Genomic DNA, 43,188 nt, shown 5'->3' on the forward strand with positions numbered 1-43,188 from the left:
CACCCCCGACGGCACCGTCATGCTCACCCGACCCGGCGGGCCGCTGGCCCAGCATTGGCGCGAGCAACAGCGCGACGAGGCCGAGGCCTGGGCGCGTCAGCAACGCCGCAACCCCAGCCCCGTTTACGGGGCCGGGGTCCTGGACGAGGCGACCTACTTCGCCCGCCGCGCCCAACGCCTGGCCCGCGAACGCGCCCGCACCACCGCCCGCAACGCCACCGAGGCGACCACGCCGCCACCCGAGGCCGGGGACGCCTCCATAGACAGCTCGCCCGCGGCGGCGCCTGCCGAGACCGACGCCGCCCCGCACTCGGACCCGGCCCCGCGCGGAAGGGTGACCCCAGCCGAAGCCAGCCGCTGGTGGGAACGCAACAAACCCACCGACAGCGCCCTGGAGAAAGCCATCCTCCGCGCACTGCATGAGCACCTCGACGAACTCCTCCAACCACCACCACCCTTCTGAGGCAGGAGGGGGCCAGCGCCGGCGGCCGGCGCGCGGACGGGCTCTGCATCGATGGTTCCGAGCAGCACTCTGAAATGCGCTGAACCCCCGGTCGTCGAGACGACCGGGGGTTCAGCCCGATTGTGGAGCTGCCGGGAATTGAACCCGGGTCCTCCGCAGCATCGGCAGGGCTTCTCCGTGCGCAGTCCGCGTTGGCCTCTACTCGGATCTCGCCCTCATGCGGACGTGTTGGCGATGACGATCCCAGTCACTGTGAGTTGTCCCGACCCACCCCGTGACCGGGTGAGCCGGTGATCCCTCTAGATGATGCCGGGTTCCGGGGCGAGAGCGACCCCGGGCCGACAGACTACGGGCTCGCTATCAGGCAGCGAGGGCGTAGTCGCGCTGATTGGTATCGGCGCGTAATTGGTTGCCACGACGCTTACGGTGGTCTCTGGCCTGCACCGGCACGCTTCCCCTGCGTCAGCTCACGTAGTCGAAACCACATCAGCCCCTCAGGAGCCGTCGACTTCCGCCGACGGACCTCCAACCATACCCCGGGCAACCGTCGAATACCAGGGTGACGTCCGTCTCCGGTCAGCCAAGCGTGAGGAGGACGATCGCGACGCCGGCCAGGCCCAGCCCGGCCAATTGCACCGCGCGCATCCGCTCGCCCCCATGCGTGACCGCCAGCGCGACGGTGAAGGCGGGGTACAGGGCGGCGATGACGCTGACGAGGGAGAGCATCCCCGCCTGGGAGGCGAAGTAGAACGCACCATTCGCGATCGCGTCGAACACGGCGATCACCACCCCGATCGCGATGAGACGGCGCGGGAAGCGGAACGACTCACGCGCGGCCACGGCAGCGGCGAGCAACATCACCGTCGCGCCTACCCGCGACGCCGCGACCGGCCAGAGCCCCTCGCCCGCGGGCACCCGCGACAACAGGACGAAGAAGGCGGCGAACGCCGAGCCCGACACAACCGACATCACCAGGAGCGACGCCGTCAACCGCCCGTGCGCGGCGGACGAGCCGTCCACCCCCTCCAGGGACACGAGGACGGTGGCCACGAGCGCCACCGCCATCCCCGCCATCGCCGCGGACCCGGGCCGCTCCCCCGCCGCCAACCCGAAGGCCAGTGGTCCGGCGGCGGCCAGGACCGCCGTGATCGGCGAGATGACGCTCATCGGTCCCCTGGACAGCGCCACGTAGAACGTCCACACCGCGGCGCCGGATGCGAGCCCGGACGCCAACCCCCACCCCAGGCCCGCCGGAGTAGGTGAGCCGCCCGCGACGAGGGCCGCGACCCCCACGAGCACGATCGAGACAGGGTAGGCCACACTGACGACGCGCAACGCCCGCGCGCGGCGGGACGCCACGCCACCGAGATAGTCACTGATGCCGTACGCCACCGCCGAGGTCGACGCCAGCGCGACCGGCATCACGCCCGCATGCCCTTGATCTTCCTGCCCAGCTCGCGGACCGCTTCGCGCTCGGCCGTCCGCCGGGCGATGTCCTGCCGCTTGTCGTGGGCCTGCTTACCCCGCGCGACGGCCAGCTCGACCTTGACGCGACCGTTCACGAAGTAGAGCGACAACGGGACGAGCGTCGCGTTCCCGTCGCGCACCTTGCCCACGAGCGAGTCGATCTCCCGGCGGTGTAGCAGGAGCTTCCGCGCCCGCTTGGGGGCATGATTCGTCCAGCTCCCGTGCGAATACTCGGGGATGTGGAGCCCGCGGAGCCACACCTCGCCGTCGTCGACCGTCGCGAACGCGTCGACCAGCGACGCCTTACCCTCCCGCATGCTCTTGATCTCGGTGCCCACGAGGGCGATGCCGGCCTCGTAGGTGTCCAGGATGTGGAAATCGTGCCTGGCCTTGCGGTTACTCGCGACGATGCTCCCGTCGGAGCCGAGGGAGGACGCGCCCTTCTTCTTGTTCTTCTTGGCCACGTCGGTTCACCTCCTCGTTGCTGTTGCGCAGCCCCCAGAGTCTAGACGAGCCGGAAGGGGCGGCGGCCGTCAGTGCCGGCCATCAGTGCCGGGCCGTTAGTGACGGACCGTCAGCCTCAGGGTCACCCACGCCGTCAACGCGGAGGCCACCGCGCCGGCGACGACGAGCCCAGGGGCGAGCACCAGGATGTCGGAGGTCGTGATCCGCTCAACGAGATTCGCCCGGTACGCCTCGTCCAGCACCCTGTCGAGGAACACGCTCTTGGCCACCAACAGACCCCCCACCGCAAGGACGGCGCCGGTGATCGCCGCGATCACCGCTTCGAGCACGAACGGCAACTCGGTGTACCACCGGCTCGCGCCCACCAGGCGCATGATCCCGACCGCGGTGCGTCGCGTGAACGCCGCGATCTGGGTCATGTTGGCGATGAGCAGGACGGTCGCCACGAGCTGAACCACCGCTATGGCGAACGCCGCGTTGCGGATGCCGCCGAGAACCGAGAAGACGCGCTCGACCAGCTCACCCTGCCCCTGCACGACCTCGATCCCGGACACGTCCGCCAGATCCACCGCGACCTCCTCCGCCCGCGTCGGATCGGACAGAGTGAGGGTGAACCGCGAGCCGAGAGCGTCCGGCGACGTCGACTCCACCAGAACCGGGTCGGTCGAGGCGAACAGCTCGACGAACTCGGAGTAGGTCTCCTGCGGGTTCTTGTACTCCACCGACGCCACGCCCGGCGTCTCCTCGAGCTGCTCGCGAATTCCCGCGCACTCCGCCGCACACTCCGGGTCCTCGACGGAGATCGAGCGGTCCACGTAGACGCGGAACTCGTTGAGGTAGTCGTACTTGGCCTGGCTCGCGGACGCGGTCATCGCCACCAGCAGCCCGGCGCCCAGCATCCCCAGCGCGACGGCCGTGGTGATGATCATGGCCAGCGTCATGGAGAGGTTCCGGCGCAGTCCCTGGGCGACCTCAGAGGCGATGAATCGGACGGCCATCAGCGATCCACCCCGTAAGTCCCGCGCGCGTCATCCCGCACGACTGCACCGTCGACCAGTTCCACGACCCGGCGGCGCGACCGATCCACGATGTGGCGGTCGTGCGTAGCCATGAGCACCGTGGTGCCCGTCCTGTTGATCCGGTCGAGCAGCAACATGATGTCCTCACTGGTCTCCGGGTCGAGATTGCCCGTCGGCTCATCCGCGAGCAGCAGCACGGGACGGTTCACGAACGCCCGGGCGATGGCGACTCGCTGCTGCTCTCCCCCGGACAACTCGTGCGGCCGACGATCCGCCTTGGTACCCAGTCCGACCATGTCGAGCGTCTCCGGGACGACCTTCTCGATGGTCCGGCGGGACTTGCCGATGACCTGGAGCGCGAACGCCACGTTCTCCGCGACCGTCTTGCCCGGCAGGAGGCGGAAATCCTGGAACACGCAGCCGAGCGAACGCCGCAGCCCGGGCACATCCGAGTTCTTCATGCGTGTGAGATCGTGGCCGGCCACGACGAGCCGACCCGAGTCCGGCCGCTCCTCCCTCAACAGCAGCCGCAGGAAGGTCGACTTACCGGAGCCGGAGGCACCGATGAGGAAGGCGAACTCGCCGTCGTCGATCTCCACGCTCACATCGGACAGAGCCGGACGCGTCACGGACGCGTACGACTTGGTCACACGGTCAGCACTGATCACGCCAGTAGCCTAGCGCCACACCCGTCACTGTCGGCGCTGCTGGCCGAACACCGTGATCCGCCGGCGGGACCGCCGAAGCGCCGCCCGGTGCCCGAGCGATAGGCGTCACCCCTCGAGGGCGCCGCCGCTCGGAACAGAGGTCGGAACGCCCTCGGGTGCCTGCTGACCAGTCTGCTGTTGCGACTGCTGCTGAGGCTGCTCCTGCGGCACCTGTTGCTGCGGTGCCTGCTGCTGCGGCGCCTGCGTCTGCTCCTGCCGGGTGGGAGTCGATCCCGCCGTTCCGCGCAAGCCACCCGGGCCCGGGCTGGTGCTGGCGGTGCCCTCGGGGCCGGTGGTCGTCGTCCCGGTCGTCGCGGTCCCCGTCTGATCCGGCCCTGTCGTGGGAGTGGGATCGGTGGTGCCCGTAAGCTCCGACGGCCCGGTCTGCTCGGACGATGACTCAGCCGGCTCGGTCGGCGCACTGGTCGCGGGCGGGGCCGGCGGACCGAAGGCGACGACCGGCTGCTCACGGACGAGCAGATACAGCACCCCGGCGACGACGAACGCACCGAGAAGGATCGCGGTCGTCCGCGACATCGACAGGAACTCCCCGATCAGCGCCACGATCGCGGGCTTCGGCCGGCGTGAGGGCGCGTCGGGCGGTGGCGTGCCGCCGAGGCCCAGCGGATCGGGCTGTTCGCGGGCGGACGGGTCCTGGCGCAGCACGGGCTCCTGACGCGTGGCGTCATCCTCCCGGGTCGTGCCGGCGTCGGGGGTCGCGTCGGCGCCCCGGGCCACGTCACCGTCGCGGGTCGTGTCGTCGTTCCGGGTCGTGTCGTCGTTCCGGGTCGTGTCGTCGTCTCTGTGCCGTGCCATCAGACGCTCCCCTCTCCGGTCTGCGGGCGGAGCATCCCCGCCCGGATGGCCGCGAGCGCCTCCGGTTCCAGGACTATGCCCTCCTGCCTGAACCGTCGCAGGATCACCGCGCGCATGCGCCGGCCGACCTCCCACTGCATTCCCGGCTTGGTGCGGGCGAGCAGGCGGATGATGGTCTGCTCCAGCTTGATGGACTGCACGCCCATCACGGACGGCTCGTCGAGCACGTACTCGCCCACACGGTCGTCGTCGACGATGTCCCGGCACACCTCGGCCAGCACCTCGTGCGCCTTGTCCATGTCGGCGTTGTTGGGGACCGGAACGTCGATGATCGCCCGCGCCCAGTCCTGCGACTGGTTGACGGCGGTGACAATCTGACCGTTGGGGACGATCACGGCCTCACCGTCCAGCGTGCGCAGCCGGGTGACGCGGAGAGTGACGTCCTCGATGGTGCCGGCGGCGACGCCGGTCGCTGTCGTGAGCTCCACGATGTCGCCGTACCCGTACTGCCTCTCGGCGAGGACGAAGAATCCCGCGAGGAAGTCCTGGACGATCTTCTGCGCGCCGAAGCCCAGTGCCGCGCCGAGGACGGTCGCCGGCGCGACCAGGGCGACGAGGTTCACGCCGAAGCGCAGGAGGATCTGGATCCCGAAGAGGACGTAGAGGACGGCGACGGCGACATAGGAGAGCACCTGGATCAGCGAGTGCAGGTGCTTGGACTCCTCGGACCACAGCTCCTTGTCCGCGTTCCTGGCGTCGATCCGGCCGGTCCACATCCGGGCGATCTTGCCGATCACGCGGGTCAGCAGGGCCGCCCCCAGGACGAGGAGGACGACCTCCAGGCCCTCGTTGCTCAGCCAACGGAGAATTCCGCTGAAGTCGGTCTGGACCCTCACTAGGCGTCGGCCCCCTCCCGCATCCGCCACCGGATGCCGGCCTCGATGAATCCGTCGATGTCACCGTCGAGCACCGCCGACGGGTTGTTGACCTCGTGCTCGGTCCGGAGGTCCTTGACCATCTGGTACGGGTGCAGCACGTAGGAGCGCATCTGGTTGCCCCACGACGCGTTGCCGCCCGAACCGAGGGCGTCCATCGCGGCCCGTTCCTCCTGCCGCTTGCGCTCGAGCAGCTTGGCCTGCAGAACCTTCATGGCCGCGACCTTGTTCTGCAGCTGCGACTTCTCGTTCTGACACGTCACGACGATCCCCGTGGGGATGTGCGTGAGGCGCACCGCGGAGTCGGTGGTGTTGACCGACTGCCCACCGGGACCCGACGAGCGGTACACGTCGACGCGGACCTCGTTCTCCGGGACCTCGATCGAGTCGACCGTCTCGACCACGGGAAGCACCTCGACCTCGGCGAAGGAGGTCTGGCGGCGCCCCTGGTTGTCGAACGGCGAGATGCGCACGAGGCGGTGGGTGCCCTGCTCGACCGAGAGGGTGCCGTACATGTACGGGCCCTTGACGATGAAGGTGGCGGACTTGATGCCGGCCTCCTCCGCGTACGAGGTGTCGTAGACCTCGACCTTGTGGCCGTTCTTCTCCGCCCAGCGCACGTACATCCGCATGAGCATCTCCGCGAAGTCCGCGGCGTCGACACCGCCGGCGCCCGCGCGGATGTTCACGACGGCCTCACGCTGGTCGTACTCACCGCTGAGCATCGTCTTGACCTCCATGGCCTCGACGTCCTCACGCAGGCTCGCCCGCTCGGCATCCGCCTCCTCGACGGCGTCGCCGCCTTCCTCCTCCGCGAGCTCGTACATCAGCGGCAGATCCTCGATCCGCTGCCGCAGTTCGCGGCAGCGACGTAGGTCCGCCTGGATGTACGACAGCTCGCTGGTGACCTTCTGAGCCCGGTCCTGGTCGTTCCACAGGTCCGGGTCGGCGGCCATCTGCTCGAGCTCGTCGACGCGGCGGGCGAGCTCGTCGATGTCGAGAACCTTCTCGACGGTGGTCATGGTCGCGTCGAGGGCTGCGATGTCGGCGGAGACTTCAGGGTGCACGAGATCCGAGTCTACGCGGCCCGGGCGTCGCCCACCGTTTCCCCGCCCGTCGCCCCGACGTGACCCGCCACACCACCCGTGGTCGCCCGCCGCGGGTAGCGTCGAGAGCCGCGGACCCGCTGCCGCCCGTGGTCAGCGCGCCGCGACCCCAGCGGAGGAAGTGCATGTCCATCGACACCGGCCACCCGCGCCCCCTGCCCGACGAGCACACCGGGCGACTGACCGACGTCGACCTGGCCGTCCGCCTCGTCGTCGACGCCGGCACCCTGGCGCGCCGCCTGCGCGAGGACGGACTCGACGTCCGGCGCAAGACGTCCGTCTCGGACGTCGTCACCGAGGCGGACGACGCCGCCGAACGACACATCACCGCGCTCCTCGCCGCCCACCGGCCGGACGACGGCGTCCTCGGCGAAGAGGGAACCCTGGTCGCCGGCGGCCACGACCGGCGGTGGGTCGTGGACCCCGTCGACGGCACCTACAACTTCGTCTCCGGCTCCGACTACTGGTGCTCGGCAGTGGCACTCAGCGGCCCCGACGACTACCTGCTCGGCGCGGTCCACCGCCCCGCCACCGGCGAGACCTTCGTCGGCGGCTCCGAGACCCCCACCCGCCGCAACGGCGTCCCCGTGACCCCGCTGTCCCCCGGCGACCTCGCCGCCGGCAGTCTCGCCACCTACCTCCACCCGCCGTTCCTCACCGACCCCGATCTGGCCGAGCCGTTCCACCGCGTGAGCCGGGGCGCGGCGACCATCCGGATGCTCGGATCCGGATCGGTCGACCTGGCCTCGGTCGCCTGCGGGATCCACACCGTGTGGTGCCAGCACTCCTGCCCGGAGTGGGACTGGCTGCCCGGCCGCGCACTCGTCGAGGGCGCGGGCGGGGTCTGCGCGACCGTGGAGGTCAACGGCTACGACTGGTTCGTGGCGGGCCGCCAGGGTGCCGTCGACCAGGCGGTCGCCCTGCTCCGCGGCTGAACCAACCCCCGCCGAACAACGGTGCCGAGAACTTCAGGGGAAAGTGTGGCGCTCGGAACTTACTCCGAAGTAAGGTGTTGGCGACCACACCGCCCACCGTCCGTCACGAGAACAGCTGGTGATGATGAGTAAGAACCCCACGACCCCGCCCACGACGGGACGCGCGAAGACCTCCACACCGGGCAAGAACCCCACACGCATCGACGCCATCGGCGCCGCGATGCGTGCGCTGACCACGATCACCGGGTCGGAGTTCGCCGAGCGGTTCGGACTGCGCCAGAAGGTCGACCGGGTGACCTACGAGGCCACCAAGACCGGATTCAAGACCCTCGGGGCAGCGACCAAGTCGTTCAAGAAGGTGTCCGGCGGCGGCGCGCCCAAGCGCCTGCCCGACGCCGACACCGAGGCGCGGCCCGACCTGTTCGACCTCACGCTGGACGACGACCAGCAGATGATCTCCCAGACCGTGCGCGAGTTCGCCACCGAGGTCATCCGCCCGGCCGCCCACGACGCCGACGCCGCCGCCGAGGCACCCGCCTCACTTCTCGAGCGGTCCGCCGAGATCGGCGCCACCATGCTCAACGTCCCGGAGGAGTTCGAGGGCATCGCCTCCGAGCGCGGCGTGGTGACCAACTCCCTCGTCGCCGAGGCCCTCGCCTACGGCGATATGGGCCTGGCCCTGCCGATCCTCGCGCCGTCCGGCGTGGCCACCACCCTGACCCAGTTCGGATCCGACACCCAGCAGAAGTCCTACCTGCCGGCGTTCGCCTCCGAGAAGGTCCCGGCCGCCGCCGTGGCGGTGGCCGAACCTCGCCCGCTGTTCGACCCGTTCGACCTGAAGACGACCGCCGTACGCACCCCCGGGGGCTTCACGCTCAACGGCGTCAAGTCGATGGTGCCCACCGCCGGCACCGCCGAGCTCTTCGTCGTCGCCGCCATGCTCGACGGCGCGCCGACCTACTTCGTCGTGGAATCCGACACCGACGGACTCGTGGTGGAGGCCGATCCGTCCATGGGCCTGCGCGCCGCCGGCCTGGGTCGCCTCGTCCTCACCGACGTGGCCGTGCCCGCCGACGCGATCCTCGGCGGCCCGGACGTGTCCCCCGAGGACCGCGCCGCCGCCTACGCCGACGTGATCCGCCTCTCGCGCCTCGGATGGGCGTCGCTGGCCGTGGGCACCTCCCACGCGGTCCTCGACTACGTCACGCCCTACGTCAAGGAGCGCCACGCGTTCGGCGAGCCCATCGCGCACCGCCAGGCGGTCGCGTTCGCCGTGGCCGACATGGCCACCGAGCTCGACGGCATGCGCCTGGTCACCTGGCGCGGCGCCTCCCGCGCCGAGCAGGGGCTGTCGTTCGCCCGCGAGGCCGCCCTGGCCCGCAAGATCGCCGCCGACAAGGGGATGAAGATCGGCCTCGACGGTGTCCAGCTGCTGGGCGGGCACGGGTTCACCAAGGAGCATCCCGTCGAGCGCTGGTACCGCGACCTGCGCGCCGTGGGCGTGGCCGAGGGCGTGGTGGTCCTGTGACCGCCCCCCGCCCCGCCACCCTCCCGAACCGGACCAAGGACATCCAGCGATGATCAACCTCGAACTACCCAAGAAGCTCCAGGCGGGTGCGAACCAGGCCCGCCAGGTGGCCACCCAGATCTTCCGGCCCATCTCGCGCAAGTACGACCTCGCCGAGCACGAGTACCCCGTGGAACTCGACACCCTCAAGGCCATGATGGAGGCCATGGAGGACGCCGGCCAGGCCGCCTCGGGCGCCACGATGGGATCCGGCGGCGCCCCCAAGCGCGAGGGCGTTTCCAACGGCGGCAACATGAAATCGCTGCTCAACATCATCGAGACCTGCTGGGGCGATGTCGGCCTCACGCTCTCGATCCCCCGGCAGGGCCTGGGGAACTCCGCCATCGCGGCCGTGGCCAACGACGAGCAGATGGAGAAGTTCGGCCGCGTGTGGGCCTCCATGGCCATCACCGAGCCGGACTTCGGCTCCGACTCCGCCGCCGTGTCGGCCACCGCCCGCCTCGACGGCGACGAGTACGTCCTCAACGGCACCAAGATCTTCGTCACCTCCGGTGCCCGTGCCGACCACATCGTCGTGTGGGCGACCCTGGACAAGAGCAAGGGCCGCGCCGCCATCAAGTCCTTCGTCGTGCCGCGCGACCACCCCGGCGTCTCCGTGGACCGGCTCGAGCACAAGCTCGGCATCCGCGCCTCCGACACCGCGCAGATCACCTTCACCGACTGCCGCGTCCCCAAGGAGAACCTCCTGGGCGACCCGGAGATCCGCGTGGACAAGGGCTTCGCCGGCGCCATGCAGACGTTCGACAACACCCGTCCGCTGGTCGCGGGCATGGCGGTGGGCGTCGCGCGCGCCGCGCTCGAGGAGATCCGCACGCTCCTCGAGGAGGCCGGGATGGAGATCGACTACGACCGGCCCGCCACCAGCCAGCCCGCCGCCGTGGCCAAGTACCTCGAGCTCGAGGCCGACTGGGAGGCCGCGTACCTCCTCACGCTGCGCGCGGCGTGGATGGCCGACAACAAGATGCCCAACACCAAGGAAGCGTCGATGTGCAAGGCCAAGGCCGGGCGCACCGGCTCTGCCGTGACACTGGGCGCCGTCGAACTCGCGGGCAGCTACGGCTACTCCGAGCGCAGCTTCCTCGAGAAGTGGTCGCGCGATTCCAAGATCCTCGACATCTTCGAGGGCACCCAGCAGATCCAGCAGCTGGTCATCGCCCGGCGCATCCTCGACCTGTCGAGCGCCGAGCTGAAGTGAGCTGACCCGCCGGACGGGGCGACGAGACCCGTCGGATCAACGAGAAGAGCGTTCCGCACACCACGCCGAGCGGGTGTGCGGAACGCTCCTCTCGATGGATCCCGGGGCCGGCCGGGCCGTCAGGCCATCCAGAAGCCGCTTCCGGGCCAGTTGCGCGCGGTGGCGTCGGCGACGATCGCGTCGAACGAGTACCCCAGCGCGGGCAGGAAGAACGGCGACTGGGCCGGGTGCAGGCACGAGGGCAGAACAGGGCCGAGGCTGCCGGCCGCCCCGGCCGCCGGCGGCATGTGGCCGCCCGAGACCAGGCCCACGAGCCGGCCGTCGCGGGTGATGGGCCCGCCGGAATCCCCGTACCCGGCACAGGCGTGGCTCCAGAACCTGTCACCCTCGCGCTGCCAGGTGATGCCGCACGTGTGGCCGGTCGACAGGCCGTCCTTGCAGACGACGTCGCCGAACTCCGGCGCCGGCCCGCGGCCGACCACGCCGGCCTGGCGGACGGGGACCGCGACGCCCGGGTCCAGGCGGATGACCGAGTAGTCGAGGATCTCGTTGCGGGTGGCGACCGTGCCGATCACGCCCGCGCCCTGGTTGTCGCGGAGGATGACCGGGACGTTTATCCGATCGCTGCAGTGGGCGGCCGTGAACGCGACCGGGGTGCCCGCCGCGTCGTAACCGGCGGCGGTGATGGTGCATCCCGCCACTCCCCCGACGAGCACGGGGGTCGCGCCGCCGACGGGCACCGCCGCCTGGGCGGCTGCGGGCGCCATCAGCGTGGCGGCGCCGACCATCACGGCCGTCGCGGCGAGTTTCGCCAGACGGGTGAACCTCATGAGCGTGTCCTTCCCACCCCTGGCGGAATGCCCGGGTCTACGCTCCGTCAGACTAGCGGCCGGGGCCCCGCCGTGCACGACGCACGCGCGCGTCACCGGCGCGCCTCCCGAATCCGGGTGCGAGGCCACCGCCCCAGCGGCACACCGCCGGTCAGTGCTCCCCGACCGTGATCCGGATGGTGGGACGTCGGTCGTCGGCACCGCCGATCCGACACCAGATCGCGGCCACGATCGGTTCGAGGAACAGTTCGCCGACCTGCCCCATGAGGGTGCGCACCACCTGGACCTTCTCCGAGGAGCGCGTCGAGGCGTGGCCGCCGCGGCGCAGACTCTCGACCTCCCTGGTGGTGAGGTCGACGATCGCCGCGAGCAGCGGAGCGCCCCGGCCGTCGGGCTCGATGAGGGCGCGGTTAATATACTTCACCACCATCGGGTTGCGCTCGAGCATGTCGCGCACGGCGGCGTCGCGGGCCGCGACCACCTCCGCCGGGGACCCGGTGTGCTCGACGGTCGCCAGCGCGTCGACGACGTGCTCCACCACGAGGTCGTCCACCGCGCGGCGCAGCCCCTCCTTGGTGCCGAAGTGATGCTGGATCAGCCCGATGGTCACGCCGACCTCGGCGGCGACACGGCGCATGGAGACCCGGTCCTCGCCGTGGTCCGAGTACAGCTCCAGCGCGGCGTACCGGATCCGCGCGCGGGCGGTGAGGTCGCCGTCGGCGGAGCGCCGCGGGCCGGAGTCGCCCGCCCCTGCGCCGCCGCCGGACCCGGGGCCATCTGAACCCACCTCGCCCATCACGCACACCTCTCGCCGCGACGTGCGGCGCCCGAGGCGACCGCCGGAATGATGACCATACACCTGTATGCCATGCGGTTGTATGGTGGTGCTCGTCAAGGCCACGCCGGCCCCCACCTCACTCTGGAGTCGCCCCGTGTTAGAGCCCGCCCCCTTCCGCTCCCCCTGGATGACCGACGACCTGGACGCTCTCCGTGCGCACACCCGCGCCTTCCTCGAGAAGGAGACCGCCCCGCACCTCGAGCGGTGGGCCGAGCAGGGCGCGGTGGACCGCGAGTTCTGGAACAAGGCCGGCGACGCGGGCCTGTTGTGCATCTCGATCCCCGAGGAATACGGGGGCGGCGGCGGCTCGTTCGCCCACGAGGCCGTCATCGCGGAGGAGCAGACCCGGGCGCTGGACGACGGCTGGGGCAACTCGGTCCACAGCACGATCGTCGCCCACTACATCCTCCAGTACGGCACCCAGGAGCAGAAGCAGCGTTGGCTGCCGAAGCTCGCGACCGGCGAGATGGTGGGCGCCATCGCCATGACCGAGCCCGGCGCCGGGTCGGACCTGCAGGCACTGCGCACCACGGCCACGCGCGACGGCGACGACTTCGTGGTCAACGGCTCCAAGACGTTCATCTCCAACGGCATGCACTGCGACCTGCTCGTCATCGTGGCGCGCACGGGCGGCGAGGGCGCGCAGGGTCTGTCACTGCTGGTGGCCGAGACGCCGGGGCTGGAGGGCTTCAACCGCGGCCGCAAGCTCGACAAGATCGGCCTGAAGTACCAGGACACCATGGAGTTGTTCTTCGACGACATGCGCGTCCCGGCGAGCAACATCCTGGGCGGCGAGGGCCAGGAGGGGCAGGGCTTCATCCAGCTGATGCAGCAGCTCCCGCAGGAGCGCCTCATCATCGCGGTGACCGCGGTCGCCGCCGCCGAGACCGCCGTGCGCCTGGCGACCGACTACGCCAAGGAGCGCGAGGCGTTCGGCAAGCCGATCCTCAAGTTCCAGAACCTGCGCTTCGAGCTGGCCGAATGTAAGACCGAGGCGCTGGCCGCCCGCACTCTGCTGGACCACTGCATCTCGCTGCATCTCAAGGGCGAGCTCGACCCGGCGACGGCGTCCATGGCCAAGTACTTCTGCACGGACAAGCAGTGCGAGATCATCGACCGCTGCCTGCAGGTCTTCGGCGGCTACGGCTTCATGACCGAGTACCCGATCGCCCGCATGTACGCCTCGGCGCGCGTGCAGAAGATCTACGGCGGGACCAACGAGATCATGAAGGAGCTGATCTCCCGGACGCTCTAGAGTCGCGAGCCCTCCCGCAGTTCCGCGACGATCTGGCGGACGGCGTCACGGCCCGCCCGGTTGGCCCCCACGGTCGACTGGGACGGGCCGTAGCCGATGAGGAACAGTCTCGGCTCGTCGAGCGCCCGTCCGTCGGCGACGCGGATCCCGCCCTCGGCCGTCCGCAGCCCGAGCGGGGCGAGATGGGCGATCGCGGGCCGGAACCCGGTGGCCCAGAGGATGACGTCCGCCGGCTCGAGCCGCCCGTCGGGCATCCGCACTCCGTCGGGCTCGATGCGGGTGAACATCGGGTGGCGCACGAGGACACCGCGCGCGTCGGCACGGTCGATCCACGGCGCGCGGTACATGCCGGTGACGCGGATGACGCTCTCCGGTGGCAGCCCCCTCGCCGTGCGCTCGGCGACGCGGTCGATGGCGGCGGAGAAGTTGTCCGGCGGCGGGCCCGTCTCCCACTCGATCTCCCGCCGCGTCACCCACAGGGTGTCGGCGACACGGGATATCTCCTCGAGCAGCTGCGTGGCCGAGATGCCGGCGCCGACGATCACGACGCGCTGCCCGGTGAACTCGTCGGCCGACACGTAGTCGTGGACGTGGACCTGTCGCCCGCGGAAGGTCTCCTGTCCGGGGTAGTACGGCCAGAACGGTCGGGTCCAGGTGCCGGTGGCGTTGATGACGTAGCGGGCCGCCCAGGTCCGTGGGTCTCCGGGGCGAAAGGTGCCGCGGCGGGGCGCGCCGGTCGGTTCGGTGACGACGACGAGGTGGTCGCCGGCCGGGTCGTCCCGCCCGGGGACAGGTCTGCGTACCGAGCGCACGCGGACCGGCCGCCGGACGTCGAGGTCGTGGCGGGCCTCGTAGTCGGCGAAGTAGCGGGGCAGGATCTCGCGGCTGGGCGTGTCCGGGTCGACGTCGGGCACGGGGTGGTCCGGGAGGGCGAAGATCCCGTTGACCGTGCGCATGGTGAGCGACTCCCAGCGGTGCTGCCACGCGCCGCCCGGGGCCTCGTCGGCGTCGAGCATGACGAAGGTGCGCTCGCTCCGGTCCTCACCCGCGGCCCGGCCGGCCGGGGCGAAGCCACGGCGTCGCAGGTGGTGTCCGGCCGACAGGCCGGCCTGCCCGGCTCCGATGACGACCACGTCGACGGGCGCGGCGGGTGTCCCGGGTTCGAGTGTCACGCCCCCATGGTCGGTCATCCGGGCCGTCCGAGTCGACGAGAGCCCTTCGTCGATGGCGGCGCGGGTCTTCATACTGGTGTCCTCCAGGGTCCGCAGCAGGTCCCCGGGGGGTTCGACGCCGGCGGGCGCGCGGCGGTCGCCGACGCGGATCGGACACTAACCCGGTGGCCGCGCCGGACGGGGTTCCTCCCGAAACGAGCTCAGGCCCGGCTCCCTGAGGGAACCGGGCCTGAGTGCGTGGTAGCGGGGACAGGATTTGAACCTGCGACCTCTGGGTTATGAGCCCAGCGAGCTACCGAGCTGCTCCACCCCGCGTCGATCATCCGGGCGATACCGGGTGACGTTAGACCGTCCGGCGGTCGAGTGGTCTCCCTCTCGGCTCCGCTTCGGTCAGGTATGACCTTAGCAAAGAGCGACCGCGAACCACGAATCGGCCGGGGGCGCCGATGCCGTGCGGAGCGATGCCGTCCGGAGCGACCCCGCCCGAACGACGAAGGGCCCCTCCGTGAGGAAGGGCCCTTCGTCGTGCACGTGGTAGCGGGGACAGGATTTGAACCTGCGACCTCTGGGTTATGAGCCCAGCGAGCTACCGAGCTGCTCCACCCCGCGTCGATTGCATCTATGACACTACGTGCCACTGAACCGACAAGGCAAATCGGCCGGCCGTACGACGACGCCCGGGCCGGTCACACGGGGAGACCGGCCCGGGCGGACGGAGTCGGGTCGTCAGTTGCCGTTGCCGAGCGCCTGGTAGGCGTCGACGGCGGCCTGCAGGTCCTCGAGCGCCTGCCCGAGATCGGAGAGGTCTCCCCCGCTCTGGGCCGAACGGACGGCGTTCAACGCCTCGTTGAGCTCGCGCACCGCGGCTTCACGGGAGGCCTCGTCGCCGCCACCACCGCCACCGCCGGCCGCGGGTGAGGACGGGCGGGGGGCTGTGCCCACGGCGGGCCGCGACGTGCCGCCCTCCGCCTGGGCCTCGGCCTGACCGGTCTCGTCGATCCGCACGATGTCGGGATCCGTCTCGATACCGACCTGCTGCAGCGCCTCGTACAGGGTGGGCGCGTACCCGACCGCGCGGTCGTAGCTCACCATCACGCGCAGCAGACGCGGGAACGCGGAGTCCTGGTCCTTGCGCTGCGTGTAGATCGGCTCGACGTACAGCACCGAGTCCCCGGCCAGCGGCAGCGCCAGAAGGTTGCCCTCGGTGATCTCCGCCGTCTCACCCCACAGGCGACGGTCCTGGGCGATCGCCGGCGAGGCGATCATGATGTCCTGCGCCTGGTTCGGGCCCTGCGCCAGCGGCTCGGTGCGCCGCTGCACGCGCACGGTGATCTCGCCGTACGTCTCCGGGTCCGAGCTCGCCGACATGTGCGCGGCGAGGAACTCGCGCTCGTACCCGCGGAACGCGGAGATGAGCTGGAACGAGGGCTCGTCGGACTCCGGGTCCGTCGGGTCCGAGACCACCACGTAGTACGGCGGCTGGCTCGGGCCGTCGCGGTCCACGGTCTGTGCCCCGGCCGGGCCACCCGCGGTCCCGGGAGCGGGGGCGGTGCCGGGCCCGGCCGCCGGCGGGGTCTGCGGGTTCTGGATGGACGAGGTCACCGTCGGGTCGGACGGCACCGACCAGAAGGCGTCGTTCGTGAAGAACTGACCCGGATCGTCGACCTGGTACTTGGCGAGCAGCTCGCGCTGCACCTTGAACAGGTCCTCGGGGTAGCGCAGGTGCTCGGAGAGCTCCTCGGAGATCGCGTCACGCGGCTGCACGATGCCCGGCAGGGCCTTCATCCACGTCTGCAGCACCGGGTCGGACTCGTCGAACGCGTACAGGTCCACCGTGCCGTCATAGGCGTCGACGGTGGCCTTGACCGAGTTGCGGATGTAGGAGACCTCCTCGTCCGGCAACACGCGGCCGCTGCCGTCGCTCAGGGAGTCCGAGGTCATGGCCTCCAGCGAGCTGAGCTCGGCGTACGGGTAGGTCTTGAGCGTCGTGTAGCCGTCGACGATCCACTTGATGCGCCCGTCGATCACCGCCGGGTACGTGTTGGTGTCCGTGGTCAGCCACGGGGCGACCTTCTGCACGCGGTCACGCGGGTCGCGGTCGTAGAGGATCTTCGAGTCGTCACCGATGAGGCTCGACAGCAGGATGTTCCGCTCGGCGAACTTCAACGCGTACGCGATCCGGTTGACCCACCCGCCGATCGGCACACCGCCTGAGCCGGTGTAGGTGTACTGCTCGGCGTCGGTGTCGTACTCACGCGGGCCGTCGCCGTTGTCACCGACGATCGCGTAGTCGGGATCCGACTGGGCGATGAGCTCACCGAAGTAGATCCGCGGCTGCGTGACCGGGATCATCATGTCCTCGCCGTTGTTGATCGCGTCGAGGTCCGACACCTGGTAGTTGGGCAGGCCACCACGGTCCGAGCCCGCGTCGTCGGCGATCTCGTTGACGCGGTTCGCGGGAGCGGCCACGAAGCCGTTGCCGTGGGTGTACACGGTGTGGCGGTTGATCCAGTCGCGCTGGTTGGCCTGCAACGACGCCGGGTTGAGCTCGCGCGCGGCCACGAGGAAGTCCTGCATCTCGCCGTCGATCGTGTACCGGTCGATGCTCAGGGTCTCGGGGAAGCCGTAGAAGTTGCGCAGCTGCTGCTGCTGGGTGAAGGTCGGCGCCAGGACGTTGGGGTCGAGCACGCGGACGTTGGACAGCGTCGTGATGTCCGAGGCGGCCTCGCGGGGGTTCGGGTCGGCCGAACCCCAGTTGTCGATGTAGGTCACCCGGTCGTCACCGATGTCGTAGGCGGCGCGCGTCGCCTCGATGTTGCGGGCGATGTACTCCCGCTCCTTCTCGGCGCGGTTGGGGTTGACCGAGAACTGCTCGACGGCCAGCGGCCACGCCGACCCCACCACGAGGGCGGAGAACAGGAGCAGGACCGTGGCCAGCGCGGGGATCCGCAGGTCCCGGATGACGATGGCGGAGAAGAACGCGACCGCACACACCAGGGCCACCGAGAACATGAAGATCTTGGCCGGCATGAGGGCGTTGACGTCGGTGTAGCTGGCGCCAGTGAACGTGGCGTTCTCGCTGAACAGCAACTCGTACCGGTCGAGCCAGTACGCCGCCGCCTTGGCGAGGACGAACAGGCCCGCGAGGCTCACCAGCTGGATGCGGGCCGCCCGGGTAAGCGCACCCTCGCGGGCGCCGGGGCGGAGACCGCCGAAGATGTAGTGCGTGACGAGGTTGGCCAGGAACGCCAGCACGATGGCGACCATCAGCCACGTGACGATCGCGCGCCACATCGGCAGCTCGAACGCGTAGAAGGAGATGTCGAGCCCGAACTGCGGGTCAGTCTCACCGAACGGCGTCGAGTTGAAGAACGCGAGCACCGTCTGCCAGCCGGTCTGCGCGACCGAGCCGGCCAGGACGGCGAGCACGGCCGGGATCCAGAACACGGTCTTACCGGGCGAGGCGCCCATGGCCGCGCGGTACCGGGCCAGCGCGTCCGGCATCCCCGGCTGGGCGAGGAAGACGGGACGGGCGCGGTAGGCCAGCATGATGCCGGCGGTCACCGCCAGCCCCACCAGGAGCGCGACCACGACGAACACCCCGAGTCGCGTGAGCAGCTCGGTGCGGAACACGCTCGTCGCGTCGACGCTGCCGAACCACAGCCAGTCCGTATAGGCCGTGTTCAGTCGCGGTAGGACCTGGATGAGGAGGATGAGGACGACGACGGCGACGGCGACGGCCCGACCGCGACGCGAGATCGCGATCGGCCGACCTGGGGGGTTGCCGGGTGGGCGGACGGACACCTGGGATGCTCCTGCACTGCTGGGGCGGACATGCTCGTGGGCCCCACCTTACGGAAACCCCCCGCCTCAGCCGCAGGTCGGTGGCCGCCCCCCGGAAGCGGCCGTCTCCAGCGCCTCCACCGCGCCGCCCAGGGTCGACACCTCGATGAGCCGGATGCCCTCGGGAGGGTCCTGCACAGCCTCCGCACAGTTGGCGGCGGGCACGAGGAACTCGCTCGCCCCGGCCTCGTGGGCGGCCCGGATCTTGTGCCGGATGCCACCGATCGACCCGACCGTCCCGTCGGGCAGGATCGTCCCCGAGCCCGCGACCCGCGCCCCCCCGGTCGTCTCCCCCGGTGACAGCTTGTCCACGATCGCCAGCGCCAGCACCAGGCCCGCCGAGGGGCCGCCCACACTCGGATCCACCGTGATGTCCACGTCGGTGCCGTCCGCCGGGGAGTCACCGACCAGGATGCCCAACCGGCCCCGGTCGGGACCGCCGTCCGGCCCGGCCGGCTGCAACCTCGTCGTCGTCGTCCTCTCCCGGCCGTCCCGGGTGTACCCGATCGTGATCTCGTCCCCCGCTCGGCGCTCGCCGACCCGCTCGACCACGGCCGTGGCGTCTTCGACCGGCTCCCCGTCGATCGACGTCAGCACGTCGCCCTCCTCCAGGCGCCCGGCGACCGCGCCGTCGGGCTCCACCCCCTCGACGCGGGGTTGCATCGGGATCCCCAGGTGGCGGTAGGCGGCCGCCTCGGCCGAGTTCTCCGACCCGACCATCTGCGCGGCGTTGGACTCACGCACCTCGTCGCGCGACCGGTCCGGCGGGAACACCTGGTCCCGCGGCACGACGACCTGCGCAGGGTCCAGCCAGAAGCGCGCCGCGTCGACCAGGGTGAGACGGTCCCGCACCGCCACCGTCGTCATGAGCAGCGACCCCGCGGTCTCGTCGGCCGGCCTGCCGACCACGTCGATCACCGGGACCCGCTCGACCTCACCGTCCTCGGTCTCCACCTCCGCCGTCCCGAATGTGTCATAAGTGGGCCCCGGGCCCATCGACACCAACGGGACGGTGGCCGATGTCGCCAGGACGAGCAGCAGGACCGCCGGCACCAGCGCGGCGAGGACGGTGAAGAGGCGGCGGCTCACGGGGGCAAGGGTAGTCCGCGCCCCGCCGACACCGCGTCGCGGCCGGACCCCGCACCCCTGCACGCTGTACCGTTGTGGCATGAACCAGCCCTTCGGTTTCTCCGCCTCCGACGACGACGGGCGCGACGACGACCGCGACCGTAACCCCGGCGGATCGGGCGGCGCCGGTGGCCCCGGTGGCCCCGGCGGATTCGACCCCTCGCAGTTCGGCAACCTCGGCCAGATGCTCTCCCAGTTCGGGCAGATGCTCGGGTCCATGGGATCGGCCATGTCCGGCCCCGGCAGCTCCGGCCCCGTCAACTACCAGCTGGCGCGGACGGTCGCCCTGCAGGCGCTCGGCCGTACGCCCGTGATTACCGACTCCTCGCGCACGGCCGTCCAGGAGTCCGTCCGCCTCGCCGAACTGTGGCTCGACGACACCACCCTGTTCCCCTCCGGCGTCCACCGCACCGAGGCGTGGACCCCGCAGCAGTGGGTCGAGCAGTCCCTGCCCACCTGGGAGAAGATCTGCACCCCGGTCGCCGAGCAGATGAACTCGGCCACCAAGGGCGCCATGCCCGAGGAGGCCCGCCAGCTCGCCGGCCCGCTGCTCGGCATGCTCGACCAGATGGGCGGCATGGGCTTCGGCATGCAGCTCGGTCAGGGACTCGGCAAGCTCGCCCCGGCCGTCCTCTTCTCCTCCGAGGTGGGCATCCCGTTCGGCGACGACGGGGTGGCCGCCCTCTCGCCCGCCGCGATCGACGCGTTCGCCGACGAGCTGGAACTGCCCCGCCAGGAGGTCGTCGTGTTCCTCGCCGCGCGCGAGGCCGCCCACCTGCGGCTGTTCTCCGGCGCCCCCTGGCTGCGCGCCCGCTTCCTCGCCACCGTCGAGGAGTACGCGCGCGGCATCCGCGTCGACACCTCCGGGCTCGACGACCTCGCCTCCGGGTTGGACCCGTCGATGCTCCAGGACCCGGCCAAGCTGCAGGAACTGCTCTCCGGCGGCGCCGGTGCGATCGGCCCCAAGGTCACCAACGTCAACGAGGCGGCCCTCGGCCGCCTCGAGACACTCCTCGCCCTCGTCGAGGGCTGGGTCGACGCCGTGGTCACGGCCGCCGTCGGCGACCGGCTGCCCAGCGCCGACAAGCTCCGCGAGATGTGGCTGCGCCGCCGCGCCACCGGCGGGGCCGCCGAGCAGGCGTTCGCCAGCCTCGTCGGGCTCGAACTGCGCCCGCGGCTCGCCCGCGAGGCCTCCGAACTGTGGCGCCGGGTCGGCGAGGCCGTCGGCATCGAACGCCGCGACGGTCTGTGGAGCCACCCCGACCTGCTGCCCGTCGGCGAGGACCTCGAGAACCCGGCCGCCGTGATCGACCGCCTCCTCGACGACTCGAGCGGCGACTCCGGCGGCGTCGACGAGATCGAGCGGTTCCTCCGCGAGTCCGGCGGCGGGGACGGTGGGGACGACACCGGCTCCGAGGGGCCGCGCGACTCGGACTGACCCGTCTGATCGACCCCGGGCGGGGCCGGTCAGGGCGCGTCGACCTCGTCGTCGTCACCCTCGATCAGGTCACCCACTCCCTCGCCGGCACCGCCGCCCCCGTCGTCGCGGGCGGCGTCCCCGCTCCCGGGTGCGCCCGCGGCGCCACGGAGGACCCGCGAGTACGCCTCGAGGTACCCCATCGCGCGCTCGGCGCGCGGGAACCGGCGCACCACCTCCCAGAACTCCGGCGGATGCCCGCCCGGCACCACGAGGTGGGCCAGTTCGTGGACGAGGACGTAGTCCAGCACGTACGCCGGGACGTCCCGCAGCGCCTCGCTGATCCGGATCTCCCCCGACGCCGGTGAGCACGACGCCCACCGCGTGGTCATCGACGGCACCCATCGCACCGACGACGGCCGCGGGCGCCCCTCCACCCACCTGTCCGACAACCCGGAGGCCCGTCGCATCAGATCCTCGTCCGAGGCCCTCGGGCCCCGACGGCGACCCGACCGTGCCAGACGGCCGAGCATGTCCGAGACCAGGCGCCGCTCCTCGGCCCGGGGCAGCCCCGCCGGCATGAGCACGACCACCGTCTCCCCCTCCACCCGCGCGGACACCGTCCGCTTGCGGCGCCGCGACCGCCGGATCTCGATCCGCGGGTCGTCGGGGTCCGTGGGCAGCGCCGACGCCGCGGCCGGACCGCCGGGGGCGGTCTCCTCGGATCGGTCGGCGGGGCGAGGGGCTGGCGGCACGCCGACCACGGTAGACCACCGGACGACGCGCCCTCGCGGGCCGCCGTCCACACGCGCGATCCGCCCTCCCGTGCCTGTGGATAACCCCGCCGGCGGGCCCGGTGCCCCGGCGATCACGTGCCACGATGACACCCGTGACCCCGCCTACCCCGCTCACCGCGCCCGCCGACGCACCCCGGCGCGCCACGGAGCCGCCACGTGCCACGGAGCCGCCGCGCGGCGTCGTCATCGCCGCGCCCGCCGAGGTCGGGGCCACCGCGACCGGGCCCGTCCGTCCGGATACCTCGTCGCCTCTCGGCACCTCGTCGCCGATCCGCGCGACGCTGCGTCCGGGCACCGTGGTCGTCGCCCGAGACGGCCGCACCGTGCAGGTCGGGCTCGCGCCGGACAGGGCTGTCGTCGTCGACGCGCCGGCCACCGTCGACGCCCGCCGCCTCGCCGCCCTGCTCGCCGGGCTCGAGGGCGGGGCGGACCTCGACTCGGCCGCCCGCCGCGCCGGGATCGACGCCACCGGGCGGGCCGCCGTCGCACGGATCCTCGCCCGCCTGGCCGACCTCGGGCACGTCCACCTCGACGTCCCCGGCGCAGCGGCACCCGCACTCGCGGCCTCCGCGCCCGCGCCCTCCACGACATTCGCGCAGCCGCGGCCCTCCCCTGTCCGCCGGGTCCACATCCTGGGCTCCGGCCAGATCTCCGAGGTGCTGCGCGGACCGCTGTCCGTCAACGGATGCCGGGTGAGCACCGGCCCCACTCCCGGATTGGCGCTCGACGCCGAACGGCCACCCTGGCACCGCCGCGGACAGCCACCCGACCTCGTGATCCTCACCGGCACCGTCTCCGTCGACCCCGTCATCACGACCGCCCTCAGCCGCGGCGGGCAGGCGCACATGCACGTGTACTGCCGCGACGGCAGGGTGGTGGTGGGACCGACCGTCGTGCCCGGACTCAGCACGTGCCTGCGGTGCACCGACCTGTTCCGGGCCCGCAGGGACCCACGCTGGCCGTTCGTCGCCGCCCAGCTCCTCGGACACTCCCCCGACGCCGGCGTCCCCGCCCTGACCGCCGCGGCCGCGCTCGTGCTGGCCGAGGTCGCCGCGACCCGCGAACCGACCGGTCGGATGCAGACGGTCGGCGCCTCCGTCGAGATCAACCCGGCCGAGGGACTGTGGCGTCGTATCGAATGGCCGGCCGTCGAGGGCTGCGACTGTGGGGCCGCCCCGGGGGCCCATCCTCTGTCATGATTGGGGCGTGTCCGATCTACCCCGTACCTCGTCCCGCCGCGCAGCACGCCTCGCGGGACTACCACTGGGCATCGCCGGCCGCGCTGCCGGATCGCTCGGACGCCGCGCCTTCGGGCGGGGCGAGGGGGATCTGACGGAGGAGCTCGCCGACCAGGCCGCGGAGCAGGTCTTCGCCGTCCTCGGAGAGCTCAAGGGCGGCGCCATGAAGGTCGGGCAGGCCCTGAGCGTGTTCGAGGCCGGCATGCCGGACAAGTACGCCGAACCTTTCCGTGAGGCACTCACCAAGCTCCAGGCCGAGGCGCCGCCTCTGCCCGCCGCCGAGGTGGAACGTGTCCTGGACGCCCAGCTCGGGCTGCGGTGGCGGGAGCGGTTCTCGGAGTTCGACGGCGAGGCCGCCGCGGCCGCCTCGATCGGACAGGTGCATCGCGCCGTCTGGTCCGACGGCCGCGAGGTGGCCGTCAAGGTGCAGTACCCCGGGGCCGACGAGGCCCTACGCTCGGACCTGCGCCAACTCCGCAGGCTGGCCCCGCTGCTGCGCCCGCTCAATCCCGGCACGGACATCAGGGGGATCATCGACGAGCTGTACGACAGCACGGTGAGCGAACTCGACTACCGCACCGAGGCCGACACCCAGCGGATCTTCGCGGCCGCGCTCCGCGACGACCGCCAATTCCACGTCCCCTCCGTTCTGGCCTCAGCGCCGAAGGTACTGGTCACCGAGTGGGCGGACGGCCGCGCGCTGAGCCGGATCTCCGCCGACGGCAGCCCCGAGGACCGCGATCTGGCCGGGGAACTGCTGACCGAGTTCCAGTTCAGCTCCCCCGTGCGGGCACGGTTGATGCACGGCGACCCCCACCCGGGCAATTTCCTGCTGGCCGACGACGGTCGCCTGGTGGTGTTGGACTTCGGCGCGGCCATCCCGCTCCCCGAGGGCGTACCGACCGTGCTGATCTCGATGATGCGACACGCCCTGGCCGATGACGCGGATCAGCTCGTGGAGGTGATGACCAGGGCGGGATACGTGGGGCGGGGCGGGCTGGATCCCGCCGATGCGATGGCGTTCCTGAACCCGTTCATCGAGCCGATGCGCGAGCCGGTGTTCCACTTCGACCGTGCGTGGATGCAGGGCATCATGTCCGTCTACGGGGATGTCTCCGGCCGGGAGTTCCGGACCTCGCGCTCGTTCGCGCTGCCCCGGGAGTACGTGCTGATCCACCGGGTGCTGTCCGCGTCGGTCGGCATGCTGTGCCAGCTCCAGGCGTCCGCGCCCTACCGGGAGATCGTGCGGCGCTGGATGCCCGAGATCTTCCCCGACGAGGACTGAGGCCGCCGGCCGGGCCGTCAGGTCCCGCGGACCAGCTTGAGCACGTCGTCGCCGTACTCGCCGAGCTTGTGTGCGCCGATCCCGCCGATCCGGCCCAGGGCCCTCGTGTCCGCGGGACGGTCGCGGGCGATCTGGGCGAGGGTCTCGTTGGTGAACACCGTGTAGGCGGGCTTGCCGATCCGCTCCGACGTCTCGCGGCGCCACTCGCGTAGCCGCTCGAACAGGTCGGTGTCGACCTCGACCGAGCACTCCGGGCACAACCCGAGCGCCCGGTGCATGGGCCCGTTGAGCTTCTCCCCGCAGCCGCGGCAGCGTCCCTTGTCTGACGAGTCGGTGGACCGGCGGGCGGCCGCGGGGGCCTGCGCCGGGCGGACGGGATCGAGGAAGCGACTCGGCCGCCGGGTGGCGCGGCCCCCGGCGCGGCGGCTCCGACTCCACGAGAGCGACAGGTGCTCGCGGGCGCGGGTGATGCCCACGTAGAGAAGGCGGCGCTCCTCCTCGATCGCGTCGGGTCCGGCGTTGATCGCGTGGCTGATCGGCAGACTGCCCTCGTGCACGCCGATGAGGAACACCGCGTCCCACTCGAGGCCCTTGGCGGCGTGGATCGACGCCAACGTGACCCCCCGCTCGTCCGGCGCGTGCCGGGCGGCGGCGCGTTCCCTCAGGCCGGCCACGACCGGGAGCAGTCCCGGGCGACTCTCGGCGGTGGCGATCTCCTCCGCGAGTCCCACCAGCGCGCTCAGGGAGTTCCACGTCTCGCGGGCCTGCGTGCCGGAGGGTTCCGCGGCGGTCAGGCCCAGGGGTTCGAGCGCCTGCCGGATGACCGCGACGACGTCCGCCGGGTCGGTCAACCCGCTGTGGGCGCCGGCCGACGCCTCGCCCGAGCCGTCGACGAGGCGGTCGATCGCCGACATCGCCCGACGCACGACGGGGCGCTCGAAGAAGCCCTCGCCGCCCTTGAGCCGGTATCCGATGCCCGCCTCGTCCAGAGCCGCCTCGATCCGTTCCGACTGGGCGTTGACCCGGTACAGCACGGCGATCTCCGCGGGATCGGTCCCGCCGTGCACGAGGTCGGCGACGGCCGCCGCGACGGCGTCGGCCTCCGAGTCCTCGTCCGCGTACTCGGCGAGCACAGGCTCGGGCCCGGGCGGGCGCATGCCGCGCAGCGTCAGCCCGGCGCTGCGGAACCGACCGGCTCCGGCGCCGATCACCGCGTTCGCCAGGTCCACGACCTGCGGGGTGGAGCGGTAGTCGGATTCCAACTTCACGACGGTCGCGCCGGGGTAGCGGTCGGCGAAGCCGAGGAGGAAGTCGGGCTCGGCGCCGGCGAAGGAGTAGATCGTCTGGTTGACGTCACCCACCACCGTGAGGTCGTCGCGATTGCCCAACCATGCGGTGAGCAGCCGCTGCTGGGCCGGCGTGACGTCCTGGAACTCGTCCACGACGAAGCAGCGGTACCGGTCCCGGAACTCCTCCGCGATGGCCGGCACCTCCTCCACGAGCTCCGCCATGTGCGACAGGAGATCGTCGAAGTCGAGCATCCGGACCGGGCCTGAGACCTTGAGGTCCTCGTACGCCCTGAACGCCCGGGCCACCTCGGGTGCGGGAACCGGCAGGTCCCGTCCCAGAGCGACCGCCTGCTCGGCGTAGCTGTCGGGGGTGAGCAGGCTCGACTTGGCCCACCCGATCTCGGTCAGCACGTCGCGGATCGTCTCGGTGGCGGGATCGAGCCCGGCGCGGCGGACCGCCTGGGCGACCGCCCGGAACTGGCCGTCCAGCAACTGCCACGGCTCCTCGCCGTAGACCCGGGGCCAGAAGTAGGACAGGTTGCGCAGGGCCGCCGAATGGAAGGTCCGCGCCTGCACCGGCCCGGTCCCGGCGTCCGCGACGCCGAGGCCCGCCAAGCGCATGCGAAGCTCCCCCGCGGCGCGGGCGGTGAAGGTGACAGCCAGCACCTGGTCTCCGCGGACGTGCCCGGTGGTGACCAGGTGCGCGATGCGTCTGGTGATGGTGCGGGTCTTGCCCGTTCCGGCACCCGCGAGGATGCAGACGGGGCCGCGGGGCGCCAACACGGCCCGACGCTGCTGCGGGTCCAGGCCCTCCAACGCCGACTCCGCGCCTCCTCGGCGCCCGGCTCCGCGTCCGCTTCCCTGGCCGCTCTCCCGGCCGCCGCGCCCCGTCTCACTCACGCCCCCATCGTGGCATCCGGGTCGGACACCGCGCCGGGGGCCTCCCCCCGGGGATGATTCCCACCGGCGTGGGCGTTACACCCCGTCATGAGCGATGTGACGACCAACGACGCCCTGACCCTGTACACCACCTCGTGGTGCCCGTTCTGCACGCGGCTGAAGAAGCTGCTGGACGAGAAGGAGATCGGCTACACGGAGATCGATGTGGACGCCGACGCCGAGGCGGCCGCGTTCGTCGAGAGCGTCAACGGCGGCAACCGGGTCGTGCCCACGGCCCTGTACTCCGACGGCACCACGGCCACCAACCCCCCGGCCTCCCAGATTCGCGCGAAGCTCGCCGAGCTCGCCGGCGCCTGAGGCGCGATAGGCCCGGCACACGGGGCGCCGCCGGCCCGGGACAGGGCCGACGGCGCCCCCTCGCGTCAGGCGCCGCCGTCGCGGTCGACGGCCGCCACCCAGGACCGCAGCATGACGTGCGCGATGGACACCGGCGGCGCGAGCATGAGATCACCGCGACCGGCCAGCGCGTCCCTGACCTGATCGACGTCGAACCAGGCGGCCTCGCTGATCTCCTCGTCCTCGAGCAGGATCGGCGCCTCCGGGTCCGCCACGGCCTGGAACCCGACCATGAGCGAGCGCGGGAACGGCCAGGGCTGGCTGCCCAGGTAGCGGACGCGCTCCACGACCACACCGACCTCCTCGGCGACCTCCCGGCGCACACATCCCTCGAGGGACTCGCCCGCCTCGACGAAGCCGGCCACGTGCGAGTACATCCCCGCGGGCCACACGGGTTGCCGCGCGAGGAGGACCTGCCGGCCGCCGTCGTGAACGAGGCAGATCACGGCGGGATCGGTCCGCGGGTACTCGAGTCCGCCGTGGAAGGGGTCCTCGATGGCCCACCCCGCTTCCTTCCGACGCGGGTGGTGGTCCGGCTGCCGGCCCCTGACGTTGTCGCGGTGCCACCCGAGAAGTGCCATGGCCTGCGCGGCCAGCGATCCGTCTCCTTCGACCAGGTCCGCCCCGCACGCGCGGAGGTTGCTCACGGCGGGGCTGTCGGGCAGCTCCTCGACGGACACGGCCCAGATGTGTCGGCCGTCGTCGGTGCGTCCGAGGAAGACCGCGTCCTCGGGCAGTCGGTCGGCGTGGTCGAGGGCCGGCTCGAGCCGGATCCGCTTGCGATCCCCCGCGGTCGGTTCGGTCGCGAACCGGTTCCGCCGGTCGACCCTCATGATCCTCGCCGAGGCCCATCCCGCCGCGAGTCCGTCCGCGTCCTGCCGGAGCGGGGCGGCCCGGTCGGGCGCGGCCACCGACAGCACGGGATCGGAGTCCAGGGTGAAGTCCAGCGGCATCGTGACGGGTCCTTTTCGCCGGTCGTGAGGGGCGCCGATCAGCGTAGTCCGGCGGACCGGCCGGACGGCGCCGACCCGGGGATCAGCCCGCGACCATCCGGATGTAGAGCAGCCGGTCGCCGGCCTCCAACGCGTCCGCCTCCGGCTCGTTGACCTTGAGCAGCTGCCCCTTGCGCACCACGCCCAGCACGAGTTCGGCCAGGTGCCGCGGCGAACCGCCGACCTCGGACTCCTCCACGCGGCGCTCGGCGATCGAGAAGCCCTCGTCGGGCGTGAGCAGATCCTCCATCATGCCCACGACGGTCGGGGTGATGGTGGCCAGGCCCAGGAGCCGGCCGGTGGTCTCGGCGGAGACCACGACGGAGTCGGCGCCGGACTGCTTGAGCAGGTGCTTGTTGTCGCTTTCGCGGACGGTAGCGACGATCTTGGCGTGGGGTGCCAGTTCGCGGGCGGTGAGCGTGACCAGCACCGCGGTGTCGTCGGAGTTGGTGGCGACCACGACCGCGGAGGCGCGGGTGAGCCCGGCCAGTTTGAGCACGTCCGACCGGGTCGCCGACCCGTGGACGGTGACGAGCCCGTGGGCGGCCGCGGCCTTGAGCGCCTGGGGGTCGGTGTCCACGACGACGATGTCGTCGGGGGCGATCTCGTCGGCGAGCATGGCGGCGACGGCCGACCTGCCCTTGGTGCCGTAGCCGACGACGACGGTGTGGTTGCGCACGACGCTCCTCCAACGCTGGATCTTCAGGGCCTGACGGGATTGTTCGGTGAGAACGGCGAGGGTGGTGCCGACGAGCAGGATGAGGAACACCAGGCGCAGGGGTGTGACGACGAGCGTGTTGATCAGTCGTGCCTGCTGCGTGATCGGGGTGATGTCCCCGTAGCCGGTCGTGGAGAGCGAGACGGTGGCGTAGTAGAAGCAGTCGATCAACGTCATCTCACCGTTCGGCCCACCGCCTCCGGTGTAGCCGCCGCGGTCGGTCCACACGACGAGCACTCCCAGACAGAGCGCGACGACGGCCATCAGGACTCGCTTGCCGATCAGCCGCCACGGGCTTCCGACGTTCTCTGGGATGCTGACGACGCCGACGAGGGCGTGGTCGGGGCTCTCGTCCAGTGGATCGTTGCCACGGAACCGGGACGCCAGCGCGCGTTTCTCGACCATGGGACTCCGTTCCCGCGGGCGGGCCCCCGCTGGGCCCGCAGTCACCGAGGAGAATCGTCGCCTATCGACCGCTCCCGGACAACAACCGACCCCGGCCGGGGCCCTCGGCGAGGATACGCAGCAGTTCCTCCGCGTCGGGCAGGTCCGCCGGTTCGATGGTCCGGCCGGAGCGCACGTAGTGGAACGCAGCGCGGACGGACCCCAGCTCGACGGTCCGCCCGAGGCGGGCTCCGACGACCTTCGCCCATGCGTACCGGTAGACCGCCAACTGGAGGGCCACGGCGGGCATGTCCCGTTCGGCAGGCACGCGCCCGGTCTTCCAGTCCACGACGATCCATCCGTCGCCGTCGGCGAATACCGCGTCCATCCGTCCGCGCAGGAGGTGCCCGCCCAGGCCGACCTCGAAGGGCACCTCGACGGCCTCGGGCGTCATCCGCGCCCACCGTGACGCCTCGAACCCCTCCTGGAGGGCGGTGAGGTCGGCCTCGGACAATCCGTCGACGGCGCCCTCGTCACCGGCGCCTGGTAGATCGTCGATGTCGAGCAGGTGGGTGGCGCCGTAGCGGTGCTCGAGCCAGGCGTGGAACCTGGTGCCGCGCCGCGCGAACCGGTCCGGGCGGAACGGCACGGGCCTGCGGAGGCGGTCGGCGAACTCGGCGGGGTCGGTCGCCATGGCGACGATCTCCCCGGCGGTGAGACGGCGCGGGAGGTGGACCTCGTCGCGCCGCTGTGCGGCCCGCCGCGCGTCGGCGAGGAGGGACGCCGCGGCCAGGTGCCATCGCCGGGCGGGGCCCGACTCCGGTGGCGCCTGGGCCTCCGGGTCCACGGGCGCGGCCGTCTCCACCGCTCGCGCGGCGGCGAGGCGGTCGGGCGCGGCCTCGCGGGGCCACGTCGCCTCGACGGTGCCCGCGGTGGCCGGATTCGTGGGAGAGGGTGTGACGACGAGGTGGTCGATCACCCCGAGCGGTGGTTCTCCCCCGCACGCGTCGAGCGCGTCCCCGAGGAATTCCGACGGCCCCTTGGGTGTGGTGGCCGATCCCAGCCAGTGCGATCCGGACAGCAGCAGCGTCTGCTCGGCCCGGGTGACCGCGACGTAGAACAGTCGGCGGTCCTCGTCGAGCGAGCGCCGCTCGACGCGCTTGATGTGTTTCCCCAGCGCCTCTTCCAGCAACTTGCGGTCGGTCACGCCGTCGAGTCGCGGGACCGGCACCCCTCCGGGGTTGTCCTCGGTCTCGCGGTCCCCCCGCAGCTGCTCGGGCAGCTGGGTCGCGGTGCGGACGGAGGTCTGCGGTGGCTGGCCGGAGGGGAAGACGCCGTCCGCCAGGTGCGGCACTGCGACGATCTCCCATTCGAGCCCCTTGGCGGAGTGGACGGTGAGAATCTGCACCCGGCCGGGCGTCGAGGCGACCTCTCCGCGGGCGAGCCCGCCGTCGATGGAGCGGGCGAGGTCGAGGTAGGCCAGGAACGCGTCCAGCCCGGTTCCGCGCTCCGGCCGGAATCCGGCGGCCACCTCCTGGAGCGCGTCGAGTTGTTCGCGCGCCTCACCACCGCCGGCACGTTGGCGCAGGCGGACCTCGGCGTCGAGCCCGAGGGCCTGCTCGGCGGCCGCGACGAGCCGCGCGGGCGGCGCTGACGCGCGGGCGCGGAGCCCGGAGATGACGGCCGCGAGTTCGCTGATGCGCTGCGCACCGGCGGGGCTGTACTCGTCCTCCGGGCCCGGATCGGCGAGCGCATCCGCCAGTCCGGCCGAGTCCGTCTCCTCGCCGCGGGCGAGGGCGTCGAGGACGTCGTCGAGTTCGCGGGGGTCGGAGATGGCCCCGGCGGCGGTCGCGGGCCTGCGCAAGGATAGCCGGGACGCGCGTCCGGCGAGGGCGGCGAGGTCGGCCGCGCCGAGCGCGAACCGGGAACCGCTGAGCAGTCGCAGCAGCGCGGGGCCGGCCCCGGGGCGGGCGACCACGGTGAGCAGGGCGACGACGTCGGCGACCTCGGGCACGTCGAGCAGCCCGCCCACGCCGACGATCTCGACCGGTAGGCCGCGGGCCTCGAGGGCCTCGGCGATCGCGGCGGAGTCGCCGTTGCGCCGCACGAGCACCGCAGCGGTCGGCACGCGGCCGGCCCGTTCCGCCGCGCGGTACCGGTCGGCGAGGGTGTCGGCGAGCCACTCGCGTTCGTCCTCCGCCGTGTCGAGAAGCGCGACCCTGAGGTCGGCGCGTTCGGCCCCGGGCCGGGCCCGGAGCTCGGGCACAGCGATAGATCCGGGACGGTCGCGCAGCGGCGCGGTGATCCGGTTGGCCAGCGTGAGGACCTCCGGCGGGTTGCGCCAGGAGGTCGTGAGTTCCCTGAGGTGCGAGGGGCGTCCCCCCGGCAGCGGGAAGTCCTCGCGGAAGCGGTCGAGGTTGGACGCCGACGCCCCCCGCCACCCGTAGATGGACTGCATGGGGTCACCGACCGCGGTCACGGCCGGGGCCGGGTCGGCCCCGGCGCCGAACAGGGAGGACAGCAGCACCCGCTGGGAGTGCCCGGTGTCCTGATACTCGTCGAGCAGCACCACGCGGAACGCGCGGCGCTCGGCGAGCCCGACCTCGGGGTGGTCGCGGGCGACGGTGGCGGCCAGGGCCATCTGGGAGGCGTGGTCGAGCGCGGACTCGGCCCGCATGCGGGCGGCGACCGCGTCCACCAGGTCCGCGAGTTCCTCCCGGTGGCCCTGGATCTCGGCGGTTCTCCCGAGCCACGCGGTGGGGGTCGCCTTCTGCCGCGGACCGGGCGGGAGGGTCGCGATGAGGGTCGTGATCAGGTCGGGGTGAGCGCGCAGGTCGTCGGTGCTGACGAGGTGGTCGGACAACTGCCCGGCCAGGGCCAGCACGTCGCGGGTCACCGTGCCGGGGTTCGATCCGGTGGTCAGCGGGCTCTCCCACCTCGACACCACGTCGTGGGCGAGTTGGAAGGCGGCAGTAGGGGTGAGCAGCCGCGAGTCGGGTTCGACGGGTACGAGCAGTCCGTAGGTGCCGAGCAGGGTGCCGGCGAAGGCGTGATAGGTGGAGATCTGCGGGTCCTCGGTGCGGATCGCCTCGGCGATCGCGGGGTCCGCGCCGGGCCCGGTGCACAGCGCGCTGCGGGCGAGCGCGTCCAGGCGGCGGCGTATCCGCCTGGACAGTTGCTGGGCGGCCTTACGGGTGAAGGTCAGGCCGAGGATCTCCCCCGGTCGCGCGTGCCCGTTGGCCACCAGCCACACGACCCTGGCCGCCATGGTCTCGGTCTTGCCGGCGCCCGCCCCGGCCAACACGAGAGTGGGTTCGGTCGGCCCGGCGATCACCTCGGCCTGCTCGGGGGTGGGTCGATGGATGCCGAGTGCGTCGGCGATGGCGGCGGGGTCGATCGACGCGGTCATCCGATCACCTGCTTCCCCTCGGGCTGCGCGGGGCAGCTGGATCTGACACTGCAGTGCTCGCACCATCGGCCGACGCGCGCGGTGTAGCCGGGGCCGACGGTCGCGCGGCCGGCCTCCTGAACGCGGACGAGCAGGGCCTCGGCGCCGTCCGTTCCGAGGGGGTTCTGCGTCCGCTCGGTCGGCATCCGGCCCTCGCGGCCGGCCAGGTAGAGCAGGAGCCCGCCTCCGGGTTCGCGACCGGCCGCGGCGGCCACCGCCCCCCGGGCGACCGCGAGTTGGTACAGGGCCAGCTGCGGGTTGATTGCGGCGTCCTTCTTGCTGGCCGCCGCGGCCGAGGTCTTCACGTCGACCGGGACGACCTGCCCCGCGGAGGTCGTCTCGAGCCTGTCGATCCGCCCGCGGACCCGCACCCCGCCGCCGGCGTCGAACTCGAACTGCTCCTCGACCGCGGCGGTCGTGTACTCGTCGCGGGTGGACGAGCGCCACCTGCGGAACGTCTCGGCCATCTCGACCATCGTCTCGGCCCCGCGCTCGGCGAACCACCCGCGGGACAGGGTCAGCGCCTCGGCCCGCCGGCGGACGGTCGAGCGGATCGTGTCCTCGTCGATACCGCCCTCCACGGCCTGGGTCAGGGCGTGCACGGCCGATCCCCGCACGAGCGGGGCGGCCGATCCGGCGTCGGACGAGTCTCCCCCGACCGACTGCAGGAACCACCGCAGCGGGCACTCCTCGAGGGCCCCGAATCCGGACGGCGAGAGCACCGCGATCGGCCGGTCGGGAGTGTCGGGCGTGAGCGGCGCGTCGGTGGAGGGTTCGGTCGCGCCGAACCACGTGCGGGGGTCCGCCTCCCCCACCCCGGCGTCGCGGAGGCCGGCGAGCAGGCCGGCCGCGTGGCGCGCGTCGGCGGGGTCTGTCGACGGGTCGTGGAGCGCGGCCCGGAGATCCACCGCCAGGTGCGGCAGGGAGAACACGGTGGGCGCCTGGCGGGACGGACCCACCGGGGCGCCGGGCGACGCGACCGCCGTGGCGGTGGTCGCCAGGTCGGCGATCTCGTCGATGAAGCGGGAGGGGGCGACGTCGCCCTCCTCGGGTGACTCGACGGCGGTGACGAGCAGGTGCTCACTGGCGCGGGAGCACGCGACGTAGAACAGGCGGCGTTCCTCGGCCGACCGGGCGGCCGCGAAGGACACGGCCCGCTCCGCCTCGGACGGCACCGGTCCGTCCCCGGCGATCTCCGTCAGGTCGACCAGCTCGTCGACGCCCAGCAGGCCGGACCGGCGGCGGGGCGCCGGCCAGACACCGTCCTGGACACCGCACACCGCGACGGCCCGCCACTGCCGGCCCACCGCTGCGTGTGCGGACAGCACGCTCACCGCGCCGCCCCGCGCGCGGGTGTCGGCGCGCCGGGGCGCGGGCAGGTCCTCGCCCGAGACGACGTCGCAGAACACGCCCACGGAGCCGCCGGGGACCCGGTCCACGAAGTCGGCGGCGTGGTCGAACAGCGACACGACCGCGTCGAGCGACCGGTCCGCGGACCGCGACCACGGGTCGGCGGCCACCGCCTGTCGGACGAGGCGGCGCTCCAGCCGGGAGGCCGTCCACGCGGCCCAGAGGACCTCCTCGGCGGTTCCTCCCGCGCGCAGTTCGTCCTCCACGGCCCGGCGCGCGCGGCGGACCCGGGTGACGGGGGCGAGCTCGACCGCGGTGAGCCCGGGCGGGAGGTCGTCCTCGTCCGCCAGGACGAGACGCCGCAGGGTCTCGGCGCTGGGCTCGGTCCCGCCGATCCCCGACCGGCGCAGGCCGCGACGGAGGCGACGCATGGCCACGGCGTCCGCGCGGCCGATCGGCCCCGAGAGAAGGGCGAGGATCCGCTCGGCGTCGCTGCCCTCGGCGCCCTCGAGAGCCGAGCGCACCAACAGCAGCAGCGACGAGGCGACCGGGTCGTGGGCCGGCGGGATCTCGGCGCCGGCATCGACCACCGGGACGCCGGCCGCGTCCAGGGCGGCCAGCAGCGCGTCGGCCACGCGCGGCAGGGAGCGGGTCACCACGGCCATCTCGCCGTAGTCGATGCCGTCCAGGACGTGCCGGCGGCGCAGGAAGTCGGCGACGACGGCGGCCTCCGAGGCGGCCGATCCGGCTACCCCGACTCCCACCTTCCCCTCCGGCCCACCGGCCGATTCGCGGGGCCGGTGGCGGGCGGCCCCGGGCAGGCGGGAAGCGATCCGCGCGGCGACCGCCGTGACGGCCGGGGACATGCGGTGGCCGACCGGGAGGTCGACCGCGCGGCCGCCCTGCTCGATCACGGCGCGCGCGAGGCCGCCGTCGGCGCCGCGGAACCGGAAGACCGACTGGTCGCCGTCCTCCACGACGAGCAGGACGTCGGCGCCGCCGCCCACCGTCGCGACGAACTCCGCGGCCAGCGGATCGAGGTGATGGGCGTCGTCCACGGCCACGAGGCGCCGGGAGCGGAAGATCTCGCGCAGCTCCGGGTCGGCCGTCAGCGCGTCGAGCGCGGCGCCCACCAGCTCGGCGGCGTTGAGGGCCTCCGGCACGTCCGACTGGGCGCTCCGCACGCTCGACCGCAGTGCCATCTGCTCTTCGTGCCGGCGGAAGAAGCCCGCGGCCGCCACCCACGCCGGTCGGCCCGCCGTGCGGCCGAGCCGCGCGAGTTCGCGGGGCCCGATCCCCCGCTCGAGCGACCTCAGCAGCAGGTCGCGCAGCTCGCGCGCGAACCCGACCGTGGACAGCGCGGGGCGCATCTGTTCGGGCCAGTGCGGCGCCCCGTCGGACAGCTCACCGAGCAGGGTCTCGCGCACCAGCGCGTCGTGTTCGGCGCCGGTACGCAGCCTCGGCGGCGGGGCGTCGGCCCGGGCGGCGGCGAGTCGCACCACGGCGTGGGCCAGCGAGTGGACGGTCCGTACCGGCGCGTCGGTGCCCACCACGAGCTCCGGCGGCATCCCGCGGGTGGCCTCCTCGAGCAGCGAGGCGGAGGCCGTGGCCGAACCGGTGAGCACGAGTACGCCGTCCATCCCCACACCGCCGGCGACCGCGGCGCGGACCACGTCGACGATCAGCGAGGTCTTGCCGCTGCCCGGGCCGCCGCGGACGACCCACCGGTCCTGCCTGCCGGCGCGGGGGGCGCTCCAGTCACGGCCGACGAGGTCGCCGAGACCGGCCGGCCAGGTCCGGCTGCTGTCGGGCCGGCCGGATCCGGTGGTGGGCTGGGCGGGGGCGGATGGAGTGAGGGCGGGCGCTGTCACGGCTCGATGAGACCACACGACTCCGACATCGCACCCCCGCCCGGAGTGACCGGTCCGGTACGACGGCCGACCGTCAGCGGAGGGTGTCCTCGAGCATGTTCGGCCGGCACGCGGTCCGCGACACGATCAGCATGAGGAGCAGCACGACGGTGATGAACGCCAGCCCGGACGCCAGCCCGGGGCCGTCGAACAGCATCCCGAACACGATGGGACCGAGGCACGCGGCGGTGTACCCGACGCCCTGGGAGAAGCCGGACAGCGCGGCCGAGCCGGCCTGCGTACGGGTGCGGAGATTGATCAGGGTCAGGCAGAGCGGGAACGTGCTGGGTCCCACACCGAGTAGGCAGATCCACAGCCACGGGGCCACGTCGGGCGCCCAGAGCAGGCCGGCGAAGGCCCCCAGATAGGACACGACGGAGACGACGACGACGGCGTACGGGTCCTCGAACCGGCCCGCGATGTAGGGGACGGCCAGGGCGGCGACGAGTCCGATCGCCGAGTACACCGCCAGCGCCAGGCCGCCCTCCGCGCGCGTCATGCCGATCGATTCCGCCACGGCCGGGAGCCAGGTGAAGAACGCGTACGTGCACAGGGAGTTCGTGCCGAAGAACAGGGCGAGTGCCACGCCGACGGGAGAGCGCCACGGGCGGACACCGCGGGTCGGCTCGGGCGCGGTCGGCGTGCCGGCGGCGGGCCGCTGGGCGTCGGTCGGCGTGCCCGGGCGCAGGATCTCGACGATCCACGGCACGGCGGCGACAACCGCCAGCACCGCCCACCAGCCGATGGAGACCCGCCACCCGGCGGCCTCCTCGACGCGCACGGCCACGAGCGCCGGCACCACCGTGCCCAGCTGCAGTCCGGTGATGTAGGCCATGCTCACGGCCGCCACGTGCCGGGGGAAGTACTTCTTGACCAGGGGCGGGGCGACGACGTTGCCGATGCCCATCCCGGCCAGGGCGACGAGCGACCCCGCGCCCATCACCCACGGGTCGTGCGCGACGGCCCGGATCACCTGCCCCGCGGCGGCGGCGACCATCGCCAGCACGGTGAGCAGTTCGAGGCCCGTCCTGCGGAGGACCATCGGCGTGAGCACGCCCCAGACCGCGAACATGAGGGTGGGGATCATCCCGAGCAGGCCCATGCCGGCGGCGCCGAGGCCGATCTCGGCGTCGATCACCCCGAGCAGCGGGCTGAGCGAGGTGACGGCGGTGCGCAGGTTCAGCGAGACGAGGACGACGCCGACGAACGCGACGAGAGGGAACGTGACGGCGCCGCGGCGGGCTCCGGCCCGCGCTGAGCGGGCGTTCACGCGGCGCTGTCCGCGACGAACTCGCCGACCTGCCGGGCCATGGCCTGGAGACCGTCCATCGCCGCCGGCTTCGATCCCGGGTGCAGCGCGTGCACCGCGAGACGGAACACCGCCGCCCGCAGGACCATCTGGGGCCAGTGCTCGAGGTGCCGCCACCGGGTGAGGACGCCGGCGTCGACCGTTCCCCAGGACAAGTGGTCCACGGCGACGACCGCCGCCGACCACGACGCCGGCCGCGCGTAGGGCACGACGTCGGTCAGCGCCGGCTCGGCGGAGGCGTCGAAGAGCAGACCCCGGGCGAGGTCACCGTGGACGACACCCGCACCGGGGTCCGCGACCGGGCGGCGGTGCCGGATGAGCCCGGTGGCCCCGAGCAGGGCGGCCGCGCGGTGGGTGGCGAACGGGGTGCCACGGTCCTCCATCCCGGGCGCCAGATCGTGTTCGGGATCGCCGTCCCAGGCGGCGGCCTCGGCGAACGAGAACAGGTCGGACTCGGACCACGGCCGCGTCGCGGGCCGACGGACCAGCCGGGGGCGTTCGACCTCGGCGAGCGCGGCGTTGATCCTGGCCGACCACGCGATGGTCTCGTCCGCACGCGCCTCGGGTCGACCGGACACGGCCCGGTCCGCACGCCACCCGCTGACGACGTGCCGGCCGTCGCGCGACCGCACCGGCAGCGAGACACGCAGCCCGGTGACGTCGAGCTCCTCCCGCACCCGGGCGGACCAGTTGGCCAGCGCCGTGTCAGCGACGGGGCGCAGCACCACCGCGCCGCCCGCCGCGGGGACCAGCCAGCCCGTGCCGGAACCGGCGGCCACGGGGGAGGCCGCGCCGTCCGCCACGCCGAAGGCGCCGCGGACGTGCTCGGGGACGGTCACGTCGTTCACGCCGACCACGGTACCCACCCCGGACGTCAGTACCCGGGCAGGGACGGGTCCACGTCGCGTGTCCACGCCTCGATGCCGCCCGCGAGCGACCGGACGCCGGGGAAACCGGCGGCCGCCAGGGTCGCCGCGGCGCGTGCCGACCGGACCCCGGACTTGCAGTACACGACCAGCGGACCGCGCTCGGCGGCCCGGCCGAGGACGCCCGTCGGGTCCCCGGCGACCTCGGCGACCGAGTCCAGCGGCACCCACACGGACGGGTCGATCCTCGCGATCGACCGCTCGCCGGCGCCACGGACGTCCACCAGGACCGGCGCCGGCGCGTCGAGCCCGGGCGACCCGGTCGGTCCCGACGCGGCCAGCTCCGCCGCGAGGTCGGTCGCGGATACGGTCGGCACCTCCGGCAGCCCGGGATCCGGGAGCTCGCAGGAGACGTCCCCGGCGCCGTCCGGCAGCTCGGTGACCGGCTCGCGCGACGGGTCCGGGCGGACCGTGACCGTCCGGTTGGTGGACTCGAGCAGGTCCATGAGGACGAGACGACCGAGCAGGGACCGCCCCGCCCCGGTGACGAGCTTGACGGCCTCCATCGCCATCATCGACCCGACCGTGCCGCAGAGCGCACCCACGACCCCGGCCTCGGCGCAGCTGGGCACCGAGCCCGCGGGCGGCGGCGCCGGGTACAGGTCCCGCAGGGTCACCGCCTCGGCCGGTGCGGGCGGGCGGGACCAGAACACGGCGAGCTGTGCCCGGAACCGGTCGATCGTCCCCCAGATGAGCGGGATCCCGGCGATCTCGCACGCGTCGGAGACCAGGTAGCGGGTCGCGAAGTTATCACTGCCGTCGATCACCAGGTGGTGTCCCTCGAGCAGAGAGCCGATGTTCAGCGCGTCCAGCCTGGCGTGCACCGCGTCGACCCGGACGCCCGGGGCCAACTCGGCCAGCCGGTCCCGCGCCGAGTCCACCTTCGGCCGGCCGACCGCCGCCACGGAGTGGATCACCTGCCGGTGCAGGTTGCCGAGGTCCACCTCGTCGTCGTCGACGACCGTGATCCGCCCGACGCCGGCCGCGGCGAGGTACATGAGCACCGGCGCGCCCAGGCCACCCGCGCCCACGACGAACACCGACGCGGCGCGCAGACGCCGCTGCCCCTCGTCGCCGATCGCCCCGAGCAACAGGTGCCGCGAGTACCGCGCCCTCTCCTCCGCGCTCAGCTCGGGCACCGGGTCCACCAGCGGCGGCAGCGACCGGTCCGCCGACCCGCCCACGCCGCTCATCCCGCCACCGGCGCGCCGTCGGGGAACGGCCACGCGTTGTACCGGCACGTGTCGTCGTTGTCCGGGACCACGCCCTCGGGGTCCAACCGGTGGATCTCCCTGTTGTTCACCCCGAACGTCTGCTGCATCATGATCGGCGCCAGGGCGCCGTCCGCGGGGCACGGCTCGTGCGCCGGGAAGCCGATCGCGTGCCCGACCTCGTGATTGACGAGGTACTGCCGGTAGGAGCCGATGTCGCCCTCGAACGACCGCGCGCCCCGCACCCAGCGCGCGAGGTTGAGGTACACGCGTCCGGTGGCCGAGTTGTAGCAGCTCGCCTCGAGCTCGATGTCGTACCCGCAGTTCTCGCGGACGGTCATGGGGCTGGTCAACGAGACGCGGAACGCGGGCTCGCCACGGGTGATGCGTTGGAAGGCGACGGCCCCGTCGGCCGTCCAGCTCTTGGGGTTGGCCAGGGTCGCTTCGATCATCCGGGCGACCGAGTCGTCCCCGCCGAAGTCGACCGTGTCGATCCCGTCCTCGACCTCCACCGTGTAGGTGAACTGCTCCGCCGTCGGCCGCCCGACCGGGTCGGTCCCGCCGGGCACCAGCCGGAACTCCCCGCTGGCCGCCTCGACGAACGGGCCACCCTCGGGCAGCTCGCCGCTGGGCGGCACCTCGCCGGTCGCCGGCGCCCCGACGATCGCCGGCGTCTCCTGCGCCCGCACGGCACCGTCGTCCGGCCGCGCGTCCGGCGAGACGACGGCGTCGGCGATGACGAGCGCGGTGAGCACCACGAGCACCGGGATCGCGTACGCGCGCCAGCCCCACGTGGCGAAGAACCGCCCGACCGGGGTCTGCTTGCGCAGGTGGTCCCGGGACCCGGGCACCGACCGGCGCCGACCGGGGGTCGACTCCTCCGGGTCCCACGGCGCGCGCAGCGGCTCACCGTGTGGCGGGTAGTACGGTGCCCGCTGACGCGCGCCGGGTTCCGCACCGGCCGGCGTCCGACGACGGCCGTCGCTCATCCGTACACCTCCACGTCCGCTGACGATCGGCCGCTGCCGATCACGTCTCCACGATCCCACATGCCGGGTGAGGCGCGTCCCGCCGCACTCCACGGGTGCAGGTATTGTCCGTCTGACCCGGTCGGCTGTCGACTCTCGCCCGGGCGGAGAAGGAGCCACCAGATGACGAGCCCGGACGGACCGGTCCCGGCCGCCCCGGGACGCGCCCGAGCGGCCCGGCTCCCCCGCGGCGCGCGGCGAAGCCAGCTGATCGACGCCGCCGGGACGGTGTTCGTCGAGCAGGGTTTCCACGCCTCCGGGATGGACGAGATCGCCGTCCTCGCCGGGGTGTCCAAACCGGTGTTGTACCAGCATTTCGACTCCAAGCGGGACCTGTACATCGAGGTCCTCCGCCACCACGTGGACGCGCTGCTCGGCCGGATCAGGGCCGCGCTCGACTCGACCTCCGACAACCGCCGCCGCGTCGAGGCGGCCGTCGACACGTTCTTCGCCTACGCCGACAACGACACCCGGGGCTTCCGGCTGGTCTTCTACTCGGAGTCCGGGGACGAGGACGTCCGCCGCGAACTCGACCGGGCCACCGAGGGGTGCATCGACGCGGTGCACGACCTGGTGCGGGGGGACTCCGGTCTCGACGTGCACCGATCGCGTCTGCTCGCCGTCGGGCTGGTCGGCGCCAGCCGGGTCAGCGCCGGCCACTGGCTCGACGCCGGTCGGCCGATCCCACGCGAGGACGCGGTCTCGACCACGGTCACCCTGTGCTGGGGCGGCCTGTCGAAGATCCCGCGTCACGGCGGTGACCGGCCCGCACCCGAGGCCTGACCCCGAGCCGCGCGCGGCCCGCCCGCCCGGGAGCGCGGACGCTCGGCGGACGGTCGGCGGACGGACGGTCGCCGGCGTCAGGACAAAAAGCCCACCGGTCGCCGGGCGGACTCGCCGATCTCCACATACGCCACCCGGTCGGTCGACACGAGGTAGCGACGGCCCTTCTCGTCCTCGAGCTCGAGGATCGCCTTGGCGTCCGCGGTCAGGGCCGCCTCGACGCGCTTGTGCACGTCGTCGGGCTCCATCCCGGTCTTGAACACGAGCTCACGGTTGCTGTCGGCGATGCCGATCTTGACCTCCACGGTGCCTGCCCTTCTCGTCGTAGGCGCATGTCACGCCGTCATCGATGATGCGTGCGACCCAGGCTAGCCCGAGCCCCGCCCGGGGCGGCGGTACGGGATAGGATGGGCGCACGTGGACCGCTCTCCGCGCCCGGCCACACCGGCGTCGGGTACGGCGGGTCCCGTGGAAATGTGCGCGCGCCCCGCTCGCGAGGCCGAACTCCGACGGCCCGACACCATCCGCGCGCGAGACGAGAAAGGCACCGCCCTGTCCACCACAGATGTCACCACCGAAGACGTAGACGGCATGGCCACGACGACCGCGGTCGTCGACGCCCCCTCCTCCGACTCCTCCCCCAGCTTCGCCGAGCTCGGCGTCCGACCCGAGATCGTCACCGCCCTCGCCGAGCGCGGGATCACCCACACGTTCGCCATCCAGGAACTCACCCTTCCGCTCGCCCTGGCCGGCTCGGACCTCATCGGTCAGGCCCGCACCGGCATGGGAAAGACCTACGGGTTCGGCGTTCCACTCCTGCACCGCATCTCCACCGGCGAGGCGACCCGTGAACTCGACGGCACGCCCCGCGCGCTGGTGATCGTGCCCACCCGCGAGCTGTGCCTCCAGGTCACCCAGGACCTCAAGATCGCCGCCACCGGGCTCACCGCGCCCACCGACTCGGGCACCCGCCCCCTCAAGGTCCTCGCGATCTACGGCGGCACACCGTACGAGCAGCAGACCGAGGCGCTCGAGAAGGGCGTCGACGTGGTCGTGGGCACCCCCGGGCGCCTGCTCGACCTGGCCAACCAGTCCAAGCTCGTGCTCGGCAAGGTCGAGGCCCTGGTCCTGGACGAGGCCGACGAGATGCTCGACCTGGGCTTCCTGCCGGACATCGAGAAGCTGCTGCGCATGGTGCCCGAGAAGCGGCAGACCATGCTCTTCTCCGCCACCATGCCGGGGCCGATCATCACCCTGGCCCGCACGTTCCTCACCAAGCCCACGCACATCCGCGCCGAGGCCGCCGACTCCGGGGCGACCCACGAGAACACCACCCAGCACGTCTACCGGGCGCATTCGCTGGACAAGCCCGAGGTCGTGGCGCGGATCCTGCAGGCCGAGGGCCGCGGGGCCACCATGATCTTCTGCCGCACCAAGCGCACCGCCCAGAAGCTCGCCGACGATCTCGCCGAGCGCGGCTTCCGCGTGGGCGCGATCCACGGCGACCTCGGCCAGGGCGCGCGTGAGAAGTCGCTCAAGGCGTTCCGCTCCGGCGACGTCGACGTCCTCGTCGCCACCGACGTCGCGGCCCGCGGCATCGACGTCGACGACGTCACCCACGTCATCAACTACCAGTGCCCCGAGGACGAGAAGACCTACGTCCACCGCATCGGCCGCACCGGCCGCGCCGGACGCACAGGCGTCGCGGTGACGCTCGTCGACTGGGACGACCTGCCCCGCTGGGGACTGATCGACAAGGCCCTCGGACTCGACTTCGGCGAGCCCGCCGAGACCTACTCCACCTCGCCCCACCTGCGCAGCGACCTCGGCATCCCCGAGAGCGCCGGAGGGCGGATCGGCGCCCCCACCGGCACCGGGTCCGGCCGCCGCACCGAGGACCGTGGCGCTCGCGGGTCCGGCCGCGAGTCGGGCTCCGGATCGCGCCCCGCGCGCAGGCGCACCCGCGGCGGCAGGTCCGGAGAGGACGCGTCCTCGACGTCCGCCCCCGCCACCGATTCCCCCACCGCATCCGGCGACGCGGACTC

At 72.5% G+C, this 43,188-nt stretch carries 33 protein-coding genes, 2 tRNA genes, 1 other RNA gene and 1 pseudogene; 11 read left to right on the forward strand and 26 right to left on the reverse strand.

Annotation, left to right across the window (positions count from 1 at the left end):
- Positions 1–463 (forward strand): annotated as a pseudogene (locus tag KHA85_RS09180) (HNH endonuclease signature motif containing protein); the annotation flags it as partial.
- A 120-nt stretch (positions 464–583) separates the two neighbouring features.
- Here the strand turns inward: KHA85_RS09180 and ssrA are convergent.
- The 8 genes from ssrA to prfB form a co-directional block, all read right to left on the reverse strand.
- Positions 584–957: a transfer-messenger RNA gene (gene ssrA / locus KHA85_RS09185) on the reverse strand.
- A gap of 82 nt (positions 958–1,039) precedes the next feature.
- Positions 1,040–1,885 carry a DMT family transporter gene (locus KHA85_RS09190; RefSeq protein WP_007633864.1) on the reverse strand — a complete coding sequence of 282 codons (846 nt, stop codon included), beginning with the start codon at positions 1,883–1,885 and terminating at the stop codon, positions 1,040–1,042.
- Positions 1,885–2,394 (reverse strand): SsrA-binding protein SmpB, encoded by a 510-nt coding sequence (gene smpB, locus KHA85_RS09195; protein ID WP_007633865.1) that lies wholly within the window; start codon positions 2,392–2,394, stop codon positions 1,885–1,887. The genes KHA85_RS09190 and smpB overlap by 1 nt, the downstream gene beginning before the upstream one ends.
- A 96-nt stretch (positions 2,395–2,490) precedes the next feature.
- Positions 2,491–3,393, reverse strand: a complete 903-nt coding sequence (ftsX, locus tag KHA85_RS09200; RefSeq protein WP_007633868.1) for a permease-like cell division protein FtsX — start codon at positions 3,391–3,393, stop codon at positions 2,491–2,493.
- Positions 3,393–4,082: a cell division ATP-binding protein FtsE gene (gene ftsE / locus KHA85_RS09205; protein ID WP_007633869.1), complete on the reverse strand. Its 690-nt coding sequence runs from the start codon at positions 4,080–4,082 to the stop codon at positions 3,393–3,395. The genes ftsX and ftsE overlap by 1 nt, the downstream gene beginning before the upstream one ends.
- Before the next feature lie 105 nt (positions 4,083–4,187).
- Positions 4,188–4,937, reverse strand: a complete 750-nt coding sequence (locus KHA85_RS09210) for a hypothetical protein (protein WP_213185561.1) — start codon at positions 4,935–4,937, stop codon at positions 4,188–4,190.
- The gene (locus KHA85_RS09215) at positions 4,937–5,833 is read right to left on the reverse strand and encodes a mechanosensitive ion channel family protein (RefSeq protein ID WP_213185562.1); all 897 of its coding nucleotides are present in this window, start codon (positions 5,831–5,833) and stop codon (positions 4,937–4,939) included. The genes KHA85_RS09210 and KHA85_RS09215 overlap by 1 nt, the downstream gene beginning before the upstream one ends.
- Complete coding sequence (gene prfB / locus KHA85_RS09220; protein WP_131884950.1) at positions 5,833–6,939, reverse strand: peptide chain release factor 2; 1,107 nt, start codon at positions 6,937–6,939, stop codon at positions 5,833–5,835. The genes KHA85_RS09215 and prfB overlap by 1 nt, the downstream gene beginning before the upstream one ends.
- Positions 6,940–7,103: 164 nt before the next feature.
- On the opposite strand from prfB, the gene KHA85_RS09225 reads away from it, so the two are divergent.
- The 3 genes from KHA85_RS09225 to KHA85_RS09235 all read left to right on the forward strand — a co-directional run bounded on the left by KHA85_RS09225 (position 7,104) and on the right by KHA85_RS09235 (position 10,696).
- Positions 7,104–7,913 (forward strand): inositol monophosphatase family protein, encoded by an 810-nt coding sequence (locus KHA85_RS09225; protein WP_213185563.1) that lies wholly within the window; start codon positions 7,104–7,106, stop codon positions 7,911–7,913.
- A 121-nt stretch (positions 7,914–8,034) separates the two neighbouring features.
- Entirely contained in the window at positions 8,035–9,441 is a 1,407-nt protein-coding gene (locus tag KHA85_RS09230; RefSeq protein ID WP_213185564.1) for an acyl-CoA dehydrogenase family protein, read from the forward strand.
- A gap of 49 nt (positions 9,442–9,490) precedes the next feature.
- Complete coding sequence (locus tag KHA85_RS09235; protein ID WP_106385778.1) at positions 9,491–10,696, forward strand: acyl-CoA dehydrogenase family protein; 1,206 nt, start codon at positions 9,491–9,493, stop codon at positions 10,694–10,696.
- Between the two features lie 119 nt (positions 10,697–10,815).
- Here the strand turns inward: KHA85_RS09235 and KHA85_RS09240 are convergent, their stop codons facing one another.
- Together KHA85_RS09240 and KHA85_RS09245 are read right to left on the reverse strand one after the other, a co-directional pair.
- Positions 10,816–11,526 carry a chymotrypsin family serine protease gene (locus KHA85_RS09240; RefSeq protein WP_213185565.1) on the reverse strand — a complete coding sequence of 237 codons (711 nt, stop codon included), beginning with the start codon at positions 11,524–11,526 and terminating at the stop codon, positions 10,816–10,818.
- 151 nt (positions 11,527–11,677) lie between these two features.
- On the reverse strand, positions 11,678–12,322 hold the full coding sequence (locus tag KHA85_RS09245; protein ID WP_213185566.1) for a TetR/AcrR family transcriptional regulator: 645 nt from the start codon (positions 12,320–12,322) through the stop codon (positions 11,678–11,680).
- A gap of 169 nt (positions 12,323–12,491) precedes the next feature.
- On the opposite strand from KHA85_RS09245, the gene KHA85_RS09250 reads away from it, so the two are divergent.
- Positions 12,492–13,619, forward strand: coding sequence for an acyl-CoA dehydrogenase family protein (locus tag KHA85_RS09250; RefSeq protein ID WP_236885435.1), 1,128 nt, complete (start codon positions 12,492–12,494; stop codon positions 13,617–13,619).
- On the opposite strand, the gene KHA85_RS09255 is transcribed toward KHA85_RS09250, so the two are convergent.
- The 5 genes from KHA85_RS09255 to KHA85_RS09275 form a co-directional block, all read right to left on the reverse strand.
- Positions 13,616–14,809, reverse strand: a complete 1,194-nt coding sequence (locus KHA85_RS09255; RefSeq protein WP_213185583.1) for an FAD-dependent oxidoreductase — start codon at positions 14,807–14,809, stop codon at positions 13,616–13,618. The genes KHA85_RS09250 and KHA85_RS09255 overlap by 4 nt on opposite strands.
- 220 nt (positions 14,810–15,029) lie before the next feature.
- Positions 15,030–15,106: transfer RNA gene (locus KHA85_RS09260), tRNA-Met, on the reverse strand.
- A 217-nt stretch (positions 15,107–15,323) separates the two neighbouring features.
- Positions 15,324–15,400, reverse strand: a tRNA-Met gene (locus KHA85_RS09265).
- 117 nt (positions 15,401–15,517) lie between these two features.
- Positions 15,518–18,595: a UPF0182 family protein gene (locus KHA85_RS09270; protein WP_213185568.1), complete on the reverse strand. Its 3,078-nt coding sequence runs from the start codon at positions 18,593–18,595 to the stop codon at positions 15,518–15,520.
- Positions 18,596–18,661: 66 nt separating this feature from the next.
- The gene (locus KHA85_RS09275; protein ID WP_213185569.1) at positions 18,662–19,723 is read right to left on the reverse strand and encodes a YlbL family protein; all 1,062 of its coding nucleotides are present in this window, start codon (positions 19,721–19,723) and stop codon (positions 18,662–18,664) included.
- A gap of 79 nt (positions 19,724–19,802) precedes the next feature.
- Between KHA85_RS09275 and KHA85_RS09280 the strand changes: the two genes are divergently transcribed.
- The gene (locus KHA85_RS09280; protein ID WP_213185570.1) at positions 19,803–21,200 is read left to right on the forward strand and encodes a zinc-dependent metalloprotease; all 1,398 of its coding nucleotides are present in this window, start codon (positions 19,803–19,805) and stop codon (positions 21,198–21,200) included.
- A 29-nt stretch (positions 21,201–21,229) separates the two neighbouring features.
- Here KHA85_RS09280 and KHA85_RS09285 read toward each other — a convergent pair whose 3' ends face one another.
- A complete protein-coding gene (locus tag KHA85_RS09285; protein ID WP_259843489.1) occupies positions 21,230–21,934 on the reverse strand; it encodes a M48 metallopeptidase family protein in 705 nt (234 codons plus the stop codon).
- Positions 21,935–22,068: 134 nt separating this feature from the next.
- On the opposite strand from KHA85_RS09285, the gene KHA85_RS09290 reads away from it, so the two are divergent.
- The gene (locus KHA85_RS09290) at positions 22,069–23,175 is read left to right on the forward strand and encodes a hypothetical protein (RefSeq protein ID WP_308936908.1); all 1,107 of its coding nucleotides are present in this window, start codon (positions 22,069–22,071) and stop codon (positions 23,173–23,175) included.
- A 7-nt stretch (positions 23,176–23,182) separates the two neighbouring features.
- Positions 23,183–24,499, forward strand: a complete 1,317-nt coding sequence (locus KHA85_RS09295; RefSeq protein WP_213185572.1) for an ABC1 kinase family protein — start codon at positions 23,183–23,185, stop codon at positions 24,497–24,499.
- A gap of 17 nt (positions 24,500–24,516) precedes the next feature.
- Here KHA85_RS09295 and KHA85_RS09300 read toward each other — a convergent pair whose 3' ends face one another.
- Positions 24,517–26,604, reverse strand: coding sequence for an ATP-dependent DNA helicase UvrD2 (locus KHA85_RS09300; protein WP_007629164.1), 2,088 nt, complete (start codon positions 26,602–26,604; stop codon positions 24,517–24,519).
- 171 nt (positions 26,605–26,775) lie between these two features.
- Here KHA85_RS09300 and KHA85_RS09305 point away from each other — a divergent pair, with 171 nt between their 5' ends.
- Entirely contained in the window at positions 26,776–27,045 is a 270-nt protein-coding gene (locus KHA85_RS09305; protein ID WP_213185573.1) for a mycoredoxin, read from the forward strand.
- 65 nt (positions 27,046–27,110) lie between these two features.
- Here KHA85_RS09305 and nudC read toward each other — a convergent pair whose 3' ends face one another.
- From nudC to KHA85_RS09345, 8 genes are all read right to left on the reverse strand, one after another.
- Positions 27,111–28,037, reverse strand: a complete 927-nt coding sequence (gene nudC, locus KHA85_RS09310) for an NAD(+) diphosphatase (RefSeq protein WP_213185574.1) — start codon at positions 28,035–28,037, stop codon at positions 27,111–27,113.
- Positions 28,038–28,119: 82 nt separating this feature from the next.
- On the reverse strand, positions 28,120–29,199 hold the full coding sequence (locus KHA85_RS09315; protein WP_213185575.1) for a potassium channel family protein: 1,080 nt from the start codon (positions 29,197–29,199) through the stop codon (positions 28,120–28,122).
- A gap of 61 nt (positions 29,200–29,260) precedes the next feature.
- Positions 29,261–32,587 carry an ATP-dependent helicase gene (locus tag KHA85_RS09320; RefSeq protein WP_213185576.1) on the reverse strand — a complete coding sequence of 1,109 codons (3,327 nt, stop codon included), beginning with the start codon at positions 32,585–32,587 and terminating at the stop codon, positions 29,261–29,263.
- Positions 32,584–35,847: a PD-(D/E)XK nuclease family protein gene (locus tag KHA85_RS18005; protein WP_308936909.1), complete on the reverse strand. Its 3,264-nt coding sequence runs from the start codon at positions 35,845–35,847 to the stop codon at positions 32,584–32,586. Before KHA85_RS18005 ends, KHA85_RS09320 begins: the two co-directional genes overlap by 4 nt.
- Before the next feature lie 73 nt (positions 35,848–35,920).
- Positions 35,921–37,156 (reverse strand): MFS transporter, encoded by a 1,236-nt coding sequence (locus KHA85_RS09330; protein WP_213185578.1) that lies wholly within the window; start codon positions 37,154–37,156, stop codon positions 35,921–35,923.
- Positions 37,153–38,043, reverse strand: coding sequence for a TIGR02569 family protein (locus KHA85_RS09335; RefSeq protein ID WP_308936910.1), 891 nt, complete (start codon positions 38,041–38,043; stop codon positions 37,153–37,155). The genes KHA85_RS09330 and KHA85_RS09335 overlap by 4 nt, the downstream gene beginning before the upstream one ends.
- A gap of 26 nt (positions 38,044–38,069) precedes the next feature.
- On the reverse strand, positions 38,070–39,314 hold the full coding sequence (locus KHA85_RS09340; protein WP_236885436.1) for a ThiF family adenylyltransferase: 1,245 nt from the start codon (positions 39,312–39,314) through the stop codon (positions 38,070–38,072).
- Positions 39,311–40,321, reverse strand: coding sequence for a DUF3152 domain-containing protein (locus tag KHA85_RS09345; RefSeq protein WP_213185581.1), 1,011 nt, complete (start codon positions 40,319–40,321; stop codon positions 39,311–39,313). Before KHA85_RS09345 ends, KHA85_RS09340 begins: the two co-directional genes overlap by 4 nt.
- A 162-nt stretch (positions 40,322–40,483) precedes the next feature.
- Here KHA85_RS09345 and KHA85_RS09350 point away from each other — a divergent pair, with 162 nt between their 5' ends.
- Positions 40,484–41,143 (forward strand): TetR/AcrR family transcriptional regulator, encoded by a 660-nt coding sequence (locus KHA85_RS09350; protein WP_063973955.1) that lies wholly within the window; start codon positions 40,484–40,486, stop codon positions 41,141–41,143.
- A 77-nt stretch (positions 41,144–41,220) separates the two neighbouring features.
- Here KHA85_RS09350 and KHA85_RS09355 read toward each other — a convergent pair whose 3' ends face one another.
- Entirely contained in the window at positions 41,221–41,448 is a 228-nt protein-coding gene (locus tag KHA85_RS09355) for a DUF3107 domain-containing protein (RefSeq protein WP_007629751.1), read from the reverse strand.
- 217 nt (positions 41,449–41,665) lie between these two features.
- Between KHA85_RS09355 and KHA85_RS09360 the strand changes: the two genes are divergently transcribed.
- Positions 41,666–43,188: DEAD/DEAH box helicase (locus KHA85_RS09360; protein WP_438802051.1), on the forward strand; the 1,523-nt coding region annotated here is incomplete at its 3' end.

Source organism: Dietzia massiliensis (assembly GCF_018390595.1).
GTDB lineage: Bacteria > Actinomycetota > Actinomycetes > Mycobacteriales > Mycobacteriaceae > Dietzia > Dietzia massiliensis.

Coding starts and splice junctions, on each gene's coding strand:
- KHA85_RS09190 (WP_007633864.1), bottom strand. CDS start 1,885: ATGCCGGTCGCGCTGGCGTCGACCTCGGCGGTGGCGTACGGCATCAGT.
- ftsX (WP_007633868.1), bottom strand. CDS start 3,393: ATGGCCGTCCGATTCATCGCCTCTGAGGTCGCCCAGGGACTGCGCCGG.
- KHA85_RS09210 (WP_213185561.1), bottom strand. CDS start 4,937: ATGGCACGGCACAGAGACGACGACACGACCCGGAACGACGACACGACC.
- KHA85_RS09225 (WP_213185563.1), top strand. CDS start 7,104: ATGTCCATCGACACCGGCCACCCGCGCCCCCTGCCCGACGAGCACACC.
- KHA85_RS09230 (WP_213185564.1), top strand. CDS start 8,035: ATGATGAGTAAGAACCCCACGACCCCGCCCACGACGGGACGCGCGAAG.
- KHA85_RS09235 (WP_106385778.1), top strand. CDS start 9,491: ATGATCAACCTCGAACTACCCAAGAAGCTCCAGGCGGGTGCGAACCAG.
- KHA85_RS09240 (WP_213185565.1), bottom strand. CDS start 11,526: ATGAGGTTCACCCGTCTGGCGAAACTCGCCGCGACGGCCGTGATGGTC.
- KHA85_RS09245 (WP_213185566.1), bottom strand. CDS start 12,322: ATGGGCGAGGTGGGTTCAGATGGCCCCGGGTCCGGCGGCGGCGCAGGG.
- KHA85_RS09250 (WP_236885435.1), top strand. CDS start 12,492: ATGACCGACGACCTGGACGCTCTCCGTGCGCACACCCGCGCCTTCCTC.
- KHA85_RS09255 (WP_213185583.1), bottom strand. CDS start 14,809: ATGACCGACCATGGGGGCGTGACACTCGAACCCGGGACACCCGCCGCG.
- KHA85_RS09280 (WP_213185570.1), top strand. CDS start 19,803: ATGAACCAGCCCTTCGGTTTCTCCGCCTCCGACGACGACGGGCGCGAC.
- KHA85_RS09305 (WP_213185573.1), top strand. CDS start 26,776: ATGAGCGATGTGACGACCAACGACGCCCTGACCCTGTACACCACCTCG.
- nudC (WP_213185574.1), bottom strand. CDS start 28,037: ATGCCGCTGGACTTCACCCTGGACTCCGATCCCGTGCTGTCGGTGGCC.
- KHA85_RS09315 (WP_213185575.1), bottom strand. CDS start 29,199: ATGGTCGAGAAACGCGCGCTGGCGTCCCGGTTCCGTGGCAACGATCCA.
- KHA85_RS09320 (WP_213185576.1), bottom strand. CDS start 32,587: ATGACCGCGTCGATCGACCCCGCCGCCATCGCCGACGCACTCGGCATC.
- KHA85_RS09340 (WP_236885436.1), bottom strand. CDS start 39,314: ATGAGCGGCGTGGGCGGGTCGGCGGACCGGTCGCTGCCGCCGCTGGTG.
- KHA85_RS09345 (WP_213185581.1), bottom strand. CDS start 40,321: ATGAGCGACGGCCGTCGTCGGACGCCGGCCGGTGCGGAACCCGGCGCG.
- KHA85_RS09350 (WP_063973955.1), top strand. CDS start 40,484: ATGACGAGCCCGGACGGACCGGTCCCGGCCGCCCCGGGACGCGCCCGA.